We start from the raw sequence: 57,423 nt of genomic DNA on the forward strand, positions 1-57,423 counted from the left end.
CCGCTATAAAGCGGAGATGGCTGGGATCCGCTTTGAAGAAGTCAAAGCGGAATATACCAGTCAAAACTGCAAATGTGGACATCGTGAAAAAGCGAATCGAAAGGGACTTCGCTTCCAGTGTAAGCGGTGTGGCTATACCTGCCATGCAGACTTAAACGGAGCAATCAATATAGGTAAGGCGATATCCGGACTCGCCGCCTAGCGTACTGGTCATAGGTACGCCGCCCATATGGGTACATGCAACGATGTTGTAGAACTGTATGGGATGGGCTGATGAGACAGCCCTGAACTTGGAAGTTGTCCAAAGCAGAAATGGATTGAGGACATTCACTATCCAAGAATCCCACGGCTTCAGCCGTGTGGAGTCTCAAATAACTATTTCACATTGTCCCATTTTTATGTGCATGCAGTTGATGGGGAATGTTCGGTCTTCTTCAGCCAAAGGTCCCTGATGATGTGTCCCCCTTGGTTTTAAGGGTGTTTTTCCGCCAGAAAGACGGGAAAAAAGGTACGGATTGAGCGTTGATCGGGGCTTTTATGTAAATGGAGCCGATAACGAACCTGGTTGATGGTGGCGACCGATTTATAAGAGAAGCGGACGGTGGCAAGGGCGAGCAATCCCTCGGCACTGAGTCCGACGAAAAAGCCGTTTTTCTCTTTGTACAGGGTTACTTTCCGGTTGGCCACATCATCGATGGCCTCGATTTGGTAGGCGATGATGACGATGTCCGGCGTATTCGGGTTTTTCCCCTTGGGCCCGAGGTAGATGATTTGATCGTTTTCTCCCGCCTGATCTTCCAGGTAATACTTATACCAAAAGTGATGGCCGCCCAATTCTTTTTTGCGTCCTTGTTCCCCCACAAAAACATGTTCAAATCCGGTGAGATCGACGCCATTCGCCGTATCATAGTGCAAAAACCAGATTTCGTGGAGATAATCGTACCATTGTTGATCGCTGAACGGTCCCCGTTTCCTTTCGATAAAGCGGCGGCAGAGCCGCATCGGTTCCGACGCGATGGCATGCAGCAAAAATTCTTTTACTTCCAGTGCTTCCACGGTACAATGCGGTTCGGGATGTTTTTGGTTTAACGTATAATTGTCGAACAATTTCTCCACTAATCGGTAAGAGGCTTGTTTATGTTCAGGTATCACCACTTCCTGAAAGACGCAATGATTCCGTTGCTCTTCCGGGTCAGTGACGGGAATGTCACGGACGACCACAAACCCCGCAGCGGGATTCCCCTCTTCTTTTTTGTTGACAGCTTTCAGTCCATTGCCTCTCATATCTGCATCCCAAATCTCCTGATAGATGTTAGTCATAAGATGTCTCTCCTTGATGCGCTCATGTTGTGAAAGGGATGGTTCTACTAAAGCGTCTTAAATGGATTTTAAAATATTTTGCCGATGAGAAAAAGGGGAAAGAACCATTCGTGCGAAACGAATGGTTAGTAAGGTGATTGGAAGAGGTTTAACCGTCCTGCCGGATTAGAAGGGGAAAACGATTGAGGTGGGTTAAAAACAACATCATCCGTCTTGACACTCCCACAGCTGAAGCAATGGGATTCTTGGGTCATTCGCGTCCGCAGTCCGTTTCCGTTTTGGACAATGCCCAAGTTCAGGGGTGTGGCATCACCCCGTCCCATGCAGTTCTACGGCACTAGACCGTATGTGCCCACATAGGCGGAACACCTGTTACCAGCGTTCTAGTTCATCTTCGCACACTCTCATGGTTTTGCCTAGTGAGAGATTCGCCACTAGAACCTCATGCCATCACGTCACAAGAACATGAGACCTACTACCAGTAGGATGAGCACCGCTCATATGTTCGATTATATAGACAATGGTTGCTCTAAGCAATCCCTTGATGGGATTACCGAGCAATTCTGTAAGGAATGATGTTGTGAGATGTGGTCAGTCTTCTGTTTCAGTTGCCAAGAGCTGTTGGATGCATTCAGGCAACAGCTTCATTAATGGGCCGAACGCAAAGTCGACATCCAACCGTTCGGTCCATTGGTGGGCGTCCCTGCCGATGGGGCCGAGGTTTAATACCGGCACGTCGAATTGTTCCAAGGCGGTCAGCGGAACAACATAGCCGCGCTCCCATAGGGGCATGTTGGTGACGAGCGGCTGGAGGGTGGACAATGGATTTTGCAATCCCACATAACTAAGGTCAGAAATTCCGCCAAAGTAATGTTGATGCTCCAGCTTGATGCCATAGGTTTGTTCGGCGATGCGGATCATATGGGAAACGGTCCGCTGGATCAAGGGGTGCTTGCTCGTGTTGACCGCAGGATAGTAAGGGGGGGCAAAGAACAGCACAATCATGGGAGCCAACTCTTTACACAAGATGGCCAGTTCGTCCACCAGCTCGATGGTGAGTTGGCGGTCGTCGCGGGGCCCGCGTCGAAACACTTCTTGATAGATGGATTCCAAGCGATCTTGCCCGTGGGATTGCAATGCATAAGCATGCAACTGTTCATAGGTGAGCACCTTCACATCGAACTGGTTTGGCGTAAATGGCGCAAATGAACGGTACCGCTCCGCCTGTTGTCTCACCTTCTCTTTGATGCCAGCCGCGACTTCTTCCGCATGCGCAAGCAATTGCGCGACCAGTTCATCCATGCGTTTCTCATATAAAAACAGGTTGAACATGGTTACCGCACGGTGTGGGATCTGGACGGAGTATTCTTTTTTCAGGTCGGTTTGCATCAAATTGGTCGGGGGGGGTGTGACTTCATCTCCGACCACTTCACAAAAATCGGTGTTCAATTCGAAAGCGTCGGTGAGTCTTGAAGCCATGAAGTTGGCATTCAGACCGGCGAAAGGCTCACCGACATGGGTTTCTTTGCCATAGCATAAGAAGCCGGGCAATACTTTGCCAATGGACCCCGTGTAAATGTAGTTGGTTTCGTCACCGGGATATTGGGTGAACATGGGCTCAGAGTTTAAGACGGCTTGATATGTGAGTCCATGCCGCTCCGCCAATTCCAAGAGCTTGGGCACCGCGGCCCGCATTCCCGCTGAATTGACTTCCTCATCAGGCACTGTTAACAACAGCAGGTTGCCATCAAAGGCGCCATGGCAAGCTTGTTCAATCATAGCCATATGAAGGGCCAACCCGCATTTCATATCCATCGTGCCCCTGCCGAAGAGCCAGTTTCCTTGGGAGAGGTCTTTTTGGACGGCGGCTGGCATGTCGGCGCGATGGGTGTAGAAGAGAGAAGTGAGTCGATAGGGATCAAACGCATAGGACTCCCATGAGCCATAATCGATGGCATCCACCACATCAAAATGACTAACCATAATGACCGTTTTACTCACGTCGGTTCGCTGCTTGACGAGAGCGGTTACAAACTCTCGCCCATCACCGGTCGGGTGGGACTCAACATGATTGGGATGCGCTTGGAAATAAGGGAGGGAGCGAAGTTGTTGCACCACAAATCCAGGTAACACAACTTCCCCCGCGCTGCCGGTGACGCTTGGAATACGGACAAGGTCACACAAAAGATTGACCAGTTGTTCCTTGGTTTCCCATTTTTTCATCAGTGATCCGCTCCGTTTTTGGGGATAGTGTAAATAGGTTTGCGTCGATTTTTTGCTGGATACAAAAAAGTGAGTGGAACATTTGGCATATCACATCAAATCCAATTTATCAGGATTTATCTTCTTGATCAATCATCGAAATCATATTCGTTTCGATGTGTTTTCATAAATTCCCATGGCAATGAAAAGAATAAGCCCTCTGGCGCGCCGGCAGAGGGCTTGATTCAAAACGCTAGCATAAAGAATAGAAAAACGAATAAGAATCCAGTTTGTTATAAGGAACGTCCCCAGCCAGATGAGTGGAAAGGGGGCGTTTGTTTAATTCGTTGCTTTGTCTTTCCAAGCGGTCAGGCCGCCTTCCAGGGAGATGGCCGAAAAGCCGTGTTCACGCAAGAAGGCGGCTGCCTTTTGGGCTTTGTTGCCGGTGGTGCAAACGGTGACAATCTGGGCGTCTTTAGGCAAATTGGCCATGCGTTCCAGGGCGTCCGCGCTTTGATCGCGCATGGTGACATAAGGCAGGTTCTCGGTTTGCGCACCTTGGACTTCTATCGTGCCGGTTTGGAATTTTTCCGCATCACGGACATCGAGTAGGTGAAGCGCTTCCTGCTTGGCCAGCTTGTCACGCAGTTGCGCGGCAGAAATGCTGTTTGTTTTCATCTTTCATCCATCCTTCACTGTACGATTTATCTCACTTTATGGCAGGGGGGTGGCTCGCTTTATCGCGACGGCTTTGATCGCTTCGCTGATGATGGTCGCCATCTCGTAAGTCAAATGAAACCGGGTCGTCTGCAGAATATAAGATGGCATGGAACCGGTGGCATTCACAATGCCTTTGAGATAGATATCACCGATCGGCGGGAGTTTTTTGCCCAAGCCTTGTCCGGGTGCAAGCGTGCCCGCCCCGATTTCGATCGTGCCGACATCCTTTTGGTTGCCCAGACTGGCGTCAATGGCGATGATGGTGGGAGTAGGCGTAAGCCGCTTCATTTCGTTCATCACCTTTTCCAAGCGATAAGCGTGCACAGGCTGCGCCAGGGTGCCAAATACGCGGATTCCCGGTGATCGGGCTTCCGTCAACATGGTGCCGACAAGGGGGCCCAGCGTGTCGCCCGTGCTGCGATCCGTGCCGATGCAAAGGCAAACGAGCGGATGGGCAGGGGGATGGGGCAAAAGCAATTGGGTCAGATGGTGGATGAGTAAGGGAACCGCATTCGATTGATCGATGGGGATGTGCCACTTTTCCATGGAAACCTCCAGCATGAGAAATCATCGCCTACAGTGTATCATGTTCCTTTAAGCTTTGATCATTTTTTTATTTTATTATTATAAACTGACAGGTTCTTATTGGTTGGAAATATAATTTATTCTTTGTGCAATGTGAGAGCACGATTTTGAGCTAAGAGGAGGAGAGCAAATGAAACGTGATCGCGTCAAAGGGTTGGCATGGTTCATGATGCTGGTGATGTGCGTTTCATTCTCATGGCCTTTGCAAACGGAGGCGGCAAGTGACTTGGATCTGGCCTATCGCTGGGCACCTGTCCATTATCAAGATACGGACAGTACCGACGCGGATGCGGATTATCTGACATCCGTCAATTATGATGGGGACTGGAATGCCAAAAACAACTGGGAAAACCAAGATGATGATGTGGGCCGCCTGCGTGCAGACGTGTATTATTCGGTTGTGGAAACGGAGACGCACTGGTATATCGCATATAGTTTCTTCCATCCGCGCGACTGGGTAGATTATCCGGACTTCGGCTTGGACACGCATGAGAATGATATGGAGGGAGTTCTTGCCATCGTGCGGAAAGATGGAAGCGTTTATGGCAAATTGGAAGGCATGGTGACGGTTTTCCATACGAACTTCTATTCATTTACCCCGTCAGACAGTCCCCTTACCAATGGGGAAGAGAACATCGATGGCACATTGCGAATGGTGACGTATGACGGAGCGCCACATCCCACCACCTTCCAGGAAGCCAAGGGACATGGCGTGAAGGCTTGGAATGGGAGCGACTTTCCCGGCGGGGACGGAGTGATTTATTATCCCGACCGATACACGGGAGAAGTGCCAACCGATGGGAATGACCGTTCCGTCAAGTACCGTTTGGTGGATACCTTCGCCAGCGAGGGGTTGTGGGCGCACCGTTTCGACAGTCAAACCTTTGCCAGCTGGGGGTCCTTTGCCGGAGACAATGGCAAAGATAATGCCGCCAATGCCGCATGGGGTTGGGATGATGGAGATGATTCCGTCGCTCGGGGCGCCATGGCTACCGACCCCGCTCATCTGACCGATGTCTATTTTAATGGTTTGGGGAATTTCAGTTCCGCTTATGTGCGAAATGTTTATCAATAAACATATCACTTCCCTTTACCCAATTTTTTGAAACCTGGGCAAAAGCGCCTGGGTTTTTGATTTTTAAATCATTTTTGTATTATAGTGAAATCACTGATGTTTGCGTATCTTCAATAAAGGTGTGTGATAACCATGTTATCGACGGAAAGGATTACGATTCGCCGTCTGGAATTGCAGGATGCGGAAGCCCTCTTTGATTTGCGAACAGCCAATCGCCGCTATCTGGAGCCGTTTGAACCCCGATTTCCGGAATCGCATTTCACCTTGGCAGGGCAGCGTGAAGCGATAGAGCGCGGTTTGGAAATGTGGGAAAAAGATCAAGGCTATCCATTTGGCATTTTTCTGAATGAGACAGGGCATTTGATTGGCAGGGTCATTCTGAGCAATGTGGTGCGGGGAGCTTGGCAGAACTGCACCTTGGGCTATTTTATCGCCGAGGGGCAGCAAGGGAAAGGATATATGACCGAAGCGGTAACATTGGCGGTGCGCTTCGCTTTTGACCACGTGGATTTGCACCGTGTCCAGGCAGCGGTGATTCCGCGCAACCAACGATCCAGTCGGGTTTTGCAAAAAGTGGGTTTCCGTTATGAAGGCTTGTCCAAATATTATCTGTTTATCAATCAGGTGTGGGAAGATCATCATATCTACGCGCTTACCCGTGAAGATTGGGATCAGCTTGCTGAATGAATTTATCAAATATCGATGTGAGTTTATATGATTGAAATCTGATTTTATCTAGTGGTCATGCAACATTTCGTTTGAGTGATCCGTCAGTGATGTGGTTGGGACGCAACCGGAGATGAAGACAGATTCCCAGGCATTCATACATTACATTTCATGAAGTGGACCATTGCTGACGGAATCACTTTATAATGGATGCAGATATTATTCAACGCAGGGCAAAGGAGGAACGGTCATGTCAGAAGAGATGTTGGCCAATTTAAAGCCACCCCATGAACGGCGCTTTAAAACGCTGAAAATCGATGCTCTGGGCAATATCAATACAGAAGAAGGTTATGACCGCGCGGTTGAACCGATTCCCAAGCTATTGGAACAGATGTCGGACATGTTTGCGCAACTGCCCGACGATAACCCGGTTGCTTCTGTCAATTTTGATGTGAAGTTTCCATTGTCGATCAGTTGCCAGTGGGTCGTCTGTCAATTTCATGAGTTATACCCCAATGTGACGCTGAGAATCACGGACCAGCACGGAAAGGTCATCTACCTGCAAGGTGACCAGGTTGCACCTGAGGCGAAGCAGAAGGGACAAGAGGTGACATAAGATGGACTGGATAGAATTTGATGATCCGCGCTTGGGTTTGTATGAGATCTGTTTCCCCAATGAATATACAGAAGCCATTGTTTCCGATTTATGTGGATATCTCCGCTTGCCTTTTGACCGAGAGGCGTTGGCGAAAAAATTGGAGAATGATGGGACTCCCGGCTTACAGTGCTTATACATTGAACAAAACCAAAAGCTGCGTTCCCTCTTACTCCTTGATTGCAGCAACACCGATTGGCTTTATACCCTTTGCATCTTGTACGATGAAACCACTCATCTTCCCGTCAAAGAGCGGTTGTTGGCATGGGATCGTTTCTGTCGGGAACAATACGCCCAGCCCCGGCCAGAAAGTTATCGCTTGCGCAACAAACGCGAGGATGAACGCGCTTTGTTTCGGCAGATCATTCATAGACATAACGGGCGATAAGAAGTACATATCCGGAAAAGACCCCCGCCATTCTTGGACAGGGGTCTTTTCGTTATTAGGGCAACAGTTTTCCCAACGGGCCTTGTTCGTCAAGGATGGAAGTGAGATCATAGATGGAAATGGGAAAATAGGGGAAACCATAGACATAGGGGGCTAAGTCATAAAGCTGGAAATAGAGCACCAGTGCTTTATCGGCAAGATAGAAGTCTTGCTCCGGCTGGATTTGTGTGAAAGGTGTGACCACAGGGATATTGCGCTGGGTGATCTGTCCGCGCACAAGCCGGGACAAAACCTCAACCTCATTGCTGTTGGGCTTAAACAGTTGTCGCAAAGTGAAGCGTTGTCCCGTTTGGATATCGAACGTTAAGGATTTTTGCACAGTCAGGCCGTGGGCGCCACCACTAAAGGCATAATTGAACAAAGAGAGGCTCAGCAGGTTGCGTTCGTTCGTCTTCACTTCAAACCATCCCGACATTTCGACAAGCTCCCGTTGTTGCAACCCTTGGTCTTGGGCCAGGCGTTGCACGGTGTGGAGAAGGATTAGGTTGATGTGCTGTCTGACTTGAGGCCGCATGGTTCCCCCCAACACGGGATAATGGATGACAATGCCCGGGCGTGGAGAATAGGAAAAGGATTGGATCAGGACAGGGGGTGGATTCACCGAGAACACTCCATTTCTTGGTCATGGTTCCATTCTTGCATGTTACAGCATATTCAGACAAGGAGATGTTTTATGAAGCGGAGAGAGATTACCTTTTTGTCCCGCAACAGTGTAAAATAAGAACAGGCTTGTTTCCTTGGAAGAAGGAGGCAACCGACTTGAGCAGAAAGTAATGAGGTTGAATCGAATGAAAATCGTACTGTCTACATTGAATGCAAAATATATCCATACTTCGTTGGCTTTGCGCTACTTGAAGGCATACAGCGAACGGGAATTTGCCATCGAGATTGCCGAGTATACGATCAAAGATCCGGCGATGAATATCGTGTCCGATCTGTATAACCGCCAACCCGATGTGGTGGGTTTTTCTTGTTATATATGGAATATTGAAGAGACGATCACCGTCATCGACATGTTGAAAAAAGTGAAGCCAGATGTGAAGATCGTGCTGGGTGGGCCGGAAGTTTCCTATGACACCGACTTTTGGATGAAGCGTTTGCCCCAGGTCGATTACATTGTGATCGGGGAAGGGGAAGAAACCTTTCACCATCTTTTGACGGAACTGCGCGGGGAACAGAAATTCCATTTTGTGATGGGACTGGCCTACCGCAAAGGGGAGGAGGTTCTCATCAATCCGCCTCGGCCCAAGCTGGATCTGAACATGATCCCCTCGCCGCACCGTTTCCCGGAAGATCTGGCCCAGCTCCCCAACCGTGTCGTCTACTTTGAGACGAGCCGGGGCTGTCCGTTCAGTTGTCAATTCTGTTTATCCAGTATTGAGGTGGGCGTCCGTTACTTTGATATGGACCGCACCAAACAAGACCTGCTTTATTTGATCAACCATGGCGCCAAATTGATTAAGTTTGTGGACCGCACCTTTAACATCAAGCGGGATTACGCTTTGGAAATCTTCCAATTCCTGATTGACAACCACCAAGGCTGTGTGTTCCAGTTTGAGATTACGGCTGATATCATGCGGCCGGAGGTGGTGGATTTCTTGGCGGAGCATGCGCCGCCGGGGATCTTCCGCTTTGAGATCGGTGTGCAGTCGACCAACGATCTGACGAACTTGGCAGTGAAGCGTCGGCAAAATTTCACCAAGCTTGCCCGTACGGTGACCAAAGTGAAAGAAAGCGGCAAGATCGCCCAACACTTGGACTTGATCGCCGGTTTGCCGTTGGAGGATTATGAGACCTTCAAGAAGACCTTTAATGATGTGTTCGCGCTCGGGCCGGAAGAATTGCAACTCGGCTTTCTAAAAATGTTGCGGGGCACGGGGATGCGGCTCGAAGCGGAGAAATACAATTATGTCTTTATGGAACGGGCCCCTTACGAAATCCTGGGCAATGACATCTTGCCTTTTTCCGATATCGTCCGGATCAAGCGGGTGGAGGATGTGCTGGAGAAATACTGGAACGCCCATCGCATGGACCATACCCTCCAATACTTGATTGAGCATGAATTCGCTTCTCCGTTTGACTTCTTTCAGGAGTTTGGGGATTTTTGGGAAGAGCGCGGATGGCAGAAGATCGGCCATCAATTGGAAGACTTGTTCACCCGTTTGCGGGCTTTTTTGGAACAGCGCGGAACCAAGCGAATGGAGATTATCCTGGGCTTGATGAAATACGATTATTATCTCAACCACAAACAGCGACCGCGCAAAGTGTGGTGGGATTTCACCTTGGATAAAGCGACGCACGCCGCCTTGTTGCGCCAGGCGGTCGAACAGCCCGAACGCGTCTCCGCCGATTTTGCCGCTTGCCGCCTGAATGAACGGGATTTGCATAAACATGCCGTGGTGGAAGTCCTGCCCTTTGATCTGGACACCTATCTGAGCACGGGGGAGATCGTGGCGCAATGGACAGCCCTCTTGGCGATGTATCGGCCAAAGGGCGAGGTGCCGGTGCGTTGCTATACGATGAAACTGGATGAAGAAGCCGTCAAATTGGCCTGAGTTGGGAAGAAGTCCTCATGGGGAGAGGGCTTCTTTTGTTTTTGGACAGGTTTTTCAATCGAAACGAAAAAAATATATATCGCAAAGGAGAGGGTGATGATGAGTCAGTTGGGAACTCCGTTTCAGAAGAGCGGCGCGGGATGATGGGTGTCGGCCTGTTGAACCAAGCGGGCTATCAGCTCTTCTTTTTCTTGGCTCTTGGCGTATGAAGTGTCTCTGGGATTATTGGCCCTCAACTTGGGTGCACAACCGATTTTGACGACGCTTCTCGTGCAGAAAGAGGCAAGCGGAAGCCAGTGGTGGGGTCTGGGATTGAGAATGAGCGGGTTACTGGTGGTCTTGGGGGATCGCCTCTTCGACGGGAAGATCTCCGTCATCGGGATGATCAGCGCTTGTTTGTCTCTTTTTCATGAACAAGTTTCGCTGTGTGGCCAAGGAGGATGAACTTGTTGTATATAATTTAAAAACGCAAAATTAGTAGAATAGATTGACTATTGGCAAATGACATTATATCATGTTTTTACGAAACCGATTTCCATTTGCAATGTAAGCGCTTCTTTATCCAATTATGTGTTTTATCGAGGCAGTTTCGTTGTTGGAGCACTTATTTTTGGGGATTTTTCGATTGGTTATTCAGAGTTTAAACTTGAGCGCGAGGAGGAACCTTGATGAGAAAATGGATCGCTTGCCTGTTTGCACTGTTGTTACCGTTGACGATGATCGCTTGCAGCAATCGGAAAGTGGCTGAAGAAGGGGAGCAAACACAAGGGAAAACCGTCATTAATTTTTGGACGTTTGGCGTCACCGGCTATGACAAGCTGATTAAAGAATATGAAAAAACGCATCCCAATGTGAAGATCAAGAACCAAAACGCCGAATTTAACGATCATCATAACCGTTTATTCAATGCCATCTCCACCGGTTCAGGCGCTCCCGATGTGACGATGATCGAAGTGGGCGCGATTGAAAAATATCGCGATGCCCAAACCCGGTTCAATAACTTATATGATTTAGGGGCCAAAGAGTTGCAGAGCAAGTACCTCGATTGGAAGTGGAAGATCGGTGAGAGTGCCGACGGTTCCTTCCTCTTCGGCTTGCCGACAGATATTGGGCCCACAGTGATGTATTATCGGACAGACCTGTTTAAGCAAGCGGGTTTGCCAACCGATCCGCAAGAAGTAGCAGCCAAGATCAAAACATGGGACGACTTTGAAAAAGCGGCATTGCAAGTGAAAGAGAAAACGGGCAAACCAATGTTGGACAATGTGGAGCTCATTTATAACGCGCGGCGTGACCAAGCCCCTGAAACCTATTTTAACCGCAAGGACGAACTGATCATCGAAAGTTCCCCTTATGTGAAGCGGGCTTATGATTACACCGTGAAGCTGATCAAACAAGGCGTTGTCGGCAATCAGAATCTGTGGACGCCGGAATGGGGCGCGGCCATGAAAAACGGTGGCTATGCCACAATGTTGAGCGCTTCCTGGATGAATGCGCAAATCAAAGGAAATGCGCCCGATTCCAAGGATGTGTGGGCTGTGACGGCGATCCCGGAAGGAGCGGGCAACTGGGGCGGTTCCTACCTGGCGATTCCCAAAGAATCGAAACATGCCAAAGAAGCTTATGAATTTGCGAAATGGCTCGTTTCTCCAGAAAACCAGTTGAAATCGTTTAAGGACGCGGGGCTGTTCCCGTCGACGCCGGAGCTGTACGACAAACCGGAGTTTACTGAATTTGAGGACGAGTATTTTTATAACGACAACATCACGCCAGTCTTTGCCGCGGCCGCCAAAAAAGTGAAACCGGTTTACACCGGCAAGAACTATCAAATTGCCCAAGCGGAGATCATCAAGGCGCTGCAAAACGTGCAAACCAAAAAAGCGGATCCCGAAGCGGAGTGGAAAGCGGCCATCGAGCGGATCAAAAAACAGATTGAGCGCCAATAGGCCATGAAAGGGGCAGAGTGCTGATGACGGGGAGCGCCCCCTCCCCCTTTTGTTTTTAAGACAAGTGCAAGAAAGGGTGAACGCTAGTGAAAACCGTGCCGACTCCGGTCAAACCGTCATATTGGAGTGAACGAAGGAAAGAAGCGACAGCGGGTTTGCTTTATATCTCACCTTTTTTCATCTTGTTTGCGATTTTTGGACTATTCCCTATGTTGTACAGTTTTTATCTCGCTTTTCAAAATTGGAACGGCTTGGGGGAGATGAAGTTTGTCGGGTTTGCCAATTTTCAATTGATTATGAGTGACCCGCTCTTTTGGCGTTCCATCTACAACACGGTCATTTTGGGCTTGCTTGGCACGTTGCCGCAGATTCTTGTGGCGATCCCTCTGGCCGCGTTGTTGAACGCCGCTTGGCTGCGGTTTCGAAACCTCTTTCGGATCGCCATCTTCATGCCGTATGTTACCTCTACGGTGGCGGTCGCCCTCGTGTTTAGCGTGATTTTTAGTGAGCACCCCTCGGGGCTGGCCAATTCCTTCTTCTCCCTGTTCGGGTTTGAGCAGATTTTCTGGAAAAAAGAAGAGTGGGCGGTGAAGGTGGCCATATCGGTGATGGTGTTTTGGCGCTGGGTCGGGTACAACACGATTATTTTCTTGGCTGGATTGCAGCGCATTCCTCACGACCTCTATGAAGCGGCCACCATTGACGGCGCTTCGGCTGTGCAACAATTTCGCTTTATCACACTTCCATTGTTGCGGCCTGTCATCGTGTTTGTCACGTTCCTCTCTACCATCGGGGCTTGGCAATTGTTTGTGGAGCCGCTTGTCTTTTATGGCAACGTCAATTTGGTTCGTGAAGAGGGCATGACCATTGTGCTGTATCTTTGGAAAGAAGCGTTTGCCAATAGTGCCTTCGGCACAGCTTCGGCTTCAGCGATTATCTTGTTCCTCATCATCGCGCTGTTTTCCGCGCTGAATCTCAAACTTTCCGGACGAACCGGGAACGCGGCTTAAAAAGGAGGGGAATTTGCATGCGTGCAACTGCTTTAAAAGAAGGTGGCCATGGCCAACGGGGGCTGGCGAGAGGCATTCTTTATGTTTGTTTGACTCTGTTTTCGATCGTTTCACTCTTTCCGTTTTATTGGATGTTTGTCATCGGCACCAATACTTCAGACCGGATCAACGATACCCCTCCCGCCATGCTTCCGGGATTGCAGCTGGTCGGGAACTTTCAGAAAGTGCTGGGCAATATTGATTTCATAAGCGCTTTTGTCAATTCAGTCATCGTTTCTTCCATTTCCACCTTGGGCGTGTTATTTTTAAGTTCACTGGCGGGATATGCTTTTGCTAAGCTTCGATTTCCGGGGAAAAAATGGTTGTTTGGCCTGGTTTTGGTCACGATGATGGTACCTACCCAGCTGGGCTTGATCCCCTCTTATATCATCATGTCGAAACTAGGGTGGCTCAACACCATCCAAGCCTTGATCGTGCCGGGGTTCGTCAATGCGTTCGGCATCTTTTGGATGCGCCAGTACATTTCCGATGCCGTGCCTGATGAGGTGTTTGAAGCGGCGAAAATGGATGGCTGTTCCCATTTTCGGATCTACTGGAACATTGTTGTCCCAGCGATTTTGCCAGCGTTTGCCACGTTGGGAATCATCAACTTCATGGCGATTTGGAATGATTTCATCTGGCCGGCCGCCGTGTTGACCGACAATTCACTCCAAACGTTGCAGATCGCCCTTCGTTCCTTAAACGATGTGCGCTTTACCGATTATGGCATGATGCTGTCGGGCACTTTCTGGGCGACCGTGCCGTTGATTATCGTCTTCTTGTTCTTTAATAAATGGTTTATCTCAGGACTGACGCAAGGCTCTGTCAAGTAAGACAGGAAGGGGAATGGGATGAAAATCACGATTAAAGACATTGCCCGCATGGCTGGTGTGTCAAGGGCCACGGTATCGAAGATTTTGAACAATTATACGGACGTGAGTGAGAAGACGCGTCGAAAAGTCTTGCAAATCGTGGAAGAGACGGGCTATCAGCCCGCTTTTTCCGCGCAGACCCTGTCGGCGAAACGGACGAATCTCATCGGGGTGATCTATGCGGGCAACATCAATGCCGACCTGACTCATCCGTTTTTTGTTGAAGTGGTGAACGCCTTTAAAAAACAAATTGGCGAATTGGGTTATGACTTGCTGTTTTTTTCCAATGAGAAATTTCGCAACTCACAAGAGAATTATCTGGCTCGCTGTCAGTATTTTCGCTTGGATGGTTGCATCATCATCAACGGGATGGATATCGAAACGGCCATTACCGAGTTAGATCAAAGCGATTTGCCCTGCATCGGTGTGGACATCCAATTGACTGGGAAAAAGTCCGGCTTTATCATGACGGATAATCGAAAGGCTTCGGCCATTGTGGTGGAACACTTCTATCTGGCGGGATATCGCTCCATTGCCTATATCAGTGGACAGAGAGATTGTGACATTGGCAATGCTCGCAAGGAAGGATATATCCAGGCATTGAACCAGTTTGGCATTTCGGTGCGGGAAGAGTGGATTCAGTACGGGGATTATCGGGAGCAAAGCGGCTATGAGGCGATGAAACATCTGCTCAAACAACGGCCTTATCCGCGAGCGGTATATACGGCGTCCGATTTGATGGCCTTTGGGGCGATTCGCGCGATCAAGGAAGCGGGTCTGTCTGTGCCTGACGATGTTGCGGTGATCGGCTTCGATGATATTCATGCTTGTCAGTATTCAGATCCAACCTTGACCACGATTCGGCAAAACAAAGAGAAAATTGGCAAGTTGGCGGCATTTATGTTGTTTGATTTGATTAAAAATCAAGTGCAATCAAGCAACGTTATGGTTGAACCGGAACTGGTCATACGCCAATCTTGTGGAGGAAGGGTGGAATAAGCTGGGGTTTGCACCCGGTTTTTGGCTTTGTGTGAAAGCGGTTTCGGAAAAACTCATCGATGATAAAGAATGTTTGATGTGCGGAATCGAACCTAATCAACGCAATGGGAACTCCTTCTCTCGCCAAATGTAGGGAGAAGGAGTTCCGATTTTGTCGATTAGTCCACAACACCATTGGGAAACGATAACCATATAGATAGGGATGGGTGACCCTTCATACAGAGTGTATAATAAATGGGTAAGAAAATGTGTGCACGGTCTACATACCGAATGATTGGTCCGAGTGGTATACTCATGGATGAATTGATTGGATATCAAAGGATTGGAAAAAGTGATGGATATGGTTAAATTTCGTTTTTTTAACTTCGTGAACATCTTTTTGTCGTCGGTTTTGATTGCGTTTGCTTGGAACATGTTTCTATTGCCACACAAGATTTTAAGCAGCGGCGTTTCAGGCATCTCGATGATGCTGGCTTTAATTACGCCCATTAACACGGGGATTATCAATTATGCTTTGAACCTTCCGCTCATGGTGCTCGGATTTTATAAGCTGGGCAAGCGTTTTATGTTTTATACCATTTTTTCCGTTACGGTGACCTCCATTGCCTTATTGTTAATACCCATTAAGCCGATTTCGTCAGATCCCATTTTGTCTTCGGTATTTGGCGGGGTATTGGCTGGGATCGGCACGGGCTTTATCTTCAGGGCATCCGCTTCAACCGGTGGTTTCGATATCATCATCTTTATGTTGACACGGAAAAAAGAGCTTCCCGCCGGAACCCTAACCTTTGCAATGAACGCGGTCGTGATTTTTGTGGCCGGCTTTATTTTCAATTGGGATAGCGCCCTTTATACGATGCTGTCCATCTTTGTTTCCGGCAAAGTGATTGATGCGATTCATACGAAACATTTAAAACTGACCTTGATGATTATCACCAATAACGGAGAAAACGTAAAACAGCATCTCATTTCCAAGTTGGTGCGGGGGATCACGATCGTAGATGGTGAAGGCGCCTATACCCGTGAACAGCGGAAGGTATTGTTTATGATCATTTCGCGTTATGAGTTGGCGGAAGTGAAACGGTTGATTAAGGAAACGGATCCCAAAGCGTTTGTCAATGTCATGGAAACCGTCGAAGTGATGGGATACTTTCGGAGAGACGGTTAGAAAGCGACGACCCCTTCAGCCCCGCCGGGGCGACAAAAGGGGTTTTTTTATTGTTGTTTCTCCTGAAATTGGAAAAAGCAGTATCCCTGCAAAAAAAAGGATTCTGTCAACCGAAAGGCGAACAATGGAGAATGAAGCGGCATTAATAGACGGGATTTTGTCAAAGGAGGGCGACCCGTGGAGGCGATTGTCATACAAAGCACTCAGCAGGCGCAGGGGTTTTCATCCTTTGGTCTACATATGATCAGAAAAGGATACTCTTGCTTTTTCTTATGGCTGGTGTTGAATTTGGTGATCATTGTGTACCCTGGCCATTCCATCCCTTGGAGTGTCATCGTGCTGTCGTATTTTTTCTTTACCTATGGGGTGATCTTTCCGCTCACCTTTTGGATAGACTACCTGATCCTGCTGAAACTAAGTCCCAATCGGGCCATCTTATCCCTCACCTTGCATCTGGTGGTGTCACTCTTCTATCTCGTGGTGTTGTATCAGGGGGATCTTCTCTTGAAAATGTTATTCCTGAGCAGTTTTATGGGGTATTGGTACGTGGACTATCGGTTGAGAGTCCCTTTCTCCGAATGGATTCGCGAACGGACCGACCACTGGCGGAGGGGGGGGACGCGGGTGATTACGGCGATTGGCATGATTGTTTTCGGAGCGATCTTCTTGTTTACCCAGCCCTTTTTCTTGGTGACGATCATCGTGCGCGATGATGTGATCAAAGAGGTGGACTCTCCTGACGGGAAATACCGGATGACCATCGCCGTCAATCATGGCTCCCGCATCACCGCCGAATGTGTGGCGCGGGTGAAGGTGACCAGTAACGACAATCCTTTCCTTCCCTCACGGGAAATCTATCTGGAAGAGGATGAGTGTTGGCCCGATGGGACTTGGTTAAATAATCACATGGTGAGGATTGAAGGGAGAAGCCTGAATATTTTTACAGATAGAGCGAACCTGACGAATGGCCAAGACTTGGAGCGCATAACGGAGCGGCAGTGAAAAAGCGGAGTCGATTCCATTCGTTGGAAGAGGTTGTTGAAATGCATCTGCACGGACATGATTAGAATGCTGAAAGTTTGAAATATGTCTTGTGGAGCGATCGTTTCGCGCGAAACCAATGGATGCCCGCCATGTCGGATGGCGGGCATTTTTTGTGTTTCCCCACTCCCGGAGACACACCTGTGGACGGCCATCGTGAGGAAAGGCAGGTTTCAAACGTTAACGGGTTGGAGATATTACTCATAGCAGATGACGGCTAAACGAAAGGGATGAAGTGGATGCTTGAGCGACAAGAAGGGACGAAGCGTCGCAAATCGGAACATATCGATATCGTGTTGAAGCGGGATGTGACGGGCAAATCAATTACCACTGGTTTTGAGCGTTACCGTTTTCGCCACCAAGCCTTGCCGGAATGCGATTTTGCGGATGTGTCTTTGGAGACGGCTTTTTTGGGCAAGCGCATAAAAACTCCCTTATTGATCAGTTCCATGACGGGAGGAACCAAGGAAACGGGGGAAATCAATCGACAATTGGCGATGGCAGCGCAAGCGCGCGGATGGGTCTTGGCACTGGGCTCGATGCGGGTTGCCCTGGAATATCCTGAGGCGATGGAGACGTTTCAAATGCGGCACGTGGCACCGGATATTCCGATCTTGGCCAATGTCGGCGCTGTGCAACTGAATAAAGGATTGGGCGTGGATGAATGTCTGCGCTTAGTTGAGCAAATTGAAGCGGATGGGCTGATTTTGCATCTCAATCCACTGCAGGAAGTGTTTCAACCGGAAGGAGATACCGAATTCAGCGGATTATTGGATAAGATTGAGCGCCTATGCCGTACGCTGGAAATGCCTGTTGGCATAAAAGAAGTGGGGTGGGGGATTCACGGTGAATTGGCCAAAGCGTTGGTTGAGCGGGGAGTCGCGTTTATTGATGTGGCTGGTGCGGGTGGCACGTCATGGAGCCAAGTGGAAAAATACCGTTCGCATGAACCCGTGCGGTTTGAAGCGGCAGACGCTTTTGTCGATTGGGGGATTCCCACTTCCCAATGTATCTTGGAAGTGCGTCATCTAGTTCCGGAAGCGATGATCATTGCCAGCGGAGGGGTGAAAAACGGAGTGGAAGCGGCGAAAGCCATTGCGTTGGGAGCGGATTTGGTCGGATTTGGCCGCACGCTGTTACAGTCCGCCGTTCAGAATCCAGCCGGGTTGATCCGGCGGTTGGAACAGGTTGAGTTGGAAATGCGCATGGCCATGTTTGCCACCGGGATTCGCACCATCAAGGAATTGAAGAACACGGAAAGAATGGAAAAAATAAAAGAATAGAGCGGCCACGCGCAAATGAATGCCGAAGCATCTGCATCATGCTTCGGCATTCATTTGGCTCTTTTTAGAAACGGGGGGGCGTGCTCCAGCCCCGGGGATAAATGAGATAAGCCGTCCCATTGGAGTGTTTTAGGAATACACTCTCAAATTCCGTTCGGCTATACGTGATCCGCACTTTATCGTCGGCAGGGCCTGCGGGATCGTTGGTCAATACATTCCCGTTTTGGTCAAAGCCACGAATGACGAGGAGATGCCCGTTGGAGCTGGGGATGGGGGTGCCGGGCAATTCTCCTTGACTATAGGCTATACTGACAATCACCGGGACGCCCGCTTGAATCCATCGTTCCACTTGGCTTAAGCTGCTGAAGCGAACCACTTTGGCATTGAGGCCCTGGGAGGCGGCATACGCCGTGTTATAAGGCCAGTTGCCTGCACCGTCATACACGTAATCCCACACTTTGTTAACTACTTGGGGAACCGGTTGGTTCCATTTCGAGCGTCCCGTCACTTGTGCCCAGTATGCCATTACCATCGAAGTGGACGTGGGGGAGCACCAGACTTCCCCACCATCGGGGAAGACCATCTGCGAACGCATTGGGACATCTAACGCTTTGTTTACGCCAAGACTGGGGACGGTGCCGGGCTGGTCATAGCCATTGGCGAGAGAAACACCGTAAGCTCGCAAAACGGGGGTTTTCGCTGAATCGGTTGTAAACAGGTTGATCCGCGTTTGATAAGCGGTCGCCGTTTTTTTCAGGATTAGCGTATCCGTGGCGACACTGCCATGGGTATCCCCTTGCCCGGAAACCGAATGACGTTTGAAAGGCTCATCGTGTTCAAGCCAGACGCCCATGGAATACCACTTCGTCCAGACGCCATTCACCTGGGCGCGCAGTTCGAGTTCGATCCAAGTACCGACCGGCGTACTCGCTTGCCAGGAAGCGATCGCTTCATTGAAAGAATGGCTAGTGACAGGGGAAGTCCATTGCCCGTAATAATAGGAGCCTTGATTGTAACGGCCTGTTGAATCCGTTCCTTGTTTTAGCCGTCTCGCGTCTAATTGCAATTGCGAGCCGGTGACGCGGGTTCCGGAAAATGAACCGGAGAAGAAACGGGTCACTTCCACATATTTTTTATTGCTTGAGGTAATGGTTGTGGCGGAAGCGGGGGCGAGAAATAGGCTAAACGAAAAGACCAATGCGACACAAGAGGCAAACCACATGCGCAACGGAAACTCCCTCCTAAGGGTGGTGAGAATAGAATGGTCAATGGGGATTTGACTATATTTTATAATAATTCAGTATGCAAATAAATCGATTGACGAAAAATAATTTATTTTCTCTTTATTGTCATAATGGGTGTTTTCCATGAGGGGATCAGTGTTATAAATATGGGGAAATGGTTGTTTTTTTAGATAAAGGGAGTGAGTCGATGAAGAAAATCAGTTTGGCTTGGCAGATCTTTATCGGATTGGGGCTGGGGATTGCCGTGGGTGCTTTCTTTTATGGTTCACCCGGGGTGGAGACATCCCTCAAACCGGTGGGCGATACTTTTATCCGCCTGATTAAGATGATTGTCATCCCCTTAGTCATTTCCACGATCGTGGTTGGGGTTGCCGGGATTGGGGATGCGAAGAAAATCGGGACATTGGGCGGCAAAACGATTTTGTATTTTGAATTGATTACCACTGTTGCCTTAATGTTGGGTATCTTGGCGGCACACTTATTTCAGCCGGGTACAGGCGTGGACATGAGGTCCTTGGAAAAGGGGGATATCCAGAAGGTAGAAGCCGCGGCAAATGAAGCGGGTCAACAAGGGTTTGTGGAAATGCTTGTGCACATTGTGCCCAGCAATTTGTTTGATTCATTGGCCAAAGGGGAATTGCTGCCGATTATTTTCTTTTCTGTCCTGTTCGGTTTGGGCGTGTCGGCAATTGGCCAACGGGGGGAGCCGGTGCTGCGCGTGATGCAGGCGGTGGCTGATGCCATGTTTACGATTACCCATATAATTATGCGGGTGGCCCCTGTCGGCGTGTTTGCCTTGATCGCAGTGACCGTATCCAAATTCGGCGTGAAATCACTGATTCCCTTAAGTAAACTTACGTTGGTCGTCTATGGGACGTTGCTCTTTTTTGTGGTGGTTGTGCTTGGATTGACGGCCAAAGCGGTCGGGGTCAGGTTGTGGGAGTTGTGTCGATTGTTAAAGGATGAGATCCTGCTCGCGTTTACGACAGCCAGTTCGGAAACGGTTTTGCCCCGATTGATGGAAAAGCTAGAACGTTACGGTTGCCCGAAAGCGATCACCTCGTTTGTCTTGCCGACCGGATATACGTTCAATCTGGATGGTTCTTCCATTTATCAAGCGGTGGCGGTGGTGTTCATCGCTCAACTTTATGGCCTAGACATGTCTGTGGGTCAGCAAGTCACGCTGCTGCTGACGTTGATGGTCACTTCCAAAGGAATGGCAGCAGTGCCGGGAGCTTCTCTGGTGGTTGTGGTGACCACATTAAGCGCGATGGGCTTTCCGCCGGAAGGTTTGGCTTTTATCGCCGGGATCGACCGGATTCTCGACATGGCACGGGTGGGAGTCAATGTGATTGGCAATTCCTTGGCGACAATCATCATCTCCAAATGGGAGAAAGCCTATGATGCGGAGAAAGCCAATCGCTATGCCGCCCGCACATTCAAAAACGTATCTTAAGCGAAACGTAGTCACCCGTTGATCCAACAGCAACGCAAAAATCTTAACGAACCAACGCCTGTTGGCGAACGTTTTTCTAAAAAAGAATGTGTCGAACGATGAGCGGCTCGGCTAACCCCTCTCGTTCGACATTGGCTCTCATCTCGGCTTCAACAGGCTGTGATTTTTCCGTTCGCATGAACTTGGTTGCTCCGGTGATGGATGAATTATTTTGTGCGCAAGAACTCGGGCAGTTCGAAACAGGAACGCAGGATCGCATCGTTTACATACTTTGTCTTTTTGTTGAACGGTTGCGCTGGCAGTTGATGATGCTTTTTGGAGCCAAGGGTAAAGCTCCAGAATCCGCCAGGATAGGTTGGCACGGTTGCTGTGTATACCTTGGTGATCGGAAATAAGCGATTCACATGGCGAATCGTTTGTTCCATGACATTGCGGTGAAACAGTGGAGATTGGCTTTGGCAAACCATCAAGCCATCTTCTTTCAGCGCATCGCGAATGTCGTGATAAAAGTCATACTCAAACAATTGTTTGGCCGGGCCGATGGGGTCTGAGGAATCGACGATGATCACGTCATAGTGATTTTTTATCTTTTTTACGTGCTCAATCCCATCTGCATAAATGAAATGGACACGTGGATCCGCTAGGTTGCCGGAAACAGCGGGAAGATGCTCTTTGCACACTTTCACGACCAGCTCGTCGATTTCAACCATGTCGATTTCTTGGATGTGGTCGTATTTGGCCGCCTCACGCGCCGCTCCGCAGTCTCCACCACCGATGATGAGGACGCGCTCGGGATGGGGATGGATTGACAGCGGGATATGTGTAATCATTTCATTGTAGATATGTCCGTCTAAGGAAGTGGTTTGTACTACACCATCCAATACCAGCATGCGGCCAAAATCGTAGGAATCTAAAATCATGACATGTTGAAATTCGGATGGGGCAGAGAAGATCACATCTTTGATGCGATAACTGATCTTCATGTTTTCCCGTTCATCTTCCACCAGCCATAGATCTCCATTGATTCGTTGCAAGAATTTTGGCATTTCGTTCATGCGGATACAACCTCCTTTGATCTAATTCAAGTTACAAAAAATCATTTTAGCAGATGTATTGGCATTTTTGCAGGGGAGATTCTGTTTTGCTATAAAAAAGGAGTGAACAAGATGGTTCTTCTGTTCGTATACGGAAGTTTGCGCCAAGGGATGTACAATGCCCCGCTCTTGCGCCGAGGGCGTTTGGTTGCCAAGGAAGCTTGGGTGAATGGCGTGCTCTATGACACGGGTGAAGGGTATCCGGGTTTGATTGCCGGTGAAGGGAGAGTATGGGGGGAAGTTTATCAAATCACCCAACAAGAATTGAGATGGGTCGACCGTTTGGAAGATTACAATGGTCCCAATCATCCAGATAACCTGTATGAGCGGATCTCGCTCAAAGTGAGAACGCCGGAAGGGGAACAGACCGCTTATACCTACTACTATCGCGACGTCGAGCGTTTGAAGCAGAAGGGGAAGAAGGTTGCTTCAGGGGATTGGGTTGCTTATGTTAATATGAAATAATTTATTGAATTCGTTCATTTGAAGGCCATTATATTAATCTTATAGGAAATATCCAGCCCCTACTTCAATCGGGACGGATCAGATCTGATTTGTCAGCAACGGTTTTTTTTTATATACTTTTTGTCAACAAACCTTATCTTTCAAGGTTACAAAGGAGTGCTTATGAATACACATCAACCCTTGTCACCAGAAACGGTAAATGAGATTGAACGTCTATTGCGTGAGATCAGTGTGATCGTGAAGCGAAAAGGAAGAGATATTTTAAATCATTTTCCCATTACCCCGCCACAATTCAATGCCCTCTTATGGTTATCTGATGAGGGTGATATGACGATTGGTGAATTGAGCCAGAAGATGTTTTTGGCTTGCAGCACGATGACCGACTTGATTGACCGCATGGAGAAAAACGGGGTGGTTGAGCGAGTAAGGGATGAACGGGACCGACGCGTCGTGCGGATTCACCTGCTGGAAAAAGGTAGAGAGATTATTGATGAAGTGTTGCAAGCGCGCCGTCAATATCTTGCCGAAATTTTATCTCATTTATCCGATGAAGAAGCGTTGAAGATGAAAAAGCACCTCTCTGTTTTGCATGAAGAGATGAAAAAAAGTTGAATCAGTTCCCTCTTATGCTGAGAGGGAGATTTTTTTTATATAATGGATTGGATAGAGAAATGACGATTGGGGATGAATTTGACCATGACGGTTTCAGCTACGGAACGTGCCATTGGAATCTTAGACTCAGGAGTCGGGGGACTAACCGTTGCCAGGGAAGTGATGCGCCAACTGCCTCGGGAGACGATCTATTACGTGGGGGATACTAAGCGTTGTCCTTATGGTCCGCGCAGCCCCGAAGAAGTACGACGTTATACCTTGGAAATCGTGGAGTTTCTGATGGCCCATCCACTCAAGGCGATACTCATCGCTTGCAATACAGCGACGGCGGCCGCATTGCAAGAGGTAAGGGAACAAGTGCCCATCCCGGTGTTGGGCGTGATTGATCCAGGCGCACGTGCCGCGATCAAAGCGACCCAAAACCATATTATTGGAGTGATCGGGACACAAGGGACGGTGGAGAGTGGAGCGTATGAGAAAGCTTTGCGTCGGATTCATCCGCGTCTGACGGTACACAGCTTGGCCTGTCCAGCGTTTGTTCCTTTAGTGGAGAGCGGGTACCGCCATACGCCGCTTGCTGATCAGATTGTTCACGACACTTTGCAGCCGCTTAAGAAAACCCATCTGGACACCTTGATTTTGGGTTGCACCCATTATCCGCTATTGGCGGACGCGGTAAAAAAGGCGATGGGCCCCGATGTGAATATCATCAGTTCGGCGGAAGAGACTGCGGCGGAGCTGAGCACGATTCTGCAGCATAAAGAGTTGTTGACCCATTTGAAAGTGCCGCGTCATCGTTTCTTTACCACTGGCGATGCGGCGCCATTCGCCCAGATCGCCGAGGATTGGTTTGGCTATCCCGTTGAGGTAGAGCAAATTGTCCTCAAGACGAGTGAAAGTCCGTTGGGATAAGGCGATGGTCCAGAGCTGCGCATGACGCCCATCAAAACCATCAACCCACGTGCGTCCGTGGCAAAAAAAATTCATGGACCGATGAGTGCTAAAATCCCTCCAGGCTCGTATACATGTTACTAACATGACTTGTCCTGGAGGGATTTTTATGCCAAACCCGATGATAAAGCGCTCGATCGCTTTCCTGATGATGCCGTTGATACTTGCCGGTTGTACCTGGGGATCCAAACCCACATCCCAAGCGATCGATCCGCCACCGACCCAAGCAAAATTGGATGCCGAACCAGTGGCCGCCAAACAAGCGGAGCAAAAACAGGGACGGGGGACGGAGCTGTATTTCTTGACCGACGCCGGGTATGTCATCCCTTATACGGTGGATGTGCCAGCCAGCAAACAGATTGCGAAAGAAGCAATGCGCTTTATGGTGAAAGGGGAGCCGGGGGCCCATCTTTTGCCTGCCGGGATTGAGCCGATTTTGCCACAGAGAACCAAAATCAAGGGCTTAAATATCCAAGATGGCACCGCCACCATCGACTTTTCCAAAGAGTTCCTCAATTACCCCGCCGATATGGAAGAGAAAGTCTTAAGCGCGGTCACTTGGGCCTTGACGGGTTTCCCAAAAGTGAAAGAAGTGAATATCTGGGTGGAGGGGAAGCCGCTGGCCGAAATGCCGAAAAAGAAAACGCCCGCACTCCATCTGACCCGCAACCGAGGGATCAACCTGGAGATGGAAGAAGGAGTGGATATTGGCCAAAGCATGCCGGTAACCCTTTATTTCTTGGGGCAAACACCAGATAATCATGTGTATTATGTCCCTGTCACACGGATGATTAATCGGGAGGCAAATGTGGCCCAAGCCACCCTAAAAGAACTGATTAAAGGACCAAAACAGCAGTCCGGCTTATCCAGCGCGATTGATCAGACATTGGAAGTGAATAAAGTGGACATCGCCAAGAACATGGTTGTCGCCGATCTGGGTGAACAAATCTTGCAGTTCAGCGCAGAACACCGCGCTTCCAAAGATGCCATTGGCGCCATCGTCCTGTCGCTCACCGAAAACACTGGATTGAAGAAAGTGAAGCTGACCGTCAATGGCAAACAAAATGTGACCGTGGCTGGGGAAAAAGGGAGTTTGACGAAGCCAGTTGATCGGCCGGAAAAAGTCAATCCGCAATCATTGTAGGAAAACGAAGCGATACAGGGGGATTTGCATAGGAATGATTGTAACGTCATTCCCTTTTTTGTTTTCTCATTCGGAATTTGGACATGGGGTATGCTATACTTAAGGGACTTCACACAGGAGGGGACATCATTGAGAGTAGATGGACGTGCACTTGATGAACTAAGAAAAGTAGAGATGGAGCGCCATTACATCAAACACGCGGAAGGCTCTGTCTACATAACCGTTGGAGATACGCGCGTGCTGTGCACCGCCACAGTCGAAGATCGTGTTCCTCCGTTTTTACGCAATTCCGGCAAGGGTTGGATTACCGCTGAATATTCCATGTTGCCACGGGCAACTCAAACCCGGACGATCCGTGAAGCGAGCAAAGGAAAATTGGGTGGCCGCACCATGGAGATTCAGCGCTTGATCGGGCGAGCTTTGCGCTCTGTCGTTGATTTAAACGCTTTGGGCGAACGAACGCTGTGGATCGACTGCGACGTTATCCAAGCTGATGGTGGAACCAGAACGGCTTCAATCACTGGAGCGTTTATGGCAATGGTCGATGCACTGATTCCCCTTGTCAAAAATGGCACACTCCCTGTGTTACCAATCAAGGATTTTTTGGCTGCCACCAGCGTGGGTATTGTGGGTGAGCAAGCTTGCCTCGATCTTTGTTATGAAGAGGATTCCAGCGCGATTGTCGATATGAATATTGTCATGACCGGCGCGGGCAAATACGTTGAAGTCCAAGGAACGGGTGAGGAAGCGCCCTTTTCCCCAGATCAGTTAAATGAGCTTTTGAGGCTGGCGAAAAAGGGAACAGAGCAACTGATTGCGATGCAAAAAGAGCTGTTGGGTGACGATGCGCAGTTGATTGGAGCGGAAAAAGCAAGCAAGGCATAACATAACATGATCATACGTGTCGGAACCAATAACCAGTGGGTAAACAGTGAAGTCGCAATGATTGAAAAGGGTTCCGCTTGACGATGATGACCGAAAACGAGCCCATGAGCCTTCATGGGCTTTTCCCAATAAAAATAAAGAAAGGATGGGACGGAATGAAAAAAGATTGGCCTTTTCCCCATATTATCATCGCGACGAAGAACAAAGGCAAGCTGAAACAGTTTGCCGATCTGTTTCAAGCCCATCTTCAGCTCGGGGTGAAAGGATTGGACGAGTTTCCTGAATTACCGGAGATTGTGGAAGATCAGGACACTTTTGAGGGAAATGCCCTGAAAAAAGCGGAAACGATCGCAGAAATCCTTCAAGTACCGGTCATTTCCGATGATTCGGGGTTGGTTGTCCCCGCTTTGCATGGAGCGCCGGGCATTTATTCCGCCCGTTATGCCGGAGAAGGGGCAACGGATGATGCGAACAACGAGAAGTTATTGGCGAAGATGCGGGAGATTCCCGATGAACAGCGCCAATGCTTCTATGTTTGTGCCATGGCGTTGGCCGTTCCGGGAGAGGCAAGCCAAGTGGTGCGTGGGGAGTGCCATGGCAGGATCATCCGCGAACCGCGGGGACACGAAGGGTTTGGTTATGATCCGCTCTTCTATGTGCCGGAAGAAGGAAAAACGATGGCCGAGCTTTCTAATGAACGCAAATACCAGATTAGCCACCGCGCCGAAGCGACCCGGAAATTAATCCAGCTGCTGAAGGAAGAGTATGCCTTCGGCGGGAAGGAAGAGGAGCAGTCACGATGAGAGTGTTAATTTTGAGCGACTCGCACGGCAATGCCAAGCTGTTGAACGAGATTGTCAGGCGGGTAAAGGCGGATCAGGTGATTCATTGCGGGGACTTTTGCACGGATCAAGCCGATTTGCCCAAGGTGCCGATGACCGTGGTTCGCGGCAACTGCGATTGGGAACGGGTGCCGCAGGAGCAGGTCTGGGAAAGAGGGGGGCTTCGCATTTTCGTCACCCATGGTCATAAATATCAAGTGAAGTCCACCCCACTGCCCATGCGTTACCGGACGGAAGAAGTGGGGGCGCGGATCGGCTGTTTTGGTCACTCCCACTTTCCGTTCTGTGAAGAGGTGGGCGGTGTGCTGTTGATCAACCCCGGAAGCATTTCCTACCCGCGCGGCTTTCCGCATGCCACGTATGCCATATTGGAGAAGACGCGAGAGAAGCTGAAGGTCACTTATTATAAGACGGATGGGACCGCCATCACAGAACGCGGCTATGAAGGAATATGGGGATGAGCGAAGCGAAGCCGGGCTTTATGAAACCTTTGCCTGGCTTCGTGCATACATTGGAATGACAAATGAAAATTGGTAGTAAAAAGGCCTTGACGAAGAACGTGCCGATGTTGTAATATAATTTTGTCGCTGATGCGATGAACATAACGATATGTCCCAGTAGCTCAGCTGGATAGAGCAGCGGCCTTCTAAGCCGTCGGTCGGGAGTTCGAATCTCTCCTGGGACGCCAAAGAAACGCCTCCATTTGATTACGGGGGCGTTAATTGTTATGGTTTGAGAGCCTTAAGTGATGAAATCGGCTGTTTTGAGCCGGTTGTTGCGATTGTAAAAAAGACGCGTGACGAAATAAGTAAGCCATTTTCCGTTGTGATAAGGAGGAAAATGGCTATTATTGTTAGACCCCTATGTTATTTCCGATCGGGTTCGTCATCGTAGCCTATGCTTGCCAACCGAGCATAGATGTCAAATTGCATAGACTTCCTCCTCGCTTTGCAAATTCAATTCTTGTTGAAGATTCATAACTTTCTTTATGGTGACCTTCCATTCATTTTCTGCCTCCATACTATCAAAACACTTTGCCAACTGCAATAAGGCCGTATATTGGCGTTTTTTCAGTCCATCCTTTAATGAGAGCTGTTCCGCTTCCTGATAGCAGGGGATCGCCAGGGTGAAATTCTGTTGTTCCGCATAAATGTTGCCAGCAACAATGAGCACTTTGGACAGGCGATTGCGGTAATTGCTACGGGCCACATCCAGCGCGCGTTGGATATGGCCTTCCGCTTTAGCCCAATCTTTTTCATGTGCGTAAATGATCGCCAAGTAAGTCAGCGCATCGGTTCGGCTGCGGGGGTGGTTGCCTTCGTAGTCGTGATTCAACACCATTTGAAAATAATGTTCCGCCTTGTCCAGTTGCTTTTGCAACAAATAAATGCTGCCCAAGATATTCATGATGTCGAGATAACGATTTTGGATATTGTTCCTGAAACCTAGATGGATCCCTTCTTTGCATATTTCAATGGCTTCCGCATATTTCTGCATTTTGCGCAACAACATCGCCCGGTATTTGTATATATTGAGCAACGTATAATAACTGCTCCTGATTTCAAAGCGTTTGGCCCACATGTCGTCGATGATTTGTTTTGCGGCTTCATATTGGGAGAGGTTCAACAAATAAAGTGCTTTATTGTTCAGCATGGGCGCTTTGATATCCCTGCGATCTTCACTCCCTTCGTGTTCCACATATTCAGCCAATCCCTTTTCCACATAGTGAAGCGCTTTGTCTATTTTGTTTTGGACATAGCAACAGATGCTCAATTCGTTATAACATATCGAAACGATGTTGTCTTTGGATAATAGTTTGTATTGGTTGTGCAAGCGAATGGCGAATTTATAATGCTTTTCCGCCTTATCATAAGCTTTTTTCGCTTGAAAGCACCTTCCTTCCAGATAAGTGTAAAAGGGGGCGAGCGGGTGGTACCGTTCAATGCCTATGGTTTTCAGCATTTGCTCGGCATGGGTTCCCAATTTGTTGTTATCCAACATGAGTTCAATTAATTGCAGCTCAAACGTTAACTCTTCCATTCGTTCCAGTTCTTTTTTGACTATGTTTTTAAGTGTGGCTTCGTTGAGACCCAACTTCGCAAGATACTTTAAAACCGTTTTCTCATCCACATTGCCGACGCCCCGCTCAATGTTGGAGATGGTGCCGTAGGACATGGTGGCATCGGCGATGTCTTCTTGGCGGTATCCGCTCTCTTTTCTCACTTTGCGCATCACGTAGCGCACGATGCTGGGATCAAGTCCATATACCATGTGGCTTCCCTCGCTTTAAAAAAATGATTTGGTTGAGGGTGGATGTGAGTCGGTCATCCACGCCATGGGGAAGGTAAGCATGAATTTTTCTTCAGTATATAAGATTGTTGGAAAGGAATGGAGAGAGTGTTTTATTTAATTGGTTTGGCTTAAATCAATGATTTGGCGTGTGTGAATCGGTTTATTTTTTGTGCTGAATACATAGAAAAATGAATGATTTAACAGGCTAACATTAAATTAAATTTGTATTGTACGAATATACTAAATTATATTACAATTTATTTGAATAAGCGAATGTTTTTGTCTGAGTTTATGTAATTACCAATTATAGGAGGTGAAGGGGGAATGTTAACCATCACGATAAAGGGGGATGCCCATGAGGTAAATCACTTCCTTTATGAGCTGAGCCAATTGATGCAACTCAAACTGTGCCGCGAGGAAGTGCAATTGACAAAAGATAGGGAAACGTCAGTAACGTGCGGGGTTCGCCACCAACCGAAGAGTAAATTGTCGATCATCCGGCTGGTGGATCGGGCAGGTTGTGAAATTGACATCCCGATGTTGGATCTGGTGCAAGCAGATTTGGAGGATGGGAAGTGGGTGTTGACGGGGCGTTGTTTTGATTTATTCTCTTAGGCATGGGTGGCTGGATTTGATGATTAATCATTTTGAAACATTGTATCTATCCCGGATATATTGCCGTGATTGCGATCGCATCATTACCCGTCAGCATTGTCAGACGACGAAACCCAAAATGGGACAAGTTTTCTTTTGTCCCCGTTGCGGTCAGCAAGGGAAGCAAGTCATCCAATACTGGCGCACCCATACGATTGATGATGCGGCGGAAAAGAAGCGGTGGCTGAGTTGCACGCCTTATCGCCATGCCACGGTGCCTTTGGTTGCGGTGGGGACGATCACAGTGAGCCAATATGGGAGAAGAACATAAAAAAAGAGCCAAAATAAAATGGCCCAGAACAAAGTGATTTGAGATTGTCTTCATTATAGCACGATCTGGATAAAGATGGAATGGAATGTTAGGGTTGAGTTCCATCGATAATAGGGTTGTTGATTGGGATAGGGTGGAGCGAAAGCGGTCTTGTTCGGAAGCGCGGCAGGTGGAGATTGGGTCTTTTTGTGCAGAGTGTCACATTGAGAGGGACAAGAAGTGAGACGGGTTGCGAGTCGCCCAGGCTTGTTCGGTAGAGGCAGTGCATTGCTTTGAACGGGAAAGACAACGCCTTCGTGAAGACGAGGGCGTTTTAAGGTTCAGGATGGTAAGTTGACAAAGCGCATGAGGGGGCAAGTTCTAGTTGACAGAAAGGCTGGAACGCAGGGAATCGGTCAATGATTTAAGTAATTAGTGGTGGGTGACACTCCATTTCGAAGAAGATAATGATGCAGATCATTCTGATAACTGATATGATAGGAATAAATGATGATGTAAAATATGTCCAGGGAGGAGCCTTTTATAGATGATCCGGCATTTACATAAGACGCATTTGGAAGAGAAATGCGCTGTAGACATTACTGCTTGGACGAAACGGATAGAACAGGTAATCGAAAAGCTGGAGTGGTCGCTAAAGTATATTCAAGCGAACAGGCAAAAGGCGATGAAGGCCTTGCAAAGTGCGGTGGAGCTGGAACATACGTTGAAAAATGTGGAGATCGAGGTGCAAAGCTTTCGGTTTTACCAGGTCATTAAAGACATCATCGCCAATTTTTTGGCGATCACCGACATGGATGACGCGTATCGGGACTTGATTGAACTGAAAGATGAAATCGCCAAGCAAATTGAACGGAAACGCTATATGAAGATGGTGCCCGAAGAGGAATTGGTGGCGTTGGAATCGCTATATATGGATTTGAACAGTTACGGAAAACGGCTCAAAAAGGTTTGGAGCAGTGAAGATGTGAACGGGATTGTCTATATTGTGGATGATGTGTTGGAGTTTTTGAAAGAGATGATTGCGGAAGATATTGTCCACGTGGATATTGTGCAGAAAAAGCCGTCATGACGCGGACTGGCTGCCGATGGGGATCGGCGGCTTTTATTTTTGTCATTCCAGATTGGCAGTCGTTCTGTGCCTTCACAAAGGTTGGTATATTCTGGTTTCTTCTTTACATCTCCGCGTTCCTGAAGTACCATAGAGAAAGTTGGTAAGAAGGCTACATAAACAGTTAGTCAACCCCTGCCAAAGGGGTTTTGTCGTGTTGACGTTGTTTCTTGCAAAGCAGGCGCGCTGTGTTATAATGAAAGGGTTATTGTGGCTTTATTGACTACTTTGAAATCGGACTGATGTCAACTCATTCATAGATTGCAGGAGGGTACCGTTAATGAAGGCAAGTTGGGAAAAAACTGAAACAAACAAAGGCGTACTTACAGTAGAAGCGGACGCACAACAAGTGGCGCAAGCATTGGATCAAGCATTTAAAAAAGTCGTAAAACAAGTAAACATCCCTGGATTCCGTAAAGGGAAAGTTCCACGTCCGATCTTTGAAAAGCGTTTTGGTGTAGAGGCCCTGTACCAAGATGCATTGGACATCTTACTGCCAGAAGCGTATGAAGCTGCGGTAAACGAAACAGGCATTGAGCCAGTGGATCGTCCAGAGATCGACATCGAGCAACTGGAAAAAGGAAAGTCCTTGATTTTCAAAGCAACGGTAACGGTAAAGCCTGAAGTGACTTTAGGTGAATATAAAGGATTGGAAGTAGAAGATAAAGATTTCTCCGTTAAACCGGAAGATGTGGACGCTGAATTGGAGAAAATGCGCAAACAGCAAGGCCAACTGGAAGTCGTTGAAGACGGTGCGGTAGAAAACGGCGATCGCGTCATCATCGACTTTGAGGGGTTTGTTGACGGTGAGGCGTTTGAAGGCGGCAAAGCGGAGCAGTATACCCTGGAAGTGGGTTCCGGCACCTTCATCCCAGGCTTTGAAGACCAACTGATCGGCATGAAAGTGGGCGAAGAGAAAGACGTCAACGTAACGTTCCCGGAAGAGTATCATGCGGAGGAGCTGAAAGGAAAGCCAGCTACTTTCAAAGTGAAATTGCATGAGATCAAACGCCTGAACCTGCCTGAGCTGGATGACGAGTTTGCGCAAGATGTTAGCGAGTTTGACACCTTGGCCGAGCTGAAAGCCGACATAGAGAAAAACTTGAATGAAAAAGCGGCTAAAGACAAAGAAAACTACATCCGCAACGAACTGGTGGAACAGGCGGCGGAAAAAGCTGAAGTGGAAATTCCAGAAGTGATGATTGAAAATGAAGTTGAAAACATGTTGCGCCAATTCGAGCAACGCCTGACGTACCAAGGTCTCAACCTGGAACTGTACGCCCAGTTCACCGGCCAAGACCAAGATGCGCTGAAAGAGCAGTTTAAAGAAGACGCATCAAAACGTGTTCGCGCCAACTTGGTGTTGGAAGCAATTGCCAAAACAGAAAACATCGATGTGACCGAAGCGGACATCGAAGGGGAAATCCAAGAAATGGCAAAAGAAATGGGCCGTGAGGCAGACGAGGTTCGTCGCATTTTAGAAGCGCAAAACGCGATGGAGTCTGTGAAAGAACAACTTCGCGTGAAGAAAACGATTGATCTACTTGTATCCGAAAGTAAAAATAAGGCATAATGGTTATAGGGAGATAGGAAACGAGGCACGTGAAACTACGTGCCTTGTTTTAAAATTTGAAACTCCGAAATGAGGTGTTTCCTATGCCTTTAGTGCCAATGGTCGTGGAGCAGTCCAACAGAGGTGAGCGTGCGTACGACATATACTCCCGACTGTTGAAAGATCGGATTATCTTTCTCAGTGGTCCGATTGATGATAACGTCGCAAATCTTGTCGTAGCGCAATTGCTCTTCTTAAGTGCAGAAGATCCAGAAAAAGACATCCATTTGTACATAAATTCTCCCGGTGGTTCCGTAACGGCTGGGTTGGCCATTTACGACACCATGAATCATATCCAACCCGATGTCTCTACCATTTGCGTAGGACTAGCGGCTAGCATGGGAGCTTTCCTGCTGGCGGCTGGAACCAAAGGGAAGCGTTTCGCCCTTCCAAACAGTGAAGTGATGATTCACCAACCATTGGGTGGAGCCAGAGGGCAAGCATCTGACATAAAGATTCATGCTGACTGGATTTTACGCACCAAAGATCAGCTCAATCGAATTTTGGCCGAACGGACTGGACAGTCCCTGGAAAAAATCGCGCGTGATACGGATCGCGACTTCTTTATGAGTGCCGATGAAGCAAAAGAATACGGCCTCGTGGATCAGGTGATGGTACGGACTTAGGAAAGGGGTGAGAGACATGTTCAAATTCAACGAAGAAAAAGGGCAGCTCAAGTGCTCCTTCTGCGGCAAATCGCAAGATCAAGTGCGTAAACTGGTCGCAGGTCCAGGTGTGTATATCTGTGACGAATGTATTGAGCTTTGCAATGAAATTGTTGAAGAAGAACTGGGGAATGAAGAGGATATTGATCTGGCAAATCTGCCTAAACCGCAAGAGATTTGCGCAATCCTCGATCAGTATGTCATCGGCCAAGAACATGCCAAAAAATCGTTGTCTGTAGCGGTGTATAACCACTACAAGCGCATCAATTCACAAACGGCCAAGTCGGATGAGGTTGAACTGCAAAAATCCAACATCATGATGTTGGGCCCCACGGGGAGCGGGAAAACTTTACTCGCCCAAACGCTGGCTCGCATCTTAAATGTTCCGTTCGCCATTGCGGATGCAACTTCACTCACGGAAGCGGGATATGTGGGGGAAGACGTTGAAAATATCTTGCTCAAATTGATTCAAGCCGCCGACTATGATATTGAGAAGGCGGAGCGTGGCATCATCTATATCGATGAGATCGATAAAGTGGCACGCAAGTCGGAGAATCCATCCATCACTCGGGATGTGTCGGGTGAAGGGGTGCAACAGGCTCTGTTGAAGATTTTGGAAGGAACCGTTGCCAGCGTGCCGCCACAAGGTGGCCGCAAACATCCGCACCAAGAGTTTATCCAGATCGATACCAGCAACATCTTGTTTATCTGTGGTGGAGCGTTTGACGGCTTGGAAACGATTATTAAACGCCGCATCGGTAAAAAAGTGATCGGCTTTGGCATGGATACGCAAGCGGTAACCATGAAACCAGGCGAATTCCTGCGCATGGTTCTGCCGGAAGACCTATTGAAATTCGGGTTGATCCCTGAGTTTGTCGGTCGTCTGCCTGTGATTTCCACCTTGGAGCCGTTGGATGAGACTGCCTTGGTGCGCATTTTGACGGAACCCAAAAACGCCCTTGTCAAACAGTATCAAAAACTGCTTGAGATGGATAACGTTGAGTTGCAATTTGAACGGGAGGCATTGGAAGCCATCGCTCAAGAAGCAATTAAACGTAAAACAGGCGCGCGTGGCTTAAGGGCGATTATCGAATCGATCATGTTGGATGTCATGTTTGAGCTCCCATCCCGTGAAGATGTCATTAAATGCGTGGTCACCAAAGAAACGGTGTTGCACGGCGTATCGCCCAAATTAATGACAAAGGAAGGTCGCGTTCTCAATAACAAACAAGAAGAGACCGCGTAGCCGATTCGTTTCAAATAATTTTAGCATCTGCTTTTCAAAGGCAGATGCTTTTTTCGTTTAATCATGATATGTTAAAATGTACGACAATGGAAGCAGTTCTACCAGAGAAGTAGAGCTGTTTTTTTGATAAAGAAAGAGGTGAAAGGGAATATGTTGAATATCGTTGTAGTTGATCGCGACCGATATTTGGACTTTGTTGAGAAAAAACCTTATCGCAATTTTTTGCAATACCCTTCTTGGGCGGACCTCAAACGGGAATGGCGCTGGAATAGTGAGTTTTTAGGCTGGGTGAACAAAGAAGGGAAAATGGTCGGCGGTGCGGTTGTTCTATATCGCAAGGTACCCGGCATGAATAAGTTTTTGGCATACATACCCCGCGGTCCGATTATTGACTGGTTCTCCGACCGCAGCATGAAGGAATGGTTTGTCCCGTTATTCCATCATTTGAAACAACGTCAAGCATTCAGCGTCAAGATGGATCCTCCATTGGTGCGGCGGAAATGGTCGAGTGAATCGATCAATCATGCGATTCAAGAGTTTAAATCGCATGGTTTAAGAGGGCGCAAACTGACTGATATTCGACCGGACCAAGTATTTAATGCCGTGGAATATGTTCAGCAGGAACTGGCGGATATGGGCTGGCGGAAGCATGTAGTGGAAGATAGTTTTGATACGGTTCAACCGCAGTTTGTTTATCGGCTCAATATGAAAAACAAGACATTGGAACAAGTGTATAAAGGGTTCCATCCCTATTGGCAAAACCGCATTCAAAATGCGGAACGGGATGGCATTCGCGTTCATTTGGGCACAGAAAGGGATTTGCCAGAATTTCATCGCTTGCTCGCCTTGGCTGCACAGCGTGAAAAATCACAAGTCCGGGATGTGTCGTATTTTGAGAAGATGTTTGAAACCTTGATTTTGGAAGATCCTTATCGGATCAGGCTGTATATGGCGCGGAAAGGGGAGCAACTCTTAAGCACGTCGCTCGCGGTGCGCGTTGATGGCCACACTTGGGATTTGTATAATGCGCGATTGAGCGAACCGATGGAAGAGTCCTCCCCTTATCTGTTGCGTTGGAAGATGATTCAAGATGCCTATCAGCAAGGGGATCGCATCTTTGATTTCCGCGGCATCAGCATAACGTTGGACGAGCAGCATCCCAATTTTGAATTGTTGCAGTTTAAAATGGGATTCGGTGGCGAAGCGTGTGAAATGGTTGGAGAATGGGATTATCCGGTGATCCCGATGTTGCATTGGGCGTTTGATATGTATATGAAACGGCGCTAATCGGCAGGAAATAAAAACATGAGTAGCCCATCACCTTGGCGGTCATAATACAAAACAAAGAAACGGTGAGTTCCGCAGGTAGAAAGGAATGGGCATTTTATGAGTTGGACTGCTTTACTCATGTTTTTACAAGTGTTCTTCTCCATCATCATCGGCTTATATTTTTGGAACTTGCTCAAAAGCCAACAGACCAATCGAAGCGCCGTGGATCGCGAAGCCAAGAAAGAATTGGAAAAACTCCAATCCATGCGCCGGATTTCACTTACAGAGCCGTTGGCGGAAAAGACCCGGCCTTCCAAGTTAAGTGAAATCATCGGACAGGAAGAAGGCATTCGCGCGTTAAAAGCGGCGTTGTGCGGACCTAATCCGCAACATGTGATCATTTACGGCCCACCTGGGGTGGGGAAAACGGCAGCGGCTCGCATTATTTTGGAAGAAGCCAAAAAAAATAGCGCTTCACCTTTTAATAAAGACTCCAAATTTGTGGAGATGGATGCGACGACAGCCCGGTTTGATGAGCGGGGAATCGCCGACCCGTTGATTGGCTCCGTTCACGACCCAATCTACCAAGGAGCCGGCGCTTTGGGTGTCGCGGGGGTACCCCAGCCGAAACCTGGAGCCGTGACCAAAGCGCATGGGGGCATCTTGTTTATCGATGAGATTGGCGAGTTGCACCCGGTGCAGATGAACAAGCTTTTGAAGGTCTTGGAAGATCGCAAAGTCTTTTTGGAGAGCGCATATTACAGTTCCGAAGATAGCAACACACCCAGTCACATTCATGATATTTTTCAAAATGGGTTGCCTGCCGATTTTCGACTGATTGGTGCAACGACACGTACCCCGGAAGACATTCCCCCTGCCATCCGCTCCAGATGCATGGAGATCTTTTTCCGTCCACTTTTGGCGCATGAGATTGAAAAGGTGGCAGAACAAGCATTGAACCGCATAAACTTTGGTTATACACCTGAAGCCATTCGAGTCATTACCCGTTATGCCATGAATGGACGTGATGCTGTGAACATTGTCCAGACTTCCGTTGGCCTGGCCTTATCGGAAGGGCGTCAATTGGTTGAGGACGCTGACGTGGAATGGGTCGTCCACAGCAGTCAACTCAATCCCAGACCGGAGCAGAAACTGCCCGCCGTATCACAAGTGGGATTGGCCTCTGGTTTGGCGGTGTACGGGCCCCATTTGGGAACGGTGATCGAGGTCGAGGTGACGGCCACGCCAGCGGAGATGGGAAAAGGAAGCATCCAGATCACGGGCGTAGTGGAGGAAGAAGAGATGGCTGGACGCCAGCGAACGATTCGCCGCAAAAGCATGGCTCGGGGTTCAGTTGAAAATGTGATCACCGTATTGAGAAGAAGTACCGATGTAAATCCGGATGATTATCATTTGCACATTAATTTTCCAGGTGGGATTCCTCTGGATGGACCTTCTGCCGGAGTGACGATTGCCACCGCCATCTATTCAGCCATCAAAGGAATGCCGGTCGACAATCGGTTAGCCATGACGGGTGAATTGAGCATCCATGGGAATGTGAAGCCCGTTGGGGGGATCATCGCCAAAGTGGATGCGGCCAAGCAAGCAGGAGCAACAAGGGTGTTGATTCCGCATGAAAATATGCAATCCATTTTTTATCAAATGGAAGGGATCGAAGTGATTCCTGTAGAACGGATTGAAGCGGTTCTTGAGCTGGCTTTAGAAAAAGAGGATGAACATGGAGCGAGTGCTCCAGCTCCAGCGGTTTTGACCCCGACGACTTCTGCTCCTGTATAATATAAGATGGGTTGGCGCAAGGCGAAATCTGGCTGAGTCGGTTTCCGTCAACCATGGCGAACCCGACTTTGTTATGTCATAGACAAAACAAATCGAATAGGATAAAATCGTACAAAGCTGTATTCAGTTCCTTGTGTGTCAGCAACGGAGGTGCATGTATGGCTGTAAAAGAAGAGGAACGTACATTGCCTTTGCTCCCTTTAAGAGGGTTGATTGTATTTCCGACGATGGTATTGCATTTAGACGTAGGAAGGGAACGTTCTGTTCAAGCCTTGGAAAAGGCAATGGTGGATGATCAACATCATATTTTACTTGCGACACAAAAGGAAATTCAAATAGAAGAACCAGTAGCCGAAGACATCTATGAGATCGGCACGATTGCCAAAGTGAGGCAGATGCTCAAATTGCCCAATGGCACCATCCGGGTATTGGTTGAAGGCTTGAAAAGAGCCCGTGTCAAGGAATATGTAGATTCAGAAGAATGTTATATTGTTACTTATGAGGAATTGGCCGGTGCTGATGACGGTGATTTAGACACCGAGGCATTGATGCGATCGGTATTGGACCATTTTGAACAATACTTGCGCCTATCCAAAAAGGTTTCTCCTGAAACATATTCTGTGGTGTCTGATATTGAGGAACCCGGACGCCTTGCTGATGTGATCACGTCTCATCTGCCATTAAAGATTTCCGATAAACAGTCGATTCTCGAAGCGATTGATGTGAAAGAGCGTTTAGAAAAGTTACTCTCCATTATTCATAATGAAAAAGAAGTTCTGGAGCTGGAGAAGAAAATCAGTTCGCGTGTGAAAAAGCAGATGGAGAAGACACAGAAGGAGTATTATTTGCGCGAACAGATGAAAGCCATTCAAAAAGAATTGGGGGAGAAAGAAGGACGTTTTGCCGAAGTTGAAGAGTTGCGGGAAAAATTAGCTGCATTGGAAGCGCCAGAGGAAGTCAAAGAGAGAATCGAAAAAGAAATCGACCGCTTGGAGAAAATCCCCACCAGTTCCGCTGAAGGTGGCGTTGTTCGCACTTATATTGAATGGTTACTCGACTTGCCTTGGCAGAAGGTGACCGAGGATGACCTTGACTTGGAGAAAGCGGAAAAAATCTTGGATGAAGATCATTACGGTTTGGAGAAGGTCAAAGAGCGTGTCTTGGAATACTTGGCTGTGCAGCAAATGGTGAAAAAGCTCAAGGGGCCGATCCTGTGCCTGGCCGGGCCTCCAGGAGTGGGGAAAACCTCGTTGGCCCGTTCGATCGCTCGGGCCTTGAATCGCCATTTTGTAAGGATCTCCCTTGGTGGTGTACGGGATGAAGCGGAAATTCGCGGGCATCGGCGTACATACGTCGGGGCGATGCCGGGCCGGATTATCCAGGGAATGAAGCAAGCGGACAGTGCCAATCCCGTCTTTTTGCTCGATGAAATCGATAAAATGTCGATGGATTTCCGCGGTGATCCGTCTGCGGCGTTGTTAGAAGTGTTGGACCCTAACCAAAACAACACATTTAGCGATCATTATATTGAAATTCCCTTTGATTTGTCCAAAGTGATGTTTGTCACCACGGCCAATGCGGTGCACAACATCCCCCGTCCGCTTTTGGACCGCATGGAAGTAATCTATATCTCAGGGTACACCGAGATTGAAAAGGAGCAGATCGCCAAATCCTATCTGATCCCCAAACAGCTCAAGGAACATGGGTTGAGTAAGGAACAGATGCAAATCCAAGGGGCGTCCATCTTAAAATTGATACGCCACTATACCCGGGAGGCGGGTGTGCGCAACTTGGAACGCACCATTGGCACGCTATGTCGCAAAGCGGCCAAACAAATCGTCTCAGGGAAGAAACAGAAAGTCGTCATTACGGCAAGAAATCTGGAAGAATACCTGGGTCCGGAAAAGTTCCGGTACGGGCGGGCGGAAGAGACGGATCAAGTCGGCATGGCGACAGGGCTTGCTTGGACTGAAACGGGTGGCGACACCTTATCGATAGAAGTCTCGCTCTTGCCTGGAAAGGGGAAATTAACCCTGACCGGTCAACTGGGCGACGTGATGAAAGAATCGGCACAAGCGGCTTTTAGCTTCATCCGTTCACGTGCGGAAGCGCTTAAGATCGATCCCGATTTCCATGAGAAGTCCGATATCCACATTCACGTACCTGAAGGAGCCATTCCGAAAGATGGACCATCCGCAGGGATTACCATGGCCACTGCGCTGGTCTCGGCGTTGACGGGAATCCCCGTCTCCCGATTTGTGGCTATGACCGGTGAGATCACCTTGCGCGGGCGGGTGCTTCCGATTGGAGGATTGAAGGAAAAAGCGCTCAGTGCCCATCGAGCCGGCATTCAACATGTGATCATCCCGAAAGATAATGAAAAAGATCTGGAGGAGATTCCGAAAAGCGTCCGCAAAGATTTGACCTTTACCGCGGTCAGCCAGATGGACGAAGTGTTGAAGTTGGCGTTAGTGAGGGATCCTTATGTTGGTGAAAACAGCTGAGTTTGTGATTAGCGCGGTAAAACCTGCGCAATACCCCGAAGACGCCCTGCCAGAAATCGCTCTGGCCGGGCGTTCCAATGTGGGTAAATCCTCTTTGATTAATTGCTTGATTCGTCGCAAGAATTTGGCGCGCACCAGCTCCAAACCGGGCAAGACGCAAACCATTAACTTTTATCGGATTAATGAAGCGTTGTATTTCGCCGATGTGCCGGGCTATGGATTTGCCAAGGTTCCAAAGAGCGTGCGGGCCGCCTGGGGAAAAATGATGGAGACGTATTTGAGCAAGCGTGATTGGCTCAAGGCAGTGATTCAGGTTGTCGATCTGCGCCATCCTCCCACCAATGACGATTACAACATGTATCAATATTTGAAGCACTATGGCATTCCCACCATTGTCGTGGCGACCAAAGCGGATAAAATCTCGCGCGGACAATGGCAAAAACACCTCAAAGTGATCAGAGAAGGGCTTGAGCTGCAAAAAGGGGATTCACTGATCGTCTTCTCTTCCGAGACTGGACAAGGGCGAGACGATGTATGGAGTGAAATCACCCGGCTAATTGAAGAAATGGAAGAAGAACCGACCACATAAACATGAACGAAAGACGAGAAGAAAGGGTGGGAGAGGATGAGTAAGAAACTACGTGTGGCTGTATTGTTCGGCGGTAAATCCGGGGAGCATGAGGTCTCCTTGGCGTCCGCAGCTTCTGTGCTGAAAGCGCTGGATCGTGAGAAATTCGACATCATTCCCATCGGGATTACGCAGGAAGGATTATTCCGGCTTGGCGTGGATGCGTTGCCGATGCTGGAGGGGAAAGCGGAACAAGAAGAGATCAATCGCCTGCAGCGGTCTTTGCCCGCCGTCGTTTCCGGAACGCACCGATTGCCCGCATTCCGCAAAGAGGAATTCGATGTCGTCTTTCCAGTGTTGCATGGAACGTATGGGGAAGATGGGACCATTCAAGGATTTTTGGAAATTGCCAATATCCCGTATGTCGGTGCGGGGGTGCTGGCGTCTAGCGTGGGAATGGACAAAGCCGTTTCCAAAAAGGTGTTTGCGGAGGCAGGCTTGCCACAAGCAAAGTATGTCTCCATCTTGAAAGCGGACTTCAAGCGTGAGCGAGAAGCGGTGCTTTCCCGCATCGAAACGGAATTGGGCTATCCCTGCTTTGTCAAGCCGGCCAACTTGGGCTCCAGTGTGGGCATCTCGAAAGCCAAAGATCGTCAAGAATTGATTAAGTCGCTAGAATTGGCGGCAGCATATGATCGGAAAATCGTGGTGGAAGAATTCATTCCCGCTCATGAAGTGGAAGTCGCGGTCCTGGGGAATGATGAGCCGGAAGCTTCCGTACCGGGGGAAATCGTGTCTTCCAATGAATTTTATGATTATAAAGCGAAATATATCGATGGCAAATCGGTGATGCGCATTCCCGCCGAACTGCCGCAGGAAACGGCGGAACAACTGCGGAAAATGGCGATCCGGGCATTCAAAGCGATTGACGGCAGCGGTCTGGCCCGGGTGGATTTCTTCATCCGCAAAGACACGGGCGCCATCTTGCTGAATGAAATCAACACCATGCCTGGATTTACCCAGTACAGCATGTATGCGAAACTGTGGGAGCATTCCGGCGTATCTTACTCCGAATTGGTGACCAAGCTGATCGAATTGGCGCTGGAACGTTATGAAGAAAAAGCGCAGCTTCGTACCGATTTTGCTGTTGAATAGAAGTGGAACCTCCTTTCAGATGAAAGGAGGTTTTTGTTTTGGGTGAATGTGAAAGATATAATTATTAAAAATAAGTTGATATAATAAATAAATATACTAGAGAATCATTCATTGAGAACAAAAAAGAGGGGAAAACCATGATCAAGTTAAGCGTGTTAGACCAATCACCCATTCCTGAAGGCAAATCGGCGGTGGAAGCTTTGGCGGATACCACCCGACTGGCCCAGGAAGCCGAGAAGTTGGGCTATCGCCGTTTCTGGGTTTCAGAACATCATTTCACCAGATCTTTAGCCGGTTCGAGCCCAGAAGTTCTCATAAGTCATCTGGGTGCAAAAACGGAAACAATCAGGGTGGGTTCCGGAGGCGTCATGCTTCCTCATTACAGCCCTTATAAAGTGGCGGAGAACTTCAAAGTCCTTGAAGCGTTATACCCGAATCGGATCGACCTTGGCTTGGGGCGGGCGCCGGGAGGCATGCCGCTGGCCACAAGAGCACTTCAGGAAGGGAAGCGGGTGAACGTTGATCAATATGCACAGCAGTTGGATGATTTGATCACATATATCTATGATCTTGGCGAGAAACATGAACGGTTTCCCGGCATTGTAGCCACCCCGACGATTGAGACGGCGCCCGAGATGTGGATGCTCGGTTCCAGTGGCGGAAGTGCGCTCTTGGCCGCAGAGCGGGGAGTGGGTTATGCGTTTGCCCAATTTATCAATGGGGAAGGTGGGGCTGATGTTGTCAAGTTCTACAGGGAGCACTTCCAACCTTCCTTATGCAACCAAAAACCGCAAACGATGCTGGCGATTTTCGCCATTTGCGGAGAAACGGAGGAAGAGGCCGAGCGATTGGCGTCCAGTCTGGACCTAGCATTGCTCTTGATCGAAAAAGGAGAGAGTGGACATGGGATTCCTTCGGTTGAGACGGCCTTGAATTACCGTTACTCCCCATTTGACCGATACCGCATTCAAGAAAATCGAAAGCGGATGATTGTGGGAAGCAAAGAACAGGTCCGTGAGCAAATACTGGCATTGGGGCTGGAATATGAGACGGATGAAATCATGATTGTTTCCCTGATTCATGATTTTGAAGCAAAATTGCGCTCCTATCGCTTGTTGGCAGAAGCATTTGGATTGGGTAACGGCCCGAGCTAAACGAGCAGAACATGCAGCGAATTCCATTTTTCAAATGACTTTATCCGCACTCTCCTTGACCCTCGACCACAGAGAAACGAACCCACTACGAGTGGGATAAGCGCCGCTCGTATGTTCGATTATAACGAATTTGGTTACTCTTACCATCTCAAAGGGGATGCAGAGCAATGCCGTCTTTCATTCCACGATTAAAACCGTGGACTTTCTATCAGCATTTAGTAAAACCGGGCCCCTCGCTAGAAGGCGCCCGGTTCGTCTTGGTCGGTTAAGATTAGCGGACCGTCTTTGGTGATGGCGACGGTATGTTCATACTGGGCGGAGAGACTGCCGTCCACGGTTTTGGCTGTCCAGCCGTCCGCTTCAATGGTGACGAGGTGACTGCCCAACGTCAGCATGGGCTCAATGGTGATGACCATGCCTTCTTTCAATAACGGCCCCTGGTTGGGCGGCCCGTAGTGGGGCACTTCCGGTTCTTCATGTATGCGTCGCCCGATGCCATGGCCGATAAAAGGGCGAACCACCCCGCATCCTTGTGATTCGGCATAGGTTTGGATCGCATGCGAGATGTCTCCGATCCGATTACCCACTTGCGCTTGGGCGATGCCGCGGTATAGGGCTTCTTTGGTTACGGTTAACAAAGTCTGCGCCGATTGGCTGATCGTGCCAACGGGGTAACTCCAAGCGGAATCGGCCAACCAGCCGTTGTAATTCACCACCATGTCGATCGTGACGATGTCGCCTTCCCGTAACGGGGTTTGGCGGGGAAAACCATGACACACTTCGCTATTGATCGAAGCGCAAGTGGCATAAGGGTAACCTAAATACCCTTTTTGTTCAGGAGTGGCTCCATGTTGCTCCAAAAAGGTTTCTACCCATTGATCGATCTCCCATGTGGAGACGCCGGGGCGAATGCGTTTGCGCAGTTCGAGGTGGCAGGCAGCCAAGATTTTGCCCGCTGCCCGCATGTGAAGAATCTCTTCCATGGTTTTGGTCATTGGCATGGCTCCCTGTGTTATTTTTTGGACAGGAATATCAGACCTAAAAGCACGATAAAGGCAGGCCAGAAATTATGCAAAACGGTGGTGATGGGGGAAACGATGGGAAGCTCCGTGACGCCGGGATAGGCGACGATCCCTGTTAATACCAATATGCTGCCCACCGTCCCACTCATGCTATGTTTGGTGATGATGTATTGCAATAATATTGAAAGACCGACAAAAACGAGCAAAATGCTCCAATGATTAGGCCAGCCTTCCACGTATTTGATGCCCCAGACGGAAAGTCCGAGAAATGCGATAATGCCTGCCCATAAGGCAAGGGATCCAATTCGTTTCAGAAAAGCGACAAACAGCAAAATCGCTCCGATCATAAACATGATAAAAGGCCATGAGATAAAGGATTCAAGTGGGGCTAACTCAAATTTGGTCAGCATCAACAGGGCCCCACCCAGGATCAGGACAAATCCGATCAGCTTTGATTGCATGAAAAGCTTCTCTCCTTGAAGATAAGTAGATTTTTCCTTTTCCATCTTATCACAATTTGGCGACGAGTCTGGATAGAAAATTGCATGGGGGCAGGATTTTGTCATTCCTGCCCGCGGCCAAGGAGTGATTTGAACATGCGTTTTTTGGGCGCATTGCCCTTTTTCCGGAGGTCCCAGCGGTGGCAAAAGCGAATGGGCATGCGAGTTTGATGCCCATTTCCTTCACTGTCGTCCAAAAGATCGCGGTAGAGATGGATGATGGTGAACACGGGAGTCAACCGCGGTGCCGATGGCGCAATAACGTGGCTTCCAACCAGGCGATCAGTTGGTACATCAACGTGGCAATGATGGCGACGACCACCAGGCTCAACATGACCAGGTTGAGATTAAACACTTGAAACCCATAGATGATTAAATAGCCGAGCCCGGCTTTGGACACAAGAAATTCTCCCACGATCACCCCGACCCAGGCCAAGCCCACATTCACTTTTAAAGCGGCGATCATATCAGGAATACTGGCAGGAAAGATAATCGTGCGGAAAATTTGGGCGCGGGTTGCGCCAAAGGAACGGGCCAGCAACAGGCAACTCTCATCCACGCTTTGAAAACTGGTGTAAATAACCAGCGTGGTGATGATGATGGTGATGGCGATGGCCATGGCCAAGATGGAAGAGAAATTGGCTCCCAACGTCACGATAAACAAGGGACCCAACGCCACTTTGGGCATGCTGTTCAAAACGACGAGGTAGGGGTCGAGCACACGCGACAAAAAGGGGGAAGCCCAAATGCAAGTCGCCAAGCCGATTCCGCCTGCGGTGCCCAAGATAAATCCGGCAATCGTTTCCCATGCGGTCATGCCGATATGATGAAACAAATCACCCGCTTGCGCCAATTGCGCAGCTTGCTTCCAGATGAGCGATGGGCTGCTGAAAAGAAAAGAATCGATCCATCCGGCGCGGGTCGCTCCTTCCCACATCCCGACAAACGCGATGAAGATGATGGCGCGAATGACCCAAATCCACATTTGCCGAATCCGCAGCCGACGCAGATAAAGAGCATGTTGGGGACTGGTTGCCCCACGTTCAAGCCAGGCTTTCATCGCGCATTCACCTCCCGCCACAACTCGTCGAACAAGGAACGAAAGGCTGGATGGGCTCTTGCTTCAAGCGGGGGAAGTGCGCGAATGTCCGCGGGAACCGACAGGGTGTGCAAGATTTGCCCCGGTTGGCCGCCGATGACGAGAATGCGGTCCCCGATCGCGATCGCTTCTTCCAGATCGTGGGTTACCAAGATGGCAGTTTTTTGCTGTTCTTTCAATACGTCCATCAACAGTTGTTCCAAGTGGATTTTGTTTTGAATATCGAGCGCGGAGAAGGGTTCATCCAACAGCAGGATTTCGGGACGCACCGCCAGGGTACGGACGAGGGCAACGCGTTGCCGCATTCCGCCGGACAGTTGGTGGGGATAGTGATGGGTCACATGGGACAGCCCCATTTCGTCAAGGAGTCGGTGAGTTTGCGCGATGGCATCGGCAGTGGCCTGATGACGCAATTCCAAACCGAGAATCATGTTTTGTGCGACGGTCCGCCATTCCAATAATCCGTCTTTTTGCAGCATATAGGAGGTATATGGAGAGGGGCCTGTTACTCGGTTGCCGAATAGCTTGATTTCTCCGGCGGCGGGAGTGAGAAGTCCCGCGATGAGGGAGAGAATGGTGCTTTTGCCGCACCCGCTCGGCCCGACCAAGACGACAAATTCCCCCGGTTGAACGGTGAGGGAGAGCTTGCTGATGGCTGTCACTTCTTCTGTTTTGGTGAAGTAGGTATGCGTGAGGTCCTCAATCTGTACCGCATAGGGAGAAGTCATGTCTTATTCCCCCTTTACCACTGGAACGGCAAATTCTGTGTTGACCAACTGGCGGTAAGGGATGGGTTTGGGAAGTTCCCCCGCTTCCTTCATGATCTGCAGCAAGTGGTTGTACTCTTGTTCTTCAATGAGCGGAGTCGAGGCAAAGGATTGTTGGTCTTGATAACGCTGGATGACGCGGACCAGGATCTCCTTGCCGGTGTCGGGGAAATGGCTTTGGATTGCGGCGGCGACTTCCTCGGCGGGATGAGTGGCGACCCATTGTTGTCCTTTATAGAGGGCGCGGGTGAACCGCTTGGCCAAATCGGGGTGCTGTTTCATCCATTGCTCCTTGGCGAGATAACAGGTATAGGGAAGGTGTCCGCTGTCTTTGCCAAAAGAAGCGACGATATATCCTCTGCCTTCTTGTTCAATCTTGGAGGCGACGGGTTCAAACAACTGGGCGAAATCACCCGTTCCAGCCACAAAGGCATTGCCAAGGTTTTTAAAATCCACGTTTTGGATGATGTTCACATCTTGATGGGGGGTTAAGCCATTGACGCGCTGCACATATTCGCTCACCATCTCGGGCATGCCTCCGCGCCGTTGGCCGAGCAGTTTTTTTCCTCTCAACATGCTCCATTTGAAATCCGGTATGGGTTGTCGCGAAACGAGAAAGGTCCCATCGGTCTGGGTGAGTTGGGCAAAGGCGACGACCGACTGATTGGTGGAACGAGCGGTCACATAGATGGCAGCTTCAGCACCCACCAGCACGATATCGGAATCGCCGGAGAGAAGGGTTGTCATCGTCTTGTCGCCGCCGTTTCCATTCGTCAATTCGATGTCGAGACCTTCTTGCTTGAAGAAACCCTTGCTCATCGCCACATATTGTGGGGCATAAAAGAGGGAGTGCGTCACTTCGACAAGTCGGATTTGATTGGTGGAGGAAGAAGAGGAGGAACAGGCGGCGAGCAGACAAGCGAAACAAAGCATCAACAGCTGAGGGCGAAACTGTCTGATCTTCTTCGTCATCAAACGCCACCCCTTTTTTTCAATGGATTAATTTTATTTTGACATTTTAAGGGCGGTTTGACAAGGAAATCTCAGTCCGACCACATCACCGATGAATGGCCCACTCTCCTGTCGGTTTTAACTGAAAATGAAATAAACCAGCTGAAAAGCTGGTTGTTCAAGATGGGGAAGATTCAAGCCGGCGAAGGCTGAATTGTTGCGAAAACTCATTTTGATCGCCATTGAAAACATTGATGTCAACGTAAGTGTCAATGCCATTGACCCTGCCGCGATTGCTGTATTGCCAGAAAAGCCAATCCCGATCCTGGAGGGTGGGAAACTTCTTGATGTCCCGTATCCAAATGGGATACTGTGGGAAGGCATGTTTGACATACTGGTTGTATGTATCATAAGTCACGTAAAGGATCGGTTTTTTGCCATAGTGCTGTTCCAGCTGCTGTGCGAGGGCCAGCAATTCTTGACGCACTTTCCGTTGATCGTGGTTTAAGTGGATTTCCACGTCGATGACGGGAGGAAGGCTGTCAGCTTGCTTCGGAACCGTGCGGATAAAATGGGCGGCTTGCTGTTTGCCCGTGCTGCCCATGGAGAAAAAATGGTAAGCGCCCACGAGAAATCCTTGTTCCTTGGCCTGTTGCCAATTTTTTCCGAAACGTTGATCAATAAAATCCCGCCCCTCCGTCGCTTTGATGAAAACAAACCGAAAGTCATCGTCTTTTACCTTTTCCCAATCAATGTCACCTTGATGGTGGGAAACATCCAAGCCTTTCACTTCATAAGGCAGGGCGAAAAGACCGTTGTGCCAGATGAATCCGTAATATTCAAGCGCAACCAGGATGATCGCGAGAACAGAGCCGATGAGAAGATAACGTGAAGTAGGTCGCATGGGTATGTTCCTCTTTCTTTGCAAGTGATTGATTGCTCCTTTTATTGTAATAGCCAGTCCCATTGGATCAAGCAAGGGATGGCAAAGGGATTTGGATAAAAATTGACATTCACGAAACGGGGAAGGCCCCGCCCTTCAAAATCTGTTCACAGCCCAGAACTTGGGATTGAAAAAGGTTGTGCTATAATGTAATTTGATTGAGAATGACTTTTCGGCCAGCTTAGCCTGAGATGTGGCTAAACTGAAGTTCGGGGTGACGAGAATGCATACGCTAGTGATTGGTTTAAACCATAAAACGGCTCCAGTTGAGATAAGAGAACAGTTAGCGTTTCAGGAAGACCGGCTTCAGATAGCGCTAAAGAGTTTACGAGACATGAAGAGTGTACTTGAATGTGTGATTGTCAGCACCTGTAACCGCATGGAATTATATGTGGTGGCTGACCAACTGCATACAGGCGAGTATTATGCAAAATCTTTTTTGGAAAGCTGGTTCCGGTTACCGAGAGAAGAATTTGCTGAACACCTTTATGTGAAAGCGAATCAAGAAGCCGTACGCCATCTGCTTCATGTTGTGTGCGGAATGGACTCGCTCGTCCTTGGCGAAACGCAAATTCTGGGGCAAGTGAAGCAAGCGTTCCTGACGGCCCAGCAAACGGGAACGACAGGTACGCTGTTCAACGCCTTGTTTAAGCAAGCGATTACGTTTGGCAAACGTGTCCACTCAGAGACGGAAATTGGACAAAATGCCGTTTCTGTCAGTTATGCGGCGGTTGAATTGGGAAAGAAGATGTTTGATGCCTTTGCGGGCAAAACAATCCTATTGATCGGCGCGGGCAAGATGAGTGAGCTCACAGCCAAGCATTTTTATGCGACAGGGGTCAACCAGGTGTTGGTGATCAACCGCACACTTTCCAAGGCAGAGGAGTTGGCGGATAAGTTCCATGGGGAAGCGCGGTCGTGGGATCAGTTAATCCCCTCCTTGTTAGAGGCGGATATTGTCGTGAGTTCAACGGGGGCCAAGGAGCCGATTTTGACCAAGGCCATGGTGCAGCCGGTTCTGCATAAACGCAGATCCCCTTTATTCCTGATCGATATTGCGGTTCCGCGCGATATTGACCCGGAGATTCATGAATTGGATCAAGTTTTTCTGTATGACATTGATGATCTGAACGGGATCGTCGATGCCAATATGGCGATCAGGGAACAAGAAGCGGCCAAGGTCGGCCTTTGGATAGAAGAAGAACTGCGGCAGTTTAACGAATGGCTGGAGACGTTGGGGGTTGTCCCGCTCATCACGGCATTGCGCGAAAAAGCGCTGGCCATCCAAGAAGATGCGATGCTTCGGATTGAGCGCAAATTGCCGGAGTTGACTGAACAGGAAAAGCGCGTGATCCGCAAGCATACCAAAAGCATTGTCAATCAATTGATGCGCGATCCCATTGTGCGGGTCAAGGAGTTGGCGACCACATCACAAAAAGAATTGGCGCAAGAGATGTTTATCGCGTTGTTTGCATTGGAAAAACAGTTGAATGCGGAGCAAGAGCAAGAAGAGCCTGAGTCAATTGAGCTACCTAACCCAGCAGCGCTAGCCAGCGGAAACGCTTAAAGGAGGAGCCGCCTTTGTTCCGAGAGCGTTGGATCGTCGATTTTATGGTGTACGTCTATGCGGTTAGCCTGGTGTTTTCGTTTGCGGACCTTTTGCGTCCCAACAAGCAGGTGGAACGGATGTCCCTCCTGTTGCTGTCAGGGGTGTGGGTATTGCAGACCATCGTATTAGTCGTACAGCGATTGGCGCTGTTCCCGATTTCCGCTAGCTTTGATGCGTTATCCATCTATAGCTGGGTGCTGATCAGCTTCACCTTGGTCATGCATTTCGTTTATCGGATGGCGATTCTTTTCTTTATCGCCAATTCCTTAAGTTTTATCATGTTGGCTTTGCATCTCTTTTTTGTGAGGTCTTCTTCCCCCGTCATCGAGAAGCTGTTGTTGTCGGAGTTGGTTTTTCTGCATGTGACGCTGGCGATGATGGCTTATGCCGCTTTCTCTTTGGCCAGCATCGGTTCCAGTTTGTACTTGGTCAACAACTATCTGCTCAAACAAAAAAAGTGGAATCATTTATTGCGGCGGCTTCCCAGTCTGGATCGTTTGGAAGGCTTATCCGCTTGGTTGGTGGTGGCGGGAACCAGTTTGCTGTTAACCGCAATGACACTGGGGGCGATTTACGCCTATCAGACGATCGGCCACCAGTTTTGGGCAGACGCCAAGGTGTGGGGATCGCTCTGGGTGCTTCTTCTCTACGGCTTTATCCTGTGGAAGTGGGCAAGACGGCAGTGGTATGGACGCCAATTGGCCTGGTGGACGTCTTTGTCGCTATTGGCCATTTTAAGCAATTATATTATTACTCGCTCCGGCTTTTCTTTCCATCACTGGATTTAGGTCATGCGAAAAGGGGTTTCTAATCAGGATGAAACAATATTATCCCATGATGGTGGACATCGAAGGCATGCGCTGTCTTGTGGTGGGTGGAGGGCCTGTGGCCGAAAGGAAAGTGCGAAGCTTGATCGAGGCGGGGGCTCATGTTATTGTGGTGAGTCCCAAGGCGACCCCCCTCTTAACGTCATGGACGGAACAGGAACTTATCGAATGGCGTCGCCGCCCCTATCAGCCGGAAGACCACGAGGGTTGCCGCCTGGTCTTCGCCGCGACGGATCAAAAAACTGTCAATGCGCGAATCCATCAAGAGGCGAACGCGCGAGGCCAGTGGGTAAATGTCGTCGATCAACCGGAGCTTTGCAACTTTATGGTGCCGGCCACCGTGAAGCGCGGAAAGTTGCACATCGCGATTTCCACCAGCGGGGCAAGCCCTTCCGTCGCCCAAAACATTCGCCGCCAATTGGAAGCGACGGTTGGCGAGGAGTATGAGCTGTACTTGGATTTGCTTCAAGAGATGCGTGGGATCATCCAACAAAACGTGACGGTTCCCAAAGAACGGCAGCGATTGATGAAAGAGTTGGTCACTGACCATTGGTTGGAAGAATGCCGAATGAATCCGGCACAAGTGCGGAGCAAGATGCGTAAGTGGTTGGAACAAGCCTTGTCCGCGCAAACCTAGAATGGAGGTTGGACGCGTGCGCACGTTAACGGTAGGAACGAGGAAAAGCTTGCTTGCTTTAACTCAGACCAACTGGGTGATTGAGCAATTGAAAAAAGTACGTCCCGATCTGACCGTCCAATTGGAAAAAATTGTGACCAAAGGGGACAAGATTCTCAACGTTACTTTATCCAAAGTGGGCGGCAAAGGGTTATTTGTCAAAGAGATTGAACAAGCATTGTTGGATGGGCGGATTGATTTGGCTGTTCACAGCATGAAAGACCTGCCGGGTGAGATGCCGACAGGGCTGACGATCGGATCGATTCCGGTGAGAGAAAACCCATGTGACAGCCTGTTGTCAAGGGATGGCCGTACGTTGGCCCAATTGCCGGCAGGAGCGGTGGTGGGCACGAGCAGTTTGCGCCGCCAAGCGCAGATATTGGCTTACCGCCCTGATTTAGAGGTGAAACCTGTACGCGGGAATCTGGATACGCGCATCAACAAGATGAAAGAAGGGCACTTTGACGCGATTCTGTTAGCCCAAGCCGGACTGGCCCGAATGGGATGGCAGGAAGAAGCAACCGAAATCTTATCGACGGACATCATGTTGCCGGCGGTGGGTCAAGGGGCTTTGGCCATTCAGTGCCGTGAGGATGATCATGAGGTGCTGGCGCTGCTTTTGGAGATTCATCATGTGGAAACGGCGCGGGCGGTAAAAGCCGAACGGGCTTTTCTTCAGGCGTTTGAAGGAGGTTGCCATTTGCCGTTGGCCGCTTATGCGGAGGTGGTCGGTGAGGAGGTGCGTTTGACGGGATTGGTTGCGCATCCGGATGGAACCAAAGTGATTAAGGGGATTAAGCAAGGAAGAGATGAGAAGGTCATTGGTCAAGACTTGGCTGCGGAACTCAAAGAACAGGGAGCAGGACAACTGCTGCGCGAGGTGCGAGAGGGGTTAGTCGGATGACCGGTTTAGTATATCTGGTAGGGGCGGGGCCTGGGGACCCTGGTCTCATCACAGTCAAAGGCTTGGAAGCGATCAAAGAAGCTGATGTGATTATCTATGATCGTTTGGCGAATCCGCAGCTTCTGAGATACGCACGCCCGGAGGCGGAACTGATCTATGTGGGGAAGTTGCCGGATCGCCACACGCTCAAACAAGAAAAGATCAATGAACTGATTGTGGAAAAAGCGAAAGAAGGCAAAGTCGTCACCCGTTTAAAAGGTGGCGATCCTTTTATCTTCGGTCGTGGCGGGGAAGAGGCGGAACGCTGTGTGGAAGAGGACATCGCGTTTGAAGTGGTTCCGGGGATCACTTCTGCCATCGCTGTGCCCGCGTATGCGGGAATCCCGGTGACGCATCGCAATTTTAATACGTCTTTTACTGTCGTGACAGGACATGAGTGCCCTGAGAAAGTGAAATCCACTGTTCGTTGGGACAAAGTGACTTTGGCCTCCCAAACCATTGTGTTCCTGATGGGTGTGAGCAATTTGCCGTTTATTGTGAAGAGTTTGCTCGACCATGGCCGTTCCAAGGAGACGCCGATTGCCTTGATTCGCTGGGGCACCCGGGTGGAACAGCGCACGATTGTTGGGACGCTGGACAATATCGTGCAAAAAGTGGAAGAAGCCAATTTCCGTTCTCCGGCGGTAATCATCGTCGGGGAAGTGGTGAAAATGCGTAACCGTTTATCCTGGTTTGAGAAAAAGCCCTTGTTTGGCCAACGCATCCTGGTTACCCGAGCGCGCAGCCAAAGCAGTGCGCTGGTGGAAAAAATCCAGGCCTTGGGCGGCGAAGCGGTCGAGTTTCCCGTGATTCGCATCTCTCCGCCCAAACGGCAAGATCTGTTTGATGAAGCTGTCAAGCAACTGGGCAAATACGATTGGGTCATCTTCACCAGTGTCAATGGTGTGCATCATTTCTTTAAGCGATTGCGGGAGCTCTGCATCGATATCCGGCAAATGGGCAAGGCACGCATCGGAGCGATTGGGCCCAAGACGGCCGAAGCGTTGACTGACAAAGGATTGATGGTTGAAGCCTTGCCTGGTGAGTATAAGGCGGAAGCGTTGGTGGAGCACTTACGTCCATTGGTGAAACCAGGCGAAGAAGTCTTGTTGCCGCGCGCCAACATCGCACGTAAGGTGTTGCCTGTTGAACTGGAGCGGATGGGATGCAGCGTGACCGAAATAGACGCTTATGATACGGAAGTGGATGCGGAGAATGCCTCGGAAGTGGTCAAACTGTTGCAGGAAGGCGCCATTCATGTGATCACTTTCACAAGTTCTTCCACCGTGCGCAATTTTATGAAAGCGATGCGGGCGGCAACGGAGGATGTGACCCCGCTTTTGGCGCCGGTGAAAGTGGTATGCATCGGTCCCATCACCGCGCAAACGGCGCGGGAATTGGGGTTGCATGTGGATGCGACCGCTGACACGTATACCATCGACGGCCTGGTTGAGGCCATCCAACAGTTGTAAACCGTAAGCTATTTTTTTTGTGGCGGGAGGATGGGTTGGCATCCGGCCATTACCGCTGCTTTTTCACTCAAATCACAGTCAGAGAGAGGAGCGCAACATATATGCAACCGTTTATGCGCCATCGCCGCTTGCGGGCCAATGAAACGATTCGTCAATTGGTGCGTGAGCATCATGTTCATATAGAAGATCTGATTTATCCCCTGTTTGTGGTCGAAGGAGAAGATGTGAAAGCCGAAGTGCCTTCGATGCCAGGCGTTTACCATTATTCGCTTGATCGGCTGCAAGAGGAATTGGAAGAAGTGAAAGCGCTGGGCATTTCTTCACTCCTGCTGTTTGGTGTGCCGGTCGAAAAAGATGAGCATGGCAGCCAAGCGGATCATGATCACGGGATCGTGCAAAAAGCGATTCGCTATATCAAGCAGGCATATCCATCTTTTTATGTGATTGCCGACACGTGTTTGTGCCAATACACTTCTCATGGTCATTGCGGCATCGTGGAAAACGGAGAGGTGCTCAATGATCCATCCCTAAGCAGACTGTCGGCAACCGCTGTCGCGCAAGCGGAAGCGGGAGCCGACATGATTGCCCCGTCCAACATGATGGACGGGTTCGTCTATGCGATTCGCCGGGGATTGGATGAGGCGGGCTATGAGCATATCCCGATTCTCTCCTATGCGGTGAAATACGCTTCCAACTATTATGGACCCTTCCGTGATGCGGCTCACTCCACCCCGCAATTTGGCGATCGCCGCACATATCAGATGGACCCGGCCAACGCGCGTGAAGCGATGCGGGAAGCCGCTTCAGATGTGTCAGAAGGGGCCGATATGCTGATTGTGAAACCGGGCTTGGCATACCTCGATGTGATTTATCGGGTGAGAGAACGATTCGACCTGCCGGTTGTGGCTTACAATGTGAGCGGAGAGTACTCCATGATCAAAGCGGCGGCCCTCAATGGTTGGATTGATGAAAAAGCGGTGGTGATGGAAACGATGACCGCCTTTAAACGGGCGGGCGCCGACCTCATTATCACTTATCACGCGAAAGAGATTGCCCGTTGGTTGCGACAAGGGTAAGCGGAATGACGGTCATCCAATGGAATCAGGGAAGAGAAGACGGTGCGACGTTGCTTGAGATAAAAAACGAGCTCGCCTGGCCATAGGCGGGCTCGTTTTTTTGTTATGGTTGGGGATGATTGATGAAGAACTGCCACATCATTTGACTGGCCTTGGGCCCTTTGGGATCGGTATAGGAACCGGCGGTGCTCCCACCTGACCAGGCGTGTCCCATCCCATCCACGATCACTTTGGACAGGATGGTTTGGCCGGTGGCATCGCGATAGAGATACTCAGTATAAGTTCTTCCGTTGGTTACCTGTCCTTTGGTCGTTACATCGGCCGTGTCATCAATGTTTTGATTGTCTGAGCCATCGGCGGCCAAATCGTTTGTCTGTGCCCATTGTGAAATCACCTGATGTCCATTGACGGGGTATACCGTGTAATCGGACGTGCCGTGGAACAGAATGACGGGTACAACCCGTTTCGCGCTACCCATGGCTTGGTAAGCGAGAGTTCCTTGTTGAGTGGGATTGGGCCCGCCGTATAGCATGGCCATATTGGCCGAGACGAGGGAGGATGCCGCCTTGTATTCCAAGCCGGCACCCACGCCAATGGCGGCGAACAGATCAGGGTAAGTGGCCCCCATGATGACGCTCATCGCCCCACCTGCGGACAATCCCGCCACATAAACTTTATTCCCGGCGATGGCGTACCGCGTTTTAATCTGATTGACCAGGTTGGCAATGGATGCCGGTTCGCCCAGGCCGCGTGCTTGATGATTGGAATCAAACCAATTCCAACATTTGCTCATATTGGCGGCGGAGGTTTGTTCCGGATACAGGACGATGAATTTGTTTTGTTCCCCAACCGTATTCATCTCCGTGCCGGCAGCGAACGTATCGGGGCTTTGGGTGCAACCATGCAACATTACCACAAGCGGCACGGGCGTTTGTCCATCATAACCCGAAGGAATGTACAATTTGTAGGGACGGCCGTCGTTTGCGGTTCCGCTGATAAATTGGCCGGCCGCGTGAACGGGTGGCACGAGGGAAGCGAACAGGAGACAAGCACTCAGGCACAAAACGCCGATGAACCTTCCGAGAAGAGTAAGCGCTTTCAAAAAATCATTCCTCCTCATTTTCCACAAGTTTGACAATGGGTGGACGTTGGAACTGCAGGACCGTTTGCCTGGATTTGTGGTTTGATAAAGGTAAGTGCAAATGGCATGCCATCCGGGAATCCTTGCAAATGGCGGATGCATGTCCATGTTACTGTACGGTTTGCCGCTTGCGTGGCGTGTTTTTCCCTTTAAGGGCAGTCCAACTTTGCATATGGTTGTCCAACGTTGTGTATCGTTGCATAATTATACATATAAGAAAGGGGGCGCTTGACGTTGAATTTGCGCTGTACATCCGCACAATTGGCGGATTATTTGCTTGAGTCGGAAGTGGTGAACTACCGCCATCCGCTGATCCAAGCCAAGGCGAAGCAATTGGCCGCATCAAACATGGGGGAAGTGGATCAAGTCAAGGCGACATTTGAGTATGTGCGCGATGAGATCAAACACTCTTGGGATATTCAGAGTGCGCGGGTGACCTGCATCGCGTCGGATGTGTTGCGCTGGCGCGAAGGGATTTGTTACGCGAAAGCGCATTTGTTGGCGACGTTATTGCGGGCGCAAGGGATTCCAACCGGCTTCTGCTATCAAAAGCTGACGTTGGGTGATACACCTGAAACCGGATATTGCCTGCATGCCTTAAATGCGGTCTATCTGAAGAGTTTAGGCAAATGGCTTCGTTTGGACGCCAGAGGCAATAAGCCCGGAGTGAACGCCCAATTCTCAATCTATTCAGAAAAATCGGCTTTTCCCATACGACCGGAACATGGGGAAATGGATGAAGGATGGATTCACTGCGAGCCCCATCCGGCTACAGTCAAAGCGTTATCTGAGGGTACCAACGCGTTGGACATCTATCGGTTTGGG

General features: G+C 49.3%; 57 protein-coding genes and 1 tRNA gene (1 of these 58 only partly in view). 43 read left to right on the plus strand and 15 right to left on the minus strand.

What is annotated here, in order from left to right; genetic code table 11:
• Positions 1–202: zinc ribbon domain-containing protein (locus tag ACFQNG_RS06320; RefSeq protein WP_379864048.1), on the plus strand; the 202-nt coding region annotated here is incomplete at its 5' end.
• A gap of 269 nt (positions 203–471) precedes the next feature.
• Here ACFQNG_RS06320 and ACFQNG_RS06325 read toward each other — a convergent pair.
• The 4 genes from ACFQNG_RS06325 to yyaC form a co-directional block, all read right to left on the minus strand.
• Complete coding sequence (locus ACFQNG_RS06325) at positions 472–1,320, minus strand: hypothetical protein (protein ID WP_379864049.1); 849 nt, start codon at positions 1,318–1,320, stop codon at positions 472–474.
• 591 nt (positions 1,321–1,911) lie between these two features.
• On the minus strand, positions 1,912–3,543 hold the full coding sequence (locus tag ACFQNG_RS06330) for a M20/M25/M40 family metallo-hydrolase (RefSeq protein ID WP_379864050.1): 1,632 nt from the start codon (positions 3,541–3,543) through the stop codon (positions 1,912–1,914).
• Positions 3,544–3,861: 318 nt separating this feature from the next.
• On the minus strand, positions 3,862–4,200 hold the full coding sequence (locus tag ACFQNG_RS06335; protein WP_379864051.1) for a rhodanese-like domain-containing protein: 339 nt from the start codon (positions 4,198–4,200) through the stop codon (positions 3,862–3,864).
• Between the two features lie 36 nt (positions 4,201–4,236).
• Complete coding sequence (yyaC, locus tag ACFQNG_RS06340) at positions 4,237–4,788, minus strand: spore protease YyaC (protein ID WP_379864052.1); 552 nt, start codon at positions 4,786–4,788, stop codon at positions 4,237–4,239.
• A 169-nt stretch (positions 4,789–4,957) separates the two neighbouring features.
• On the opposite strand from yyaC, the gene ACFQNG_RS06345 reads away from it, so the two are divergent.
• The 4 genes from ACFQNG_RS06345 to ACFQNG_RS06360 all read left to right on the plus strand — a co-directional run bounded on the left by ACFQNG_RS06345 (position 4,958) and on the right by ACFQNG_RS06360 (position 7,611).
• On the plus strand, positions 4,958–5,902 hold the full coding sequence (locus ACFQNG_RS06345; RefSeq protein WP_379864053.1) for a hypothetical protein: 945 nt from the start codon (positions 4,958–4,960) through the stop codon (positions 5,900–5,902).
• Between the two features lie 132 nt (positions 5,903–6,034).
• Positions 6,035–6,589, plus strand: a complete 555-nt coding sequence (locus ACFQNG_RS06350; RefSeq protein ID WP_379864054.1) for a GNAT family N-acetyltransferase — start codon at positions 6,035–6,037, stop codon at positions 6,587–6,589.
• A 229-nt stretch (positions 6,590–6,818) separates the two neighbouring features.
• Entirely contained in the window at positions 6,819–7,184 is a 366-nt protein-coding gene (locus tag ACFQNG_RS06355) for a hypothetical protein (protein WP_465261210.1), read from the plus strand.
• A 1-nt stretch (position 7,185) separates the two neighbouring features.
• Positions 7,186–7,611: a hypothetical protein gene (locus tag ACFQNG_RS06360; protein WP_379864056.1), complete on the plus strand. Its 426-nt coding sequence runs from the start codon at positions 7,186–7,188 to the stop codon at positions 7,609–7,611.
• Positions 7,612–7,666: 55 nt separating this feature from the next.
• Here ACFQNG_RS06360 and ACFQNG_RS06365 read toward each other — a convergent pair whose 3' ends face one another.
• Complete coding sequence (locus tag ACFQNG_RS06365; RefSeq protein WP_379864057.1) at positions 7,667–8,272, minus strand: DUF3298 and DUF4163 domain-containing protein; 606 nt, start codon at positions 8,270–8,272, stop codon at positions 7,667–7,669.
• 187 nt (positions 8,273–8,459) lie between these two features.
• Here ACFQNG_RS06365 and ACFQNG_RS06370 point away from each other — a divergent pair, with 187 nt between their 5' ends.
• From ACFQNG_RS06370 to fni, 10 genes are all read left to right on the plus strand, one after another.
• Complete coding sequence (locus tag ACFQNG_RS06370) at positions 8,460–10,226, plus strand: B12-binding domain-containing radical SAM protein (protein WP_379864058.1); 1,767 nt, start codon at positions 8,460–8,462, stop codon at positions 10,224–10,226.
• Between the two features lie 35 nt (positions 10,227–10,261).
• Positions 10,262–10,435, plus strand: coding sequence for a hypothetical protein (locus tag ACFQNG_RS06375; protein ID WP_379864059.1), 174 nt, complete (start codon positions 10,262–10,264; stop codon positions 10,433–10,435).
• A 1-nt stretch (position 10,436) separates the two neighbouring features.
• A complete protein-coding gene (locus tag ACFQNG_RS06380) occupies positions 10,437–10,670 on the plus strand; it encodes a hypothetical protein (protein ID WP_379864060.1) in 234 nt (77 codons plus the stop codon).
• A gap of 224 nt (positions 10,671–10,894) precedes the next feature.
• Positions 10,895–12,172 carry an ABC transporter substrate-binding protein gene (locus ACFQNG_RS06385; protein ID WP_379864061.1) on the plus strand — a complete coding sequence of 426 codons (1,278 nt, stop codon included), beginning with the start codon at positions 10,895–10,897 and terminating at the stop codon, positions 12,170–12,172.
• 86 nt (positions 12,173–12,258) lie between these two features.
• Positions 12,259–13,182: a carbohydrate ABC transporter permease gene (locus ACFQNG_RS06390; RefSeq protein WP_379864062.1), complete on the plus strand. Its 924-nt coding sequence runs from the start codon at positions 12,259–12,261 to the stop codon at positions 13,180–13,182.
• Between the two features lie 17 nt (positions 13,183–13,199).
• Positions 13,200–14,054: a carbohydrate ABC transporter permease gene (locus ACFQNG_RS06395; protein WP_379864063.1), complete on the plus strand. Its 855-nt coding sequence runs from the start codon at positions 13,200–13,202 to the stop codon at positions 14,052–14,054.
• Positions 14,055–14,078: 24 nt separating this feature from the next.
• Complete coding sequence (locus ACFQNG_RS06400) at positions 14,079–15,092, plus strand: LacI family DNA-binding transcriptional regulator (RefSeq protein WP_379864334.1); 1,014 nt, start codon at positions 14,079–14,081, stop codon at positions 15,090–15,092.
• 340 nt (positions 15,093–15,432) lie between these two features.
• Complete coding sequence (locus ACFQNG_RS06405; RefSeq protein ID WP_379864335.1) at positions 15,433–16,260, plus strand: YitT family protein; 828 nt, start codon at positions 15,433–15,435, stop codon at positions 16,258–16,260.
• A gap of 177 nt (positions 16,261–16,437) precedes the next feature.
• Entirely contained in the window at positions 16,438–17,262 is an 825-nt protein-coding gene (locus ACFQNG_RS06410) for a DUF5412 family protein (RefSeq protein ID WP_379864064.1), read from the plus strand.
• 278 nt (positions 17,263–17,540) lie between these two features.
• Positions 17,541–18,584: a type 2 isopentenyl-diphosphate Delta-isomerase gene (fni, locus tag ACFQNG_RS06415; protein WP_379864065.1), complete on the plus strand. Its 1,044-nt coding sequence runs from the start codon at positions 17,541–17,543 to the stop codon at positions 18,582–18,584.
• A 64-nt stretch (positions 18,585–18,648) separates the two neighbouring features.
• On the opposite strand, the gene ACFQNG_RS06420 is transcribed toward fni, so the two are convergent.
• Positions 18,649–19,806, minus strand: a complete 1,158-nt coding sequence (locus ACFQNG_RS06420; protein WP_379864336.1) for a peptidase C39 family protein — start codon at positions 19,804–19,806, stop codon at positions 18,649–18,651.
• Positions 19,807–20,015: 209 nt separating this feature from the next.
• Here ACFQNG_RS06420 and ACFQNG_RS06425 point away from each other — a divergent pair, with 209 nt between their 5' ends.
• A complete protein-coding gene (locus tag ACFQNG_RS06425; RefSeq protein ID WP_379864066.1) occupies positions 20,016–21,284 on the plus strand; it encodes a cation:dicarboxylate symporter family transporter in 1,269 nt (422 codons plus the stop codon).
• 206 nt (positions 21,285–21,490) lie between these two features.
• Here the strand turns inward: ACFQNG_RS06425 and speE are convergent, their stop codons facing one another.
• Entirely contained in the window at positions 21,491–22,339 is an 849-nt protein-coding gene (speE, locus tag ACFQNG_RS06430) for a polyamine aminopropyltransferase (protein ID WP_379864067.1), read from the minus strand.
• Positions 22,340–22,450: 111 nt separating this feature from the next.
• Here speE and ACFQNG_RS06435 point away from each other — a divergent pair, with 111 nt between their 5' ends.
• The 8 genes from ACFQNG_RS06435 to ACFQNG_RS06470 all read left to right on the plus strand — a co-directional run bounded on the left by ACFQNG_RS06435 (position 22,451) and on the right by ACFQNG_RS06470 (position 27,965).
• Positions 22,451–22,843: a gamma-glutamylcyclotransferase family protein gene (locus ACFQNG_RS06435; RefSeq protein WP_379864068.1), complete on the plus strand. Its 393-nt coding sequence runs from the start codon at positions 22,451–22,453 to the stop codon at positions 22,841–22,843.
• 162 nt (positions 22,844–23,005) lie between these two features.
• On the plus strand, positions 23,006–23,455 hold the full coding sequence (locus ACFQNG_RS06440; RefSeq protein WP_379864069.1) for a MarR family winged helix-turn-helix transcriptional regulator: 450 nt from the start codon (positions 23,006–23,008) through the stop codon (positions 23,453–23,455).
• Positions 23,456–23,539: 84 nt separating this feature from the next.
• A complete protein-coding gene (gene racE, locus ACFQNG_RS06445; RefSeq protein ID WP_379864070.1) occupies positions 23,540–24,367 on the plus strand; it encodes a glutamate racemase in 828 nt (275 codons plus the stop codon).
• A 148-nt stretch (positions 24,368–24,515) separates the two neighbouring features.
• Positions 24,516–25,550, plus strand: a complete 1,035-nt coding sequence (locus ACFQNG_RS06450) for a GerMN domain-containing protein (RefSeq protein ID WP_379864071.1) — start codon at positions 24,516–24,518, stop codon at positions 25,548–25,550.
• A gap of 129 nt (positions 25,551–25,679) precedes the next feature.
• On the plus strand, positions 25,680–26,435 hold the full coding sequence (gene rph, locus ACFQNG_RS06455) for a ribonuclease PH (RefSeq protein ID WP_379864073.1): 756 nt from the start codon (positions 25,680–25,682) through the stop codon (positions 26,433–26,435).
• Positions 26,436–26,590: 155 nt separating this feature from the next.
• Positions 26,591–27,238, plus strand: coding sequence for an XTP/dITP diphosphatase (locus ACFQNG_RS06460; protein ID WP_379864075.1), 648 nt, complete (start codon positions 26,591–26,593; stop codon positions 27,236–27,238).
• Positions 27,235–27,738, plus strand: coding sequence for a metallophosphoesterase family protein (locus ACFQNG_RS06465; RefSeq protein WP_379864076.1), 504 nt, complete (start codon positions 27,235–27,237; stop codon positions 27,736–27,738). The genes ACFQNG_RS06460 and ACFQNG_RS06465 overlap by 4 nt, the downstream gene beginning before the upstream one ends.
• Positions 27,739–27,888: 150 nt before the next feature.
• Positions 27,889–27,965, plus strand: a tRNA-Arg gene (locus ACFQNG_RS06470).
• A 233-nt stretch (positions 27,966–28,198) separates the two neighbouring features.
• Here the strand turns inward: ACFQNG_RS06470 and ACFQNG_RS06475 are convergent.
• The gene (locus tag ACFQNG_RS06475; protein ID WP_379864077.1) at positions 28,199–29,548 is read right to left on the minus strand and encodes a tetratricopeptide repeat protein; all 1,350 of its coding nucleotides are present in this window, start codon (positions 29,546–29,548) and stop codon (positions 28,199–28,201) included.
• A gap of 345 nt (positions 29,549–29,893) precedes the next feature.
• Here ACFQNG_RS06475 and ACFQNG_RS06480 point away from each other — a divergent pair, with 345 nt between their 5' ends.
• The 12 genes from ACFQNG_RS06480 (at position 29,894) to ACFQNG_RS06535 (ending at position 43,572) form a co-directional block, all read left to right on the plus strand.
• A complete protein-coding gene (locus ACFQNG_RS06480) occupies positions 29,894–30,184 on the plus strand; it encodes a hypothetical protein (protein WP_379864078.1) in 291 nt (96 codons plus the stop codon).
• Positions 30,185–30,203: 19 nt separating this feature from the next.
• A complete protein-coding gene (locus ACFQNG_RS06485; RefSeq protein ID WP_379864079.1) occupies positions 30,204–30,494 on the plus strand; it encodes a hypothetical protein in 291 nt (96 codons plus the stop codon).
• Positions 30,495–31,020: 526 nt separating this feature from the next.
• Positions 31,021–31,563, plus strand: coding sequence for a hypothetical protein (locus tag ACFQNG_RS06490; RefSeq protein ID WP_379864080.1), 543 nt, complete (start codon positions 31,021–31,023; stop codon positions 31,561–31,563).
• 319 nt (positions 31,564–31,882) lie between these two features.
• Positions 31,883–33,175: a trigger factor gene (gene tig / locus ACFQNG_RS06495; RefSeq protein WP_379864081.1), complete on the plus strand. Its 1,293-nt coding sequence runs from the start codon at positions 31,883–31,885 to the stop codon at positions 33,173–33,175.
• 83 nt (positions 33,176–33,258) lie between these two features.
• Complete coding sequence (gene clpP / locus ACFQNG_RS06500) at positions 33,259–33,840, plus strand: ATP-dependent Clp endopeptidase proteolytic subunit ClpP (RefSeq protein ID WP_379864082.1); 582 nt, start codon at positions 33,259–33,261, stop codon at positions 33,838–33,840.
• Between the two features lie 16 nt (positions 33,841–33,856).
• Positions 33,857–35,125: an ATP-dependent protease ATP-binding subunit ClpX gene (clpX, locus tag ACFQNG_RS06505; RefSeq protein ID WP_379864083.1), complete on the plus strand. Its 1,269-nt coding sequence runs from the start codon at positions 33,857–33,859 to the stop codon at positions 35,123–35,125.
• A gap of 150 nt (positions 35,126–35,275) precedes the next feature.
• A complete protein-coding gene (locus ACFQNG_RS06510; protein WP_379864084.1) occupies positions 35,276–36,412 on the plus strand; it encodes a lipid II:glycine glycyltransferase FemX in 1,137 nt (378 codons plus the stop codon).
• A 99-nt stretch (positions 36,413–36,511) separates the two neighbouring features.
• A complete protein-coding gene (gene lonB, locus ACFQNG_RS06515) occupies positions 36,512–38,191 on the plus strand; it encodes an ATP-dependent protease LonB (protein WP_379864085.1) in 1,680 nt (559 codons plus the stop codon).
• Positions 38,192–38,349: 158 nt separating this feature from the next.
• Entirely contained in the window at positions 38,350–40,695 is a 2,346-nt protein-coding gene (gene lon / locus ACFQNG_RS06520) for an endopeptidase La (protein ID WP_379864086.1), read from the plus strand.
• Positions 40,676–41,284 (plus strand): ribosome biogenesis GTP-binding protein YihA/YsxC, encoded by a 609-nt coding sequence (yihA, locus tag ACFQNG_RS06525; protein ID WP_379864087.1) that lies wholly within the window; start codon positions 40,676–40,678, stop codon positions 41,282–41,284. Before lon ends, yihA begins: the two co-directional genes overlap by 20 nt.
• A 36-nt stretch (positions 41,285–41,320) precedes the next feature.
• The gene (locus ACFQNG_RS06530; protein WP_379864088.1) at positions 41,321–42,418 is read left to right on the plus strand and encodes a D-alanine--D-alanine ligase; all 1,098 of its coding nucleotides are present in this window, start codon (positions 41,321–41,323) and stop codon (positions 42,416–42,418) included.
• 137 nt (positions 42,419–42,555) lie between these two features.
• The gene (locus ACFQNG_RS06535) at positions 42,556–43,572 is read left to right on the plus strand and encodes an LLM class flavin-dependent oxidoreductase (RefSeq protein ID WP_379864089.1); all 1,017 of its coding nucleotides are present in this window, start codon (positions 42,556–42,558) and stop codon (positions 43,570–43,572) included.
• A 236-nt stretch (positions 43,573–43,808) separates the two neighbouring features.
• Here ACFQNG_RS06535 and map read toward each other — a convergent pair whose 3' ends face one another.
• From map to ACFQNG_RS06565, 6 genes are all read right to left on the minus strand, one after another.
• Positions 43,809–44,573, minus strand: a complete 765-nt coding sequence (gene map / locus ACFQNG_RS06540; protein WP_379864090.1) for a type I methionyl aminopeptidase — start codon at positions 44,571–44,573, stop codon at positions 43,809–43,811.
• An 11-nt stretch (positions 44,574–44,584) separates the two neighbouring features.
• Positions 44,585–45,055, minus strand: coding sequence for a hypothetical protein (locus tag ACFQNG_RS06545; RefSeq protein WP_379864091.1), 471 nt, complete (start codon positions 45,053–45,055; stop codon positions 44,585–44,587).
• 274 nt (positions 45,056–45,329) lie between these two features.
• Positions 45,330–46,154, minus strand: a complete 825-nt coding sequence (locus ACFQNG_RS06550; protein ID WP_379864092.1) for an ABC transporter permease — start codon at positions 46,152–46,154, stop codon at positions 45,330–45,332.
• Positions 46,151–46,921, minus strand: a complete 771-nt coding sequence (locus ACFQNG_RS06555) for an ABC transporter ATP-binding protein (RefSeq protein WP_379864093.1) — start codon at positions 46,919–46,921, stop codon at positions 46,151–46,153. The genes ACFQNG_RS06550 and ACFQNG_RS06555 overlap by 4 nt, the downstream gene beginning before the upstream one ends.
• 3 nt (positions 46,922–46,924) lie before the next feature.
• Positions 46,925–47,932, minus strand: coding sequence for an ABC transporter substrate-binding protein (locus tag ACFQNG_RS06560; protein WP_379864094.1), 1,008 nt, complete (start codon positions 47,930–47,932; stop codon positions 46,925–46,927).
• A 157-nt stretch (positions 47,933–48,089) separates the two neighbouring features.
• Positions 48,090–48,815, minus strand: coding sequence for a glycoside hydrolase family 25 protein (locus tag ACFQNG_RS06565; protein WP_379864095.1), 726 nt, complete (start codon positions 48,813–48,815; stop codon positions 48,090–48,092).
• A 262-nt stretch (positions 48,816–49,077) separates the two neighbouring features.
• On the opposite strand from ACFQNG_RS06565, the gene hemA reads away from it, so the two are divergent.
• The 6 genes from hemA (at position 49,078) to hemB (ending at position 55,457) form a co-directional block, all read left to right on the plus strand.
• The gene (hemA, locus tag ACFQNG_RS06570) at positions 49,078–50,421 is read left to right on the plus strand and encodes a glutamyl-tRNA reductase (RefSeq protein ID WP_379864096.1); all 1,344 of its coding nucleotides are present in this window, start codon (positions 49,078–49,080) and stop codon (positions 50,419–50,421) included.
• Between the two features lie 14 nt (positions 50,422–50,435).
• Positions 50,436–51,251: a cytochrome C assembly family protein gene (locus tag ACFQNG_RS06575; RefSeq protein ID WP_379864097.1), complete on the plus strand. Its 816-nt coding sequence runs from the start codon at positions 50,436–50,438 to the stop codon at positions 51,249–51,251.
• Positions 51,252–51,279: 28 nt separating this feature from the next.
• Entirely contained in the window at positions 51,280–51,927 is a 648-nt protein-coding gene (locus ACFQNG_RS06580; RefSeq protein ID WP_379864098.1) for a precorrin-2 dehydrogenase/sirohydrochlorin ferrochelatase family protein, read from the plus strand.
• Positions 51,928–51,943: 16 nt separating this feature from the next.
• Positions 51,944–52,870 carry a hydroxymethylbilane synthase gene (gene hemC / locus ACFQNG_RS06585; protein ID WP_379864099.1) on the plus strand — a complete coding sequence of 309 codons (927 nt, stop codon included), beginning with the start codon at positions 51,944–51,946 and terminating at the stop codon, positions 52,868–52,870.
• Positions 52,867–54,381 (plus strand): uroporphyrinogen-III C-methyltransferase, encoded by a 1,515-nt coding sequence (gene cobA, locus ACFQNG_RS06590; RefSeq protein WP_379864100.1) that lies wholly within the window; start codon positions 52,867–52,869, stop codon positions 54,379–54,381. Before hemC ends, cobA begins: the two co-directional genes overlap by 4 nt.
• A 101-nt stretch (positions 54,382–54,482) precedes the next feature.
• Positions 54,483–55,457 carry a porphobilinogen synthase gene (hemB, locus tag ACFQNG_RS06595; RefSeq protein WP_379864101.1) on the plus strand — a complete coding sequence of 325 codons (975 nt, stop codon included), beginning with the start codon at positions 54,483–54,485 and terminating at the stop codon, positions 55,455–55,457.
• Positions 55,458–55,560: 103 nt separating this feature from the next.
• On the opposite strand, the gene ACFQNG_RS06600 is transcribed toward hemB, so the two are convergent.
• Entirely contained in the window at positions 55,561–56,559 is a 999-nt protein-coding gene (locus ACFQNG_RS06600; protein ID WP_379864103.1) for an extracellular catalytic domain type 1 short-chain-length polyhydroxyalkanoate depolymerase, read from the minus strand.
• 273 nt (positions 56,560–56,832) lie between these two features.
• On the opposite strand from ACFQNG_RS06600, the gene ACFQNG_RS06605 reads away from it, so the two are divergent.
• Positions 56,833–57,423, plus strand: partial view of a transglutaminase-like domain-containing protein gene (locus ACFQNG_RS06605; protein WP_379864104.1) — the 5' portion only. The gene runs 18 nt beyond the window's last position; 591 of the gene's 609 nt are visible here — the first part of the coding sequence; it begins with the start codon at positions 56,833–56,835; the stop codon falls past the right edge of the window.

The sequence above is a fragment of the Laceyella putida genome, assembly GCF_042665195.1.
Classification (GTDB): domain Bacteria; phylum Bacillota; class Bacilli; order Thermoactinomycetales; family Thermoactinomycetaceae; genus Laceyella; species Laceyella putida.

Bases quoted from the DNA above. Each gene is read 5' to 3' on its own strand.
- ACFQNG_RS06325 (WP_379864049.1), bottom strand. From the start codon at position 1,320: ATGACTAACATCTATCAGGAGATTTGGGATGCAGATATGAGAGGCAAT.
- ACFQNG_RS06330 (WP_379864050.1), bottom strand. From the start codon at position 3,543: ATGAAAAAATGGGAAACCAAGGAACAACTGGTCAATCTTTTGTGTGAC.
- ACFQNG_RS06335 (WP_379864051.1), bottom strand. From the start codon at position 4,200: ATGAAAACAAACAGCATTTCTGCCGCGCAACTGCGTGACAAGCTGGCC.
- yyaC (WP_379864052.1), bottom strand. From the start codon at position 4,788: ATGGAAAAGTGGCACATCCCCATCGATCAATCGAATGCGGTTCCCTTA.
- ACFQNG_RS06345 (WP_379864053.1), top strand. From the start codon at position 4,958: ATGAAACGTGATCGCGTCAAAGGGTTGGCATGGTTCATGATGCTGGTG.
- ACFQNG_RS06350 (WP_379864054.1), top strand. From the start codon at position 6,035: ATGTTATCGACGGAAAGGATTACGATTCGCCGTCTGGAATTGCAGGAT.
- ACFQNG_RS06355 (WP_465261210.1), top strand. From the start codon at position 6,819: ATGTCAGAAGAGATGTTGGCCAATTTAAAGCCACCCCATGAACGGCGC.
- ACFQNG_RS06360 (WP_379864056.1), top strand. From the start codon at position 7,186: ATGGACTGGATAGAATTTGATGATCCGCGCTTGGGTTTGTATGAGATC.
- ACFQNG_RS06370 (WP_379864058.1), top strand. From the start codon at position 8,460: ATGAAAATCGTACTGTCTACATTGAATGCAAAATATATCCATACTTCG.
- ACFQNG_RS06385 (WP_379864061.1), top strand. From the start codon at position 10,895: ATGAGAAAATGGATCGCTTGCCTGTTTGCACTGTTGTTACCGTTGACG.
- ACFQNG_RS06395 (WP_379864063.1), top strand. From the start codon at position 13,200: ATGCGTGCAACTGCTTTAAAAGAAGGTGGCCATGGCCAACGGGGGCTG.
- ACFQNG_RS06405 (WP_379864335.1), top strand. From the start codon at position 15,433: ATGGTTAAATTTCGTTTTTTTAACTTCGTGAACATCTTTTTGTCGTCG.
- fni (WP_379864065.1), top strand. From the start codon at position 17,541: ATGCTTGAGCGACAAGAAGGGACGAAGCGTCGCAAATCGGAACATATC.
- ACFQNG_RS06420 (WP_379864336.1), bottom strand. From the start codon at position 19,806: ATGTGGTTTGCCTCTTGTGTCGCATTGGTCTTTTCGTTTAGCCTATTT.
- ACFQNG_RS06425 (WP_379864066.1), top strand. From the start codon at position 20,016: ATGAAGAAAATCAGTTTGGCTTGGCAGATCTTTATCGGATTGGGGCTG.
- speE (WP_379864067.1), bottom strand. From the start codon at position 22,339: ATGAACGAAATGCCAAAATTCTTGCAACGAATCAATGGAGATCTATGG.
- ACFQNG_RS06435 (WP_379864068.1), top strand. From the start codon at position 22,451: ATGGTTCTTCTGTTCGTATACGGAAGTTTGCGCCAAGGGATGTACAAT.
- ACFQNG_RS06440 (WP_379864069.1), top strand. From the start codon at position 23,006: ATGAATACACATCAACCCTTGTCACCAGAAACGGTAAATGAGATTGAA.
- racE (WP_379864070.1), top strand. From the start codon at position 23,540: ATGACGGTTTCAGCTACGGAACGTGCCATTGGAATCTTAGACTCAGGA.
- ACFQNG_RS06450 (WP_379864071.1), top strand. From the start codon at position 24,516: ATGCCAAACCCGATGATAAAGCGCTCGATCGCTTTCCTGATGATGCCG.
- ACFQNG_RS06460 (WP_379864075.1), top strand. From the start codon at position 26,591: ATGAAAAAAGATTGGCCTTTTCCCCATATTATCATCGCGACGAAGAAC.
- ACFQNG_RS06465 (WP_379864076.1), top strand. From the start codon at position 27,235: ATGAGAGTGTTAATTTTGAGCGACTCGCACGGCAATGCCAAGCTGTTG.
- ACFQNG_RS06475 (WP_379864077.1), bottom strand. From the start codon at position 29,548: ATGGTATATGGACTTGATCCCAGCATCGTGCGCTACGTGATGCGCAAA.
- ACFQNG_RS06480 (WP_379864078.1), top strand. From the start codon at position 29,894: ATGTTAACCATCACGATAAAGGGGGATGCCCATGAGGTAAATCACTTC.
- ACFQNG_RS06485 (WP_379864079.1), top strand. From the start codon at position 30,204: ATGATTAATCATTTTGAAACATTGTATCTATCCCGGATATATTGCCGT.
- ACFQNG_RS06490 (WP_379864080.1), top strand. From the start codon at position 31,021: ATGATCCGGCATTTACATAAGACGCATTTGGAAGAGAAATGCGCTGTA.
- tig (WP_379864081.1), top strand. From the start codon at position 31,883: ATGAAGGCAAGTTGGGAAAAAACTGAAACAAACAAAGGCGTACTTACA.
- clpP (WP_379864082.1), top strand. From the start codon at position 33,259: ATGCCTTTAGTGCCAATGGTCGTGGAGCAGTCCAACAGAGGTGAGCGT.
- clpX (WP_379864083.1), top strand. From the start codon at position 33,857: ATGTTCAAATTCAACGAAGAAAAAGGGCAGCTCAAGTGCTCCTTCTGC.
- ACFQNG_RS06510 (WP_379864084.1), top strand. From the start codon at position 35,276: ATGTTGAATATCGTTGTAGTTGATCGCGACCGATATTTGGACTTTGTT.
- lonB (WP_379864085.1), top strand. From the start codon at position 36,512: ATGAGTTGGACTGCTTTACTCATGTTTTTACAAGTGTTCTTCTCCATC.
- lon (WP_379864086.1), top strand. From the start codon at position 38,350: ATGGCTGTAAAAGAAGAGGAACGTACATTGCCTTTGCTCCCTTTAAGA.
- yihA (WP_379864087.1), top strand. From the start codon at position 40,676: ATGTTGGTGAAAACAGCTGAGTTTGTGATTAGCGCGGTAAAACCTGCG.
- ACFQNG_RS06530 (WP_379864088.1), top strand. From the start codon at position 41,321: ATGAGTAAGAAACTACGTGTGGCTGTATTGTTCGGCGGTAAATCCGGG.
- ACFQNG_RS06535 (WP_379864089.1), top strand. From the start codon at position 42,556: ATGATCAAGTTAAGCGTGTTAGACCAATCACCCATTCCTGAAGGCAAA.
- map (WP_379864090.1), bottom strand. From the start codon at position 44,573: ATGCCAATGACCAAAACCATGGAAGAGATTCTTCACATGCGGGCAGCG.
- ACFQNG_RS06545 (WP_379864091.1), bottom strand. From the start codon at position 45,055: ATGCAATCAAAGCTGATCGGATTTGTCCTGATCCTGGGTGGGGCCCTG.
- ACFQNG_RS06550 (WP_379864092.1), bottom strand. From the start codon at position 46,154: ATGAAAGCCTGGCTTGAACGTGGGGCAACCAGTCCCCAACATGCTCTT.
- ACFQNG_RS06555 (WP_379864093.1), bottom strand. From the start codon at position 46,921: ATGACTTCTCCCTATGCGGTACAGATTGAGGACCTCACGCATACCTAC.
- ACFQNG_RS06560 (WP_379864094.1), bottom strand. From the start codon at position 47,932: ATGACGAAGAAGATCAGACAGTTTCGCCCTCAGCTGTTGATGCTTTGT.
- ACFQNG_RS06565 (WP_379864095.1), bottom strand. From the start codon at position 48,815: ATGCGACCTACTTCACGTTATCTTCTCATCGGCTCTGTTCTCGCGATC.
- hemA (WP_379864096.1), top strand. From the start codon at position 49,078: ATGCATACGCTAGTGATTGGTTTAAACCATAAAACGGCTCCAGTTGAG.
- ACFQNG_RS06580 (WP_379864098.1), top strand. From the start codon at position 51,280: ATGAAACAATATTATCCCATGATGGTGGACATCGAAGGCATGCGCTGT.
- cobA (WP_379864100.1), top strand. From the start codon at position 52,867: ATGACCGGTTTAGTATATCTGGTAGGGGCGGGGCCTGGGGACCCTGGT.
- hemB (WP_379864101.1), top strand. From the start codon at position 54,483: ATGCAACCGTTTATGCGCCATCGCCGCTTGCGGGCCAATGAAACGATT.